This is a genomic window from Pseudoalteromonas shioyasakiensis (assembly GCF_001550135.1).
GTDB lineage: Bacteria > Pseudomonadota > Gammaproteobacteria > Enterobacterales > Alteromonadaceae > Pseudoalteromonas > Pseudoalteromonas shioyasakiensis.
Genome location: NZ_LRUE01000024.1, coordinates 1 through 57671, shown reverse-complemented (window position 1 = coordinate 57671; position 57671 = coordinate 1). Strand labels below are relative to the sequence as shown.

The window sequence follows — 57671 nt, the reverse complement described above, 5'->3', positions numbered from 1 at the left end:
ATAGTCACATCTAACGTTTTTGTTGATTCGCCAAGGCGAATTGATTCAGCTACCACGTTTCTAAAATCAGTGCTTATTGGCATTACCTGCCCTGCTGGTAACTGGTTGAACTGGTTAATTTCTGAATCAGGAATGTAAGTCGACATAGATTGGTTTACATCTTTAAGTACTTGCTTAATTTCAGGATGTAAATCAACACCTGCAACCTTTGAAGACTCTGCAAACACCTTAATATGATAAGTGGTGCCCATTGTCTTACCTTCAAAATAAAGCTCTTCAGCCTTATCAGCTTGGCTGCAGCCAGCCATGAGTAAAGTCATAGTTAATAGAAAAAAGGCCATCAAGCCTTGGCGATAAAACACTCTATTCATAGCATTCACCTTTTAGATACCACAGGATTCGGTATAGAAATAAAAAAGCCTCGTAACACTATGTGCTACGAGGCCTGTATTCTAACCAAAACTTATTGTTTTGTGTATGGTGTTAGCCACCGAAGTCATCTAATAAGATGTTTTCGTCTTCTACACCAAGATCTTTAAGCATGTTGATAACAGCCGCGTTCATCATTGGAGGACCACACATGTAGAACTCACAATCTTCTGGCGCTTCATGATCTTTCAAGTAGTTTTCATAAAGTACGTTATGGATGAAGCCTGTGTAACCTTCCCAGTTATCTTCTGGTTGTGGATCAGACAGTGCTGTGTGCCATACAAAGTTATCGTTTTCTGCTGCTAAGCCATCGAAATCTTCTACGTAGAACATTTCACGCTTAGAACGCGCACCATACCAGAAGCTCATCTTACGCTTAGATTTTAAACGCTTAAGTTGGTCAAAGATATGTGAACGCATTGGTGCCATACCTGCACCACCACCTACGAATACCATTTCTGCATCAGTGTCTTTCGCGAAGAACTCACCGAATGGGCCAGAAATAGTCACTTTATCACCTTCTTTTAATGACCAAATGTACGAAGACATTTTACCACATGGAAGGCTTAGGTCTCTTGGCGGCGGCGTAGCGATACGCACGTTAAGCATGATGATGCCTTCTTCTTCTGGGTAGTTAGCCATTGAGTATGCACGAATTGTTTCGTCGTCTACTTTAGACTCCAGATCGAAGAAACCGAAGTGGTTCCAGTCGCCACGATACTCTTCTGGAATATCGAAATCAGCGTATTTAACGTGGTGAGCTGGTGCTTCAATTTGAATATAACCACCGGCACGGAAAGGTACTGACTCGCCATCAGGAATTTGTAGTTTAAGCTCCTTGATGAACGTTGCCTTGTTATCGTTAGAGATAACAGTACAGTCCCACTTCTTAACACCGAAAATTGACTCTTCAAGTTCAATTTCCATGTCGTTCTTAACATTTACCTGACACGCTAAACGGCAGCCTTCACGAGCTTCACCTTTAGAGATGTGATCAAGTTCTGTTGGTAAGATATCGCCGCCACCTTCTTTGATGTGTACACGACACTGACCACAAGAGCCACCGCCACCACATGCAGATGAAACGAAGATACCTGAATCAGCTAGCGCGCCTAATAGCTTGCTACCTGCAGATGTTTTAATAGCTTTTTCTGGATCGCCATTAATTCCGATGATGATATCGCCGCTTGCTACTAATTTAGATTTAGCACCAATGATAACTAAAACTAAAATAACAACGATAGCGATGAAAACACCAACGCCTAAGAAAATCTCATTCATGATTTATCCTCGCTACCTATTAAAGTGAAATACCAGAGAATGACATAAAGCCAAGACCCATAAGACCAACAGTGATGAAAGTAATACCTAAACCACGTAAGCCATCAGGAACGTCTGAGTACTTCATTTTTTCACGGATACCAGCAAGTAAAGTAATTGCTAGTGCCCAGCCCACACCTGAACCGATACCATAAACAACAGACTCGCCGAAGTTATAGTTACGCTCAACCATGAAAGATACCGCACCGAAGATCGCACAGTTAACTGTGATCAGTGGTAAGAAGATACCTAACGCGTTGTAAAGTGCAGGGAAGAACTTATCTAATGCCATTTCAAGAATTTGTACAAGTGCTGCAATAACACCGATGAAAGTCAAGAAACGTAAGAAGCTAAGGTCTGCTTCTGGGTAGCCAAGCCACTCTAATGCACCAGGTGCAAGAACAGCGTGATAAACCAAGTTATTTACAGGTACTGAGATACCTAGTACCACGATAACTGCCACACCTAGGCCGATTGACGTTGTTACTTTCTTTGATACAGCAAGGAAAGTACACATACCTAGGAAGAAGGCTAAAGCTAAGTTTTCAATGAAAACCGCTTTTACAAATAAACTAATATAATGTTCCACTGCTCGCCCCTTACGCTTTTGCTTCTACTTGGTCTTTCTTGAAGGTACGAAGTACCCAGATGAATAAACCAATAATGAAGAATGCACTCGGTGGTAAAATCAATAGACCCATTGGTTGATACCAGCCACCATTTTGTACTAATGGGATAATATCAACACCGAATAGTGAACCTTTACCGAATAACTCACGGATGAAGCCAACAGTTAGTAGTACTACTGAGTAGCCTAAACCGTTACCGATACCATCTAAGAAAGACATTAACGGTGGTGACTTCATTGCGTATGCTTCAGCACGACCCATTACGATACAGTTTGTAATGATTAGACCAACGAATACTGAAAGCTCTTTAGCAGTTGCATAAGAGAATGCTTGCAGTACTTGGTCAACAACGATTACAAGTGATGCGATGATCGTCATTTGCACGATGATACGTACAGATGATGGGATGTGGTTACGAATTGACGAAATAAACAAGCTAGAAAACGCAGTTACTAGTGTCAATGCGATTGACATGATTAGTGCATTTTTTAAGCTTGATGTTACCGCTAGCGCAGAACAAATACCTAGTACTTGTAATGCGATCGGGTTATTTGCGAATACCGGGCCAAATAGGACCGACTTCATTTCTTTAGTATCAGCCATTATTTCAACGCTCCTTCACGTACTTTCGCAAGGAATGGACCAAAGCCATGCTCGCCAGTCCAGAAGTCAACTGTGTGATCAACACCGTTTGAAGTTAATGTTGCACCAGAAAGACCATCGATTTGATGTTCGTTCTTCGCACCGCTCTTCATGATATTGATTGGTAACTCTTTACCTTGCCATTTAGCAGTCCATTGTGGATTTTGAATTTCACCACCTAGACCTGGCGTTTCGTTGTGCTTGAAGAAGTTGATGTTTTTAACTGTTTCACCATCGCTTTCAAGCGCTAAGAAGCCGTACATTACACCCCAAAGGCCATAACCTTGGATTGGTAGAATGATTGCGTCTGTAGAACCATCAGGTTTCTTCGAAATATATACAGGTGAATTTTTTGTCATACGCTGAATACCAGCGATGTCTTTAATTCCTTCTGCTTTCAACGCAAAGCTACGAGCTTGGTCGAATTTTGTTTTCTCGAAGTCAAATGAGTTAGGATCAGCACCTTCAACAAACTCACCTGTGTTCATGTCTACAACACGTGCTTCAATTTTTGAGTTAAAGGTATCTGACACAGTACCTGATACTTCAATGCCTGCAGCCGCTAAGATATTGCGTTGAATATCTTGTGTTTTGTTAGCTTGCTGTAAAGGACGAAGCTGAACTGAAGCAAACGATACGATGATTGCACACACTAAACATAGTGCAACAACAACGGTTAGCGTTTTGCCGATTGATTCGTTATTACTAGACATTACGTGCCAACCTCCGCTTGATATTAGCTTGCACTACAAAGTGATCGAATAATGGTGCAAATAAGTTAGCAAATAAGATTGCTAGCATCATACCTTCTGGGAATGCCGGGTTAACAACACGGATCATTACAACCATAAAGCCGATTAACGCACCGTAAGCGAACTTACCTTTGTCTGTGAATGATGCAGATACTGGGTCTGTTGCCATGAAGAACATACCAAATGCAAAACCACCAAGAACTAAGTGCCAGTGCCAAGGCATAGCAAATACAGCGTTGGTTTCTGAACCAATTGTATTTAGTAAGAATGCCGTTGCAACCATACCTAGGAATACACCTAGTACGATACGCCATGAAGCGATACGCACATAAATTAGGAATAAACCACCGATTAATAGTGCTAGTGTTGACGTTTCACCTACAGAACCTTGAATGAAACCGTAGAACGCATTCCACCATAGCTCCATGTTGCTGTAATCAAGTGAACCAACAACAGCTTGGCCAAGCATAGTTGCACCAGAGAATGAATCTACTGCTGTCCATACTGTGTCACCTGAAATTTGCGCAGGGTATGCGAAGAATAAGAACGCACGACCGGCAAGAGCAGGGTTAAGGAAGTTACGACCTGTACCACCAAAGATTTCTTTAGCGATTACAACACCAAACGTAATACCTAGTGCAACTTGCCATAAAGGAATCGTCGCAGGCAGGATCAGTGCGAATAATACAGATGTTACGAAGAAACCTTCATTTACTTCGTGCTTACGCACTGAAGCAAATAATACTTCCCAGAAACCACCCACAGCAAATGTTACTGCGTATATTGGTAGGAAGAAGCAGGCACCGTAAAACATTTTCGCGCCCCAACCAGAGTCAGCAGTTAATTCACCACCGAATAATTGGAACAGACCAACTTGCCATGTGTTTGCTAGTTCAAAACCTTGCGCTAAAGCACCAGCGGCCTGATGACCGATGTTGAACATACCAAAGAACATTGCAGGGAACGTCGCCATCCACACTAAAATCATCATACGTTTTAGGTCGATGTTATCGCGAACGTGTGTTTTGCCTTTATTTACATAACCAGGCGTGTAGAAAATAGTCGCTGCAGCTTCGTAAAGCGCATACCATTTTTCGTGTTTACCACCCGGTTCAAAATGCGGCTCAATATCTTCTAGAAATTTCTTTAAACCCATCTCTCTAGCCTTCCTTCTCGATCGTAGTCAAGCAATCGCGTAGGATTGAACCGTACTCGTATTTACCTGGACAAACGAAGGTACATAATGCTAAATCTTCTTCATCAAGCTCTAGCGCACCTAACGAAATAGCACCATCAAGATCACGTGCGATTAAATCACGTAATAATAGTGTAGGTAGGATGTCTAAAGGCATAACACGCTCATAGCTACCAATTGGAACCATGGCACGCTTCGAACCACCTGTTGAAGTCGTCATGTTAAATAGACGGCTAGGAGCAAGGTGAGATAAGAAGGTACGTGTTACTGAGAACTTGTTAGCACCTGGTGCGATCCAACCGAATAGCTCTTTTTCGCGACCTTCAAGTAATACAGATACTTGAACATGGTAACGACCTAAGAACGCGTGTGGACCTTGAGAAATAGCGCCTGATAATACAGAACCAGAAATTACACGGTTATCACCGTCTTCTAATTCACCAGCAACTAAATCATCTAAAGATGCACCTAGCTGAGTTTTCACTAAGCGTGGGTTTTTAACACGAGGACCTGCAAGAGAAACAACACGGTCTGTGAAGATTTCACCTGTTAGGAATAAATTACCAAACGCGATTACGTCTTGGTAACCTAAGTGCCAAACCTGCTTGCTTGCAGAAACTGGGTCTAAGTTATGAATGTGTGTACCAACAAGACCTGCCGGATGCTTGCCACCAAACTCATGTACTTCTACTTGAGGGATTGATGAACTAGGCACTTGGCTACCAGCTTGTTTACAAACAAATACTTTGCCGTCAGTCAAACGAGATACCACAGCTAAACCTGCTTCAAATGCTGCAGTGTTTTCAGCAATGATTACTGCAGGATCTGCAGCTAGCGGGTTAGTGTCGATAGCCGTTACAAAGATAGAGCTAGGATTTGCATCCAAAGCAGCTACTCTGCTGAATGGGCGAGCACGTAGTGCTGTCCATTGACCTGACTGAACTAGTACTTCTTTAACTTTTTCACGGTCTAAGCCCGAAAGCTCGTCGGCCTTGAAAGAGTCAAAGGTGATTTGCTCACTGCCATTAACTTCAATAACAACAGATTGCAGCACACGTTTAGCACCACGATTGATTTCTTTAACTACCCCAGAAGCTGGTGCAGTAAATAAGACGCCTGGGTTCTTTTTGTCTTCAAAAAGTACCTGGCCTTTTTTGACTTGGTCATCCACGCGAACATGCATGGTTGGACGCATACCAATATATTCTTCACCTAGCACAGCTACACGTTTGACGGCAGAACCATCGTGAATAACTTGCTGAGGTGCGCCCTCTATCGGTAAATCCAGACCTTTTTTTATGTTGATCATACGCACTTGCATTACATTAACGGAAAGAAACTGAAAAATCGTACCAACCACGTCGCCATTTGATATGCTCAAGTTAAACTCTAAGTATCAAAGAATAGCCTGTTTAACACCCCAAACAAGCAACGCAGTAAACTCCTCACATATATTGCCCGAATTTTAACATCAATCAGGGTGACTATGCGAGAGCAAATATGAAATTTATACGACAGATACGGTTATTTAGACTACAAAAACCTTTTGAATAAAATTCAATATAGACCAAAGTGCTATTGATGATGTTTTATTTTCACCCATAAACAAAAAAGTCGCTTAAAAAAGCGACTTTACAAAATCAAGTTTGTTTAGCGATTAATCGATTAGTTGTGAAATCGCAACATCAGGATTCACATCTTGCTCGTAATCTACACTGTCGATACCAAAACCGAATAAACGTAAAAATTCATTGTGGTAACCCACGTAATCCGTTAATTCGTCAATCGTATCTGTATCTACTGTATCCCAAACATGTTGTACACGAGCTTGAACATCATCTTCTAACTCTTTGTAGTTTTGGAATAAATGACCACCTTCGTCAAAACGTGGGGTTTCACCGTAAAGGTTTTCAGTAAATAGTGAGTGAATTTGCTCAATGGTACCTTCGTAAGTCCCGTCTGCTTTCATTACTTTGAATAAAGCAGAGATATATAAAGGCATAATTGGAATTGCCGAGCTTGCTTGTGTCACAACCGCATTTAATGAAGAAACATACGCTTCACCATTTAAGCCTTTTGTAGACTCTTTGATTGCTTGAGTTGCACGGTCAAGATCTTCTTTCGCTTTACCAATTGTCGCATGACCGTAAATTGGCCACGTTAACTCTTTACCGATATAAGTGTAAGCAGTCGTTTTGAAGTTATCAGCTAGCACATCCGCTTCTTTTAATGCGTCAATCCACATTTCCCAATCTTCACCGCCCATTACTTTAATTGTATTGTCGATGTCTTCTTGACTTGCTGCTTCAACCGTTACTTCATCAATCACACGCTTTGAAGTGTTTAGGTTCTTCGTTGTGATATCTGAGCCAATAGGCTTAAGTGTTGATGAGTAAGTTTCGCCTGTATTTGGATCAGTACGACGAGGTGACGCTAGGCTGTAGATAACTAAATCAATTTTACCTAGATCAGCTTTGATAGTATCAATTGCTTTTTGCTTGATTTCGTTAGAAAACGCATCGCCATTGATATTTTTAGACCATAAACCAGCTTCTTCAGCGGCTGCTTGGAATGCTGCAGTGTTGTACCAACCTGCAGAACCCGTTTTGCGTTCGCTACCTTCTTTTTCAAAGAAAATACCTAACGTTTTAGCACCGCCACCAAATGCAGCTGTGATACGTGATGCTAGGCCGTAACCTGTAGACGCACCAATCACTAATACATTCTTAGGTGCATTGCTCAGTGGTCCTTGCGCTTTCACATAATTAATTTGTTCTTGTACGTGCTCAGCACACCCTACTGGATGCGCGTTAGTGCAGATAAATCCACGAATTTTCGGCTTAATGACCATTGATCATCCTATATCTATCACAATAAAAATTAGCGCTAGTTTAAAGGCTAATAGTTAAAATACAGGTCTGATCAGTAAAACTTTTCAGACCCACTTAAATCTTTCGAGCTTAAAACCCCAAGTGACAAGCAGTTTAGAGTGACTGTCCTTCTAACTTTGAGTGACTGTCCTGCTAACTTTGAGTGACTGTCCTGCTAACTTTGAGTGACTGTCCTGCTAACTTTGAGTGACTGTCCTTCTAACTTTAGGTGGCTGTCCTGCTAAATTAGTCGAACTTTGAGCCACCTAAGCATTTAGGTGATTCAGGTGCCTGTCCATGTTGTTCACTAAACTCTTCGGGAGTAAATGTATGAATCGCTAATGCATGAATATGGTTTGCTAATTCATCTTTTAATAGCTCATTAATTTGACGATGACGTGCAAGTAAACGTTTACCTGCAAATTCTTCACTCACAACCACCACTTTAAAATGCGATTCAGTTCCACGGCTATGCATATGGCTTTCATTGACAACATTCAGGTGTTTACATTCGATACCCGCAGCAAGCTTTTGCTCAATTTGTTGTTGCATTGACATGTGTCATAGACCTTTAATAAGAAAATAATTGGCAGCTACTATATCAAGGGCATGACTCATTTTGCCAATGATTTTATATGATTGAACGAAAGGTGAGGTTAATTCGAGGGTGTTTGAGTCTTTGCTGCTTTGGCAAACTATGCTGGTAATCGCGCTGGCTAAAACCATTCATGATTAAACAGCTGCCACTTTGCAGCACAATGCTATGTTGTTCATTATTATGTTTGTGCTTTATTTTAAATATCCGTTCGGCCCCTAGTGATACAGAAGCGATTGTCGGTTGCTCCCCAAGTTCTTTCTCATCGTCACTATGCCAGCCCATACAATCATGACCATCTCGATACAAATTAACTAAAAGCGCATTGAATGGTATCTGCAAAGTTCTTGATAAGCGTACACGCATAGCATCAAGCACCTCCGGCCATGGCTCAACGATTAACTGTGAACCCGAGTAACCATAACTTACGTTCTGATCAGCAATAAAGCATTGCAAACGTGGGATCACATGGCTTTTTCCGTACACTTTTATAGTTGGTTGTTGCCAATTGAGCTGTTGCTGAAGAAAGTAAAATAACTCGAGGCTTTTTTGTGCACTCAATGCATTAGCTTGGTAAGAAAACCCATCAGGTAAATGATTAGGGTTGGCGTTTGGCTGTTGCATGTTAGAATTTACCTATACATTAATACATTCGTAAAATCATGATGACCACCCAAGCACAGCTCGGTGATAACACCTATACCCTAGAACGCTTTCCGTTAGATCAAAAGAATCGCAGTCTTCAAGCGTGGGACTCAGGCGATGAGTACCTTGTCAATTATGTACAAGAGCACTATCCAGATGCAAATTCAATCCTGATACTCAATGACAGTTTTGGCGCTTTAGCCTGTGCCTTTAATACGTTAACAGTTTATTCAGTTAACGACTCGTATATTGGTCATCAAGCTACCCGCTATAATTTACAAGCTAATGAGTTATCAACAGATTCTTTAACGCAACTGGACTCATTAGCAGCATTACCTAATCAGGTTGATTTAGTGATATTAAAAGTGCCACGCAATTTAGGCTATCTTCAGCATCAACTTGCCGCAATCAGTGCAGCTTTACCTGCCGACATTGATGTTATTGCAGCTGGAAAAACGAAAGACATTCACAACTCAACTATAAAGGCTTTTAGTCAGTATATCGGTGAAACATCAACCAGCTTAGCGGTTAAAAAGTCCCGCTTAATCATCAGTAAAACCAGCGGCCTTAATAAAGTTGCCCCCTTCCCTGTTAACTGGCCACTTGAAGGCAGTGAATTTGAAATACAAAACCATGCTAATGTTTTTTCACGAGATTCACTAGATATTGGCGCGCGCTTTTTCTTTAACTATTTGCCACAAACAAGTAAAGCCCGCAGCATCATTGATTTAGGCTGTGGCAATGGTGTTGTTGGCTTAATGACCTTAAAGCGCTGCCCTAAAGCCCATGTAACCTTCGTTGATGAGTCGTATATGGCCGTTGAATCAGCCAAGTTAAATATCACTCACAATCTACCAGAGCAATTAGAACAGTGTGAGTTTGTCCAAAACGATTGCTTAACCGATTTTCAACCTAACAGTGTTGACCTCGTTTTATGTAATCCGCCATTCCACCAAGCGCAAGCGGTTACTGATCATATTGCATGGCAAATGTTCAAACAGGCAAAACACACATTAAAGCACGGTGGTGAATTAAGAATTATTGGTAATCGTCATCTAGACTATCATGAAAAGTTAAAACGCATGTTCGGCAATTGTAAGTTGTTAGGGTCTAACAAAAAGTTTGTCGTACTAAGTGCAACAAAGAATAATTAATGGAGCTAACTAAATGAAAAAAATACTTCCTTTATGTGCGGTGCTTGCACTTGCGGCATGTAGCAACCAACCCAATCAATTAATTTTAAACCCCGTTTATCAAGGCGGCAAAATTTCAAACCTTAGTACTAGCGTTAGTACTAGCGTAATTGATTTACGCGGCGACAACGTGACCCTAAAAATTATTGAATCAGATAAAACTAAAACGCTTGCCAGCCCAGGTATAACTGATTCAGTGAAAAGCGCTCTAGACAGTGCATTAAGCCGTAATGGGGCGAGTATCTCAAACTTGGCGACAACACGCTTTGAATTAGATATTCATAAGCTGCAAGCAGTTGTTACTGAAAAGATGATGACTCACACAAGTGACGCAACTATTGAATTAGGCTTAAGAGTAATCAGAAACTCAAGCACTTTCAGCAAGATATACCGTGGTAATGCAAACCTAGAAGGGCCACTCAGCCATGACCGTGCAAAAGTAGAAGGTCAGCTTAATAAGTTGACTGAGCAAATAATTACCCGCATTGTATCTGACCCAGAATTAATCGCCTATTTAGAAGGTTAACTATGAAGCGTATTTTATTACTTAGTTTTATATTGTTTTTTGCTCACAGTTCATTCGCAGCGACTGAGGGTAAATTTATTCAAAAAGATAATATGTTTCCACGCGTAGAAATTGTCACTACGCTTGGCAGTATTGTGGTCGAAATGGATCGTTCACGCGCACCAATAACCGTAAATAACTTTCTAACTTACGTTGCCGACGGTAGCTATCAAGGTAGTGTGTTTCACCGTGTAGAACGTGATGAAGACAACGAACGTGATTTTGTTATTCAAGGCGGTGGTTACGATAAAGACTATGATGGTCTGTACGAAGGTGACCCAATTTTTAATGAAAGTGGCAACGGGTTAAAAAACGATATGTATAGCATCGCAATGGCATATCAAGACCGTAAACCTCACTCAGGTACTCGTCAGTTTTTCTTTAACATGGACGATAACGATCATCTTAATCCTGGTCGCGACTGGGGCTTTGCCGTATTCGGTATGGTCATGGATGGCTATGACACACTAGACAAAATCATGCGTGTCGAAACCGCTTTTAACGAAAAAATCGGTTACAGCTTTGTACCCAAAGATCCTGTTGTTATCTTAAACGTAAAAGTGCTTGACGCTAATCAATAATAAATAGGGGCGCACGCCCCTTAAACTGGCAACACTATGACAAAACCCCTTTCTATTTCAGAGTATTTCTCGTACTTCAAAGATAAACGTTTAATCAATATATTCATCTTTGGTATCAGCAGTGGCTTTCCTTGGGTATTGATTGGCTCTGTCATGTCGGCTTGGCTAAAAGACGAAGGCTTAAGCCGCAGTATGATCGGGCTATTTGGCATCGTGTTTGGTGCGTATAGCATTAACTTTTTATGGTCACCGCTCGTTGACCGTGTAAAGTTACCTGTTTTATTTAACTGGCTAGGCCAGCGCCGTAGCTGGATTTTACTTTGCCAGTCAGTGATTTTTATTGGCACCTTTTCACTTGCTGGGCTCGATATCAAGGCCAACCTCTGGTTTGCTGCCGCGCTGTGTTTAGTTATTGCTATCGCTTCTGCGACTCAAGATATTGCTATTGATGCGTTTCGTATCGACACTTTAGCCGAAAACGAAAGCCACAAAGCCACCGCAGCAGCTGCAATGGCCACTTCAGGTTGGTGGAGCGGTTACGCCCTATTAGGCGCCCTGCCATTTTATATGGCCGACATCCCTTCAATTGATTGGCCACAAGTTTACTTTTTCTTATCTGTGGTAATGCTGCTATTAATGAGCAGCGTATTGTGGGCAAAAGAACCCGAATCAAACCGTGATGCTGTTCAAGCTGAGCTTGAACAAACCTATCAACAAAAGCTAGCTGGTAGTACGCAGACTCGCTTTGCTAAAGTTATTGCATGGCTTGCTGTAACCGTTTTTGATCCTTTCAGAACCTTCTTTGCCCGTAATGGCGTAAAAACAGCATTGGCATTATTGGCCTTTATTTTCTTATTTAAAATCGGTGAAGCCTTTTTAGGGCGAATGTCTATCGTGTTTTATAAAGAAGTGGGCTTTTCAAATAGTGACATAGCGACCTTCTCAAAAGTGGGCACTGCAGTGCTCACCATCGCATTTACTTTTTTAGGAAGCTTATTCAATCAACGCTATGGCATTGTAAAAGGCTTGTTTATTAGTGGTATTGCGATGGCAGCCTCAAACCTTGCCTTTGCTTGGATTGCGATTGCAGGTCCTAAACTAAGCCTGTACGCGTTTGCTATTATTATTGATGGTTTCACCCAAGCTTGGTCACTGGTTGCCATGGTGGCGTTTATATCCATGTTATGTGATAGAGCATTTAGTGCGACCCACTATGCACTACTTGCTTCATTGGGTAATTTAGGCAGAACCTTACTGTCGAGCTACAGCGGCGTGGTTATTGATGACTGGTTAGGTGGAAACTGGGCGATGTTCTTTGTGCTAACTGCATTGATGGTGATCCCATCACTGGTATTTTTATTCTTAATTCGTCATAAGCTTTATGCGTTAGAAAACAACTATCACCAAAACAATTAACAAATCTGATACGTATGTGATTAAAGAGAGAATGATGCAAGGGAGAGACTTTAAATAGCGCTTCCTTGCACTATTTGTATTACTTTAAAAGCGGCGATTCGCTTTTAGTAATGAATAATTAAGCGTCTTTAAGTAAATTAAGACCTTCGTACGGGTCAACTTCTAAAGCATCACAATAACGCATGAATTCAATTACATCTAAACGACGTTCTTGGTTTTCAATTTTACCAATGAAAGAATGCGGCGTACCTAAAACCTGTGCAAGGCTACGCATTGTGTGACCTTTCTCATGACGCTTAGTTTTAAGCCATTTCGTTAGTTTCGAGTTTTCTTCAGAAGAAACTGTTTTACCCATCATAAAATACATCTCCTACTAGATGATTCAAGTTAATAATTTAAGAGTGAAATTTGCCCGTCTCACTCTTGGACACATTATATACTAATAATTTTCAGTTTGAATGATTAATTATACAAATGTCCACCTTTTAGGTATGGACCTTTTTAGTATACAAGCTTAAGTGTAGCTAAAATTAAAGCATGTGCTCTATAGTTAACTGGTTAACTGTACCAAAAAATTGATCAATTGGAAGTGTAACAAGATGAAAGTATCACTTTAAATTCTGCATATTTATGCTTAAAGTGTATGTAAATACCGAAAAAGGCTAGGAAATGTTTCGTATATTATTTTTGTTGCCAATTGTACTGTGTGTAGCTTGGTACCTATTTTTAAAACAAAATCGTGTACCAATTAAGCAAGGCAAGAAAGGGTTTGTGTATATTTTAATCGCCTCTGCGTTAGTTTTAGGCTTCTTTTTACTGATGATTAAAGTGACCCAACACTAGGGTCACTCATTTTTAATTAATCAGTAACGAATTTACCGATTACCGACGACGATCTCGCAGCATTAACAAGCAAGGCGTAAGTACCAGTGTTAATACAGTGGCAAATGTTAAACCACCCGCAACAGCCGTGGCCAATTGCACCCACCACTGAGTAGATGGCGCACCAAAATCAATATGACGGTTAAATAAGTCAATATTCACTTGCAGTACCATCGGCATTAATCCCAAAATGGTGGTCACAGTCGTTAACAATACTGGCCTTAAACGCTGAGCACCAGTTCGTAAAATCGCATCTTTTGCAGCAAGACCTTGGCTACGTAAAACATTATAGGTATCAATCAATACAATATTGTTATTAACCACAATACCTGCAAGCGAGATAACCCCGATGCCTGACATCACGATACCAAACGGTTGCTGTAATACGATTAAACCTAAGAAAACACCCACAGTTGAAAACAGTACGGCACTTAAAATCAAAAATGCTTGATAAAAACTATTAAATTGCGTTACCAGAATGATACCCATCACAAACAGGGCAACTACAAAAGCCTGCTCAAGGAAGGCTTCTGATTCATCTTGATCTTCGGTTTCACCACGCACTTTAATTTTCACGCGCGGATCTAGTCCTTGCTCCTCTAGTTGCGCTTGTAAGCGTGGCAACGCTTTAGCAAGTTGTTCACCTGGTTTCATGTCGGCATTAACGGTAACAACGCGCTGAGAATCAACGCGGCGAATTGTATCGACCTTAGGAGCTGCTTGGCGCTCAACAAAGTGACTAATTGGCACTTGCCCGTGCATAGTTTTTACACGCAACGTTTCAAGACGTCCTAAATCTCGCTTGTCATGCGGGAAGCGTACGCGAATATCAATCTCGTCATCAACATCATCAGGGCGGTATTCACCCAGTTTCAAACCATTGGTAATAAGCTGAACATTGGCCCCTAGCATACTGGCATCCGCACCAAAACGAGCCGCATCCGAACGGTTCAATTTAAGTTGCCACTCAATACCTGGTTTTGAAGCACTGTCATCAACATTTCGAAACGCGCCATCATTTTCGATGGCTTGCCTTACTCGTTTAGCTTCACTGTTAAGCACATCAACAAATCGAGAGCTCAGCTCAATACTTAGCGCTTTGCCACCACCGGGGCCGTTTTCATCTTTACGAAGTTCGATTTCGACACCGGCATAACTTGCCGTGATTTCGTTAACTTGACTGATTATATCTTCGGCAGGTGGACGCTCATCCCAATCTTTTAGATTCATTCTAAACGTGCCTACCTGATCTTTACCGCCAGTACGAGCATACAAGGTTTTAATACCCTCCACTTTTAAAATGCGTGACTCAATGTCTTTCATGATCACGTCTTTTTCAAAAATAGATAAGTCACTGTAAGAACGTACTTTGATATTAACGCCATTTGGCTCAACATCAGGAAAGAACTCAACGCCTAACTTAGAGACAGCAAATGCAAAGAATACCAAAATAGAAAACACGATTGCAGCAGCTAGGCTCCACCAAGGGCGCTCTGTTGCATAATCAAGCACTCGAATATAACGCCCAAGCATCCCTTTGATTTGCGTTAAATCGCCGCACTCTGCTAACTCTAAATCCTGTTTTTGCTGTTCAGAGAGCGGCCGTGACTTTCCTATTAATCCACCAATCGTTGGCACAAACACCAATGCCATAAGTAATGACGCAGTCAAGGTGGCAATAAGCGTAATCGGCAAGTATTTCATAAACTCGCCCATCATTCCCGGCCAAAATATTAGCGGTGCAAAGGCCGCTAATGTCGTTGCCGTAGAAGCGATGATTGGCCATGCCATTCGCTCAGCAGCCAGTTTATAAGCAGCCTTGCGCGGTTTGCCTTCACTCATTGCTCTGTCAGCAAACTCACTAACAACGATTGCACCGTCCACCAGCATACCGACAGCCATGATGAGAGCAAAAAGCACCACGATATTCACCGTTAAACCAAACACGGAGATCACTAAAATCCCGGTTAAGAATGAACCTGGAATGGCAATACCTACTAAGAAGGCGGTGCGCGCGCCAAGTACCGCCACAATAACGATAACCACCAACAATACAGCAGACAGCACATTATTTTGCAGATCAGAGAGCATCATTTTCACGTCTTTTGACATGTCGCCGGTGTAATCAACTCGTATATGATCAGGCCAAATTTTCTTGGCCTCATTCACCACTTTTTTAACTTGATCGACCGTATCAATAATATTTTCGCCAGCACGTTTTTTTACTTCCAGCGAAACCGCGTGGCGGCCATTAATACGTGCGATTGAGGTTGGGTCTTTATATGCTCGGCGAATTTTTGCTACGTCCATAAAACGCACCACCCTATCGCCAACAACTTTCACAGGCTGCTCCATCACATCCTGAATCGTCTCAAATACCGACGGAATTTTTACAGCAAAGCGGCCTTTACCAGTATCAAGGGTACCGGCAGCAACTAAGCGGTTGTTATTTGATAGCAGTTGAATAATGTCATTCGGTTCAAGGCCATAAGAAATCATCGCCAGTGGATCGACCTCAATTTCGACCATATCCTCGCGGTCACCACCTACATCAACTTCTAATACGCTAGAAATGCTTTCTAGTTCATCTTTAAGATTACGGGCAAGGGTTAGCAAACCTCGCTCTGGCGCATCACCTGACAAGGTTAATGTAATTGTTGGCTGCTGATCTTCCATCAAGATTTCATGAACTTCTGGCTCTTCTGATTCAGAAGGCAGCTTTGCCTTGGCTAAACTAACTTTATCTCGTACATCAGCTAAGGCTTCTTTGGGATCCATACCCGCGATAAACTCAAGGGTCACAGAAGCATGCCCTTCACTAGCTACCGCTGACATTTCTTTTACGCCTTCAATTGAGCGAAGCTCAATCTCCATCGGCCTAACTAATAGCCGCTCAGCATCTTCAGGGGAAATACCATCATGAATAATCGACACATAAATAAAGGGAATGGTGACATCGGGGTTCGCTTCTTTAGGGATGGTTTGATATGTCACCCACCCCGAGATCAGCAACAGGATGAAAATAGATAAAACTGTACGCGTGTGAGTCAACGACGCTTCGATTAAGTTTTTCATACTTAGTTGCTCGTTGCTTCAGTAAACACAGGCTCAACTTTGTCACCGGCACGCACAAAACCTTGACCAAGGGTAATAACATTCGCTTGCTCGCCTAAACCCCAAAGCCAAACGCCCTGCTCGGTACTTTTAGCTAAATTTACCGACTTAAACTCTACAATATTGTCGTCATTCACGACTTTTACGCCGATATTACCTTGTTCATCTAGGGCCATAAAAGCCGGGCTTAATAACATGGCAGGCTCAGTTGGCAACTCAATATTAAGCTGAGTCGAAAAACCTGCTTTATATTTCATACCTGGGTTTTCAAACGCCGCTTCGATGCGAAATGTATTGGTGCTGTCATCAGCAACAGAGGCAATATAACGAATTCGACCCGGATAGGTTTTGTCATTTAACACATGAGCAAAGGTAGCTTGCCCAACTTCTAAGCCTTGCACTTCTTTTTGAGTCGCATCGGCTCTGACAATTAACGGGTCTAAATCAGCGAGCTGCAAAATAGGGTCGCCTATGCCAACATAATCACCAATTTCGACTAAACGTTTGTTGATAACGCCATCAAAAGCAGCACGTACTTCAGTGCGCTCTAGCTTTAATTCAAGGCTTGCCAAAGTTGCTTTTGCTTGTTGCAACATAGCTTGTGCTTGCATGGTCAATACTTTGTTTTGTAAACCTTGCTGATTAAGTTTAAGCGCGCCTTCGTATTCAGTTTGGTACTGTGCAACTAAGGCTTCTGCTGATGTAATTTGGGCGGCTAAATCAGATTTATCGAGACGTAAAATAACCTGTTCTTGTTTTACAAACTGACCTTCTTCAACCAAAATTTCGAGTACTTGCCCTGCTTGCCTAGCGCTAATATTCGCGATTTTGTCTGGCTCTGATTTTCCATAAAAAGTTAGGTTTTTATTAATATTCTTAGCGACCAACGGCATCACTTGCACTTTAGGCAAGCGCTCTTGAACTTGCTGATCACTTTGCTGTGCTTTTTGATCTGCTTTGCTATCCCCAGATAGCATCCACAGTACAATCACCAAAACAATGGCGATAGCTAAAATATAGGGTTTCTTTTCTATTGTTGTAGTTATATTTGGCAACGCAAAATTCCTTCTAATAATGCGTAAAATTTAGCAGAGGCAAGATATTATGAGAAATTAAAGCAATAAAAAAGCCACATAAAGTGGCTTTTTTAAATAATTCTTAAACGCTGAAGCTGGCTCCGCAACCACAGGTCGTTGTTGCATTTGGGTTATTAACAAAAAAGCGTGCGCCTTCAAGCCCTTCGGTGTAATCCACGGTACCATCAACTAAATATTGAATACTCATAGGGTCGACAACAAGCGTTACACCATTTTTAACAATTTCTAAATCGCCAGGGTTAGCTTTTTCATCAAAAGTAAAACCATATTGGAAACCTGAGCAACCACCACCTGTTACATAAACACGTAGTTTAAGATCTGGATTCTCTTCTTCTTCGATTAACTGTTTAACACGAACAGCTGCTGCATCGCTGAACTTGATTGGCAACTCATCTGACATACCAAAACCCTCAAAACCTATATTGGCCGCAATTATCTAATACCCGAGTGTTTTAATCAAGTATCACCAGAAGAGCATCTCAATTATGGTGAGGGTAACTGGCTAACCCATTCGCCTTGGACTAAAGTTTATTTGCACTACATTTTGGCTGGCATGAGTTTGCACTGAGGGAAGATAATTGTGATAGAGCATTTCAAGCTGCATTTTATAACTGATAATTTAAGCAGTGCGCAGGTCATTCCAGCTGAATACGATTTGCTCCTTGTGTTTGCTTCTATTCTCACAGCCGTATTTGCTTCGTATATCTCTTTTTTATTATCTGCTCGAATCAAACACTCTTATCTAAAAAATGAAAGTCAGATATGGACCATCATGGCTTCGTGTTTTTTAGGTATAGGAATTTGGGGTATGCACTTTGTAGGTATGCTTGCTTATACCTTACCCATCCCTATTGAATACAACATTAGCATTACTTTGATATCAATATTGCCAAGTGTGTTTGCCAGTTACATCGTGCTATCACCAGCACTGCAAACCGACAAAGGGCTACTATTTAGAAGTGTGCTAATGGGTGCTGGCATTGGCTCGATGCATTTTGTTGGCATGATGGCGATGGTGATGCCTGCAACAATGGCTTATGAGCCTTGGTTGTTCTCTTTATCTATTATCGTCGCTATTGTGCTGTCAGGTATTGCATTAAAAATTAATGATTTTCGACTTGCCAAAGGGGTTCATCAAACACGGATGAACTTGGTTGTGGCCTTGATAATGGGCAGTGCAATTTCGGGAATGCATTACATTGGCATGATTTCGATGTCGGTTTTTGAAACTGAATACACCACCTATGTTACAACCCACGACTACTCGACGTTAGCACAACTTATTATTTTTATTCTGGTGGCATTAAGTCTGTTTGTATTGGGTGCTGTTGAACTCAGAGCAAGGAGCTTATTATCAGCAAAACTGAAAGCAGTACTTAATACCGTACAAGATGTGGTAATTAGCTTTAATAATGAAGGAAAAATTGAATTTGCAAACCCGGCTGTTATCCATGTTTTTGGCTATCAGCCGCATGATTTAATAGGCAAACATATTCGCACCCTGATCCCTGAAAGATCGTTAGAACTTGATGAAATCCTCAGAGATTCACAACTCAGCAAAAGAACGGCGGGTAAAAGTAGCAGTCGGCTCTTAAAAGGACAACGAGCGAATAAAAAACGTTTTCCTATTACGTTAACCATCAGCTCTATTGGTAAAAAAGAGTCAGGTCCTTATGTGGCGACAATAAAAGATTTGTCTGATATTCGAAACCAAGAGGCCTTTACGCAAACTATTTTCGATAATTTACCCATCATGTTATTTGTAAAAGAAGCAGAGCATCTAACTTTTAGCCATGTGAATAAAGCGGGTGAGCAACTCCTCGGTAAAAATAAAGACCAACTAATCGGTTTAAATGACTTTGATATTTTCAGTAATGAACAGGCAGCTAGTTTCGTGCAAACCGATCGCGATGTATTGAAAAGTGATGACACTCTAACTATAGAGGAAAAGCCAGTTACCATTGATGGTAATACTCATTACTTAAGGACACGGAAGCTCACTATTAAAGACAGTAATGGTAAAGCGCAATATTTATTGGACGTTTCTGAAGATGTCACTGAATTAAAACAAGCAAAAACCGAGCTTGAAAGCTTACACCAACGCATGTCTATGGCTGCAGATGCGGCTCATATTGGTATATGGGAGTGGAATTTTGACACTAATGAACTGATTTGGGATGACTGGATGCATACCTTATTTGAAATTCCAAAATCAGAATTTAAAGGGGACTATTCAGCATGGGCAAATAGCTTGCACCCAGATGAATATGAAGACGTGACTAACAAGTTGAAACTCGCAATTTTAAATGGTGAAGAATTCCATGCAGAGTTTCAAATTGTTCTGCCTTCTGGAAAAACCCGCTATATCAATGCTGATGGGCGAATATACGGCAACCGCATGATTGGTGTTAATTTCGATATCACGAAGCGTGTTATAGCAGAGAAGAAAATTAGGCAATTGGCACAAACAGACCATTTAACAGGTTTAGCGAATCGTAGCGCGCTTGAGCGATTCATCAAGCAAGAGTTTGCCCGAGTTGAGCGCACAGGCTCTAAGGTAGGTTGTCTGTATTTTGATCTTGATAAGTTTAAGCCAATCAACGATACCCATGGCCATGCAGTGGGAGATAAAGTACTGATAGAAGTTGCTAAACGCTTACAAGACACCGCTCGAAAAACCGATTGCGTTGCTCGCATTGGTGGTGATGAGTTTGTAGTTATTGTTACCGACATAGAAAACCAAGTACAAATAAACCGTGCACTATCACGATTGATCTGTGCGATTAAGGCGCCAATAAAATCAGAATATGGTGACTTGCATGTAGAAGCGAGTGTTGGCTTTGCCTTATATCCAGATGATGCGCAATCATTTGATGAATTACTTAGCATGGCCGATAAGCGTATGTATGACCAAAAACATCACTGCTTTAGTTGTAATGTTATGAACTGCAAATAAGCAAATTAATAATGCTAAAAAGTCTAATTTAGACGTATACTTATTAAACAATTAATAATGATTCTTTTTCCATGCTTACTCGCTTTTATTATTTTATGGTACTTGTTTTCAGCTCGCTTGCAGCTGCTGATAGCACGTACCAAGAAACATGGAAAATCACCTCTTTAGAAGCCCCGCCATACGCCAGTAGTAAAATGGAAAATGGCGGTGATGCTATTGCTCTATTAAGAGACACGCTTGCCAAAAAATCGATAAACCTCGAAGTTGAATATTTACCTTGGCAAGATGCAATAAAAAAAGCCCAGTTAACCGGCTACCTGGGTTATTACCCGGCTTGGCCCTCTGAAATGATACCTGGCTTTATAGCTTCACCCACTATTTTAAATTCTCAATTAGCTGTCATTACCACTCAGTCTAATTCACAAGATTTTGAAAATCTTGAACAGCTTTTTAATGAGAACAAAGTTGGCGTTGTTGAGCCTTATATTTACCCGGGTGTGGTCGAAAAAGTGATTCAATCCTATGCTGGCAGCATTGTGCAAACAGCAAACGATGAAGAGCTATTCCACTTAATGCAAACTAAGCAGATTAATTTTGCGATTACTGCGCCAAAAGTACTTAACTATTTTGCTGAGCAACAAAACCTACCTGAGCCAAAAATAGTAACTCAGTTTACCGACTCCCCATTAGTGATTGGTATACGGAATGACCCTGAAAACCGAGCTAAAATAGCCTTACTTAATGATTTATTTACTGGCGCAAAGCTATCTGCAACAAATTACTCTCGGCCAAAAAAGCTGTTGTTAACCTATATAGATATTCCGCGTGTAGCACCATTTAAAGCGTTAATGAGTGATGTTTATAATGATTTAAATATCAAAGTCCAGATGCAAGCAACACCATCTCGAAGAGGCGTATTGTTATTAAATGCAGGCATCGTTGACGGCGATATAGTGCGCTCACAAAGTAATATGCGTAAATTCGAGAATATTATTGTCGTAGAACCTAGCCTTGGCGTTATTAACTTAGTGCTCCTATGTCGAAAGTCGCTGCCATGCGATAGAGATAATTTATACAACCCTAACAACCTAATTATGAGCTCGATTGGTGATATAGAAATGCTTAATGAGTTTGATATTAAAGCCGAGATCATTCATAACGAAGATTTAAGTCACACGCTTACCATGCTAAAAAAAGGACGTGTCGATTACGCGCTTTATCCTGCGCTCAATAACGATATAACTACCTTTAAAAAAGACTTTTCAGTGGTGGTACTAAGGCAAATGGCTATCAACACGGTTATTCATAAAAAACATGCCCCACTGGTAGATGAAATATCTAAAGCTATTTCAGCTCGCTTGCCTGAATTAACGCAGCAAATTAATAATGGCAGCAAAGATTAGCTAGATTTACCCAAAATGCAGATAAAATTATAAAATCCCAACGACTTAGTTAATTTGATTTGCTAAACTGCGGCTCAAAAGTGCTGTGAGGAAATATGCATGTGGCTTGAGAGACTAAGACGTCGCCTAGCAAAGCCTAAAACATCTGTGCAATTGTGCTTACTTGGTGTAAGTGCAGGGTTAATTGCGGCAGTGTTGATCATACTTTTTCGCCTCACAATCATGTTTTTTCAAAGCTTATTTTTAGATAAGCCTGATGACTTCACCACTTTACCAACCTATGAGCGAATGATACTGCCAGTTGGTGCAGCCCTATTAATTGCCTTATTCGCCGCCCTAACAGGCTTTAAGCATTATCGTCTTGGCATTCCATTTGTAATTCACCGTATAAAAAAACACTATGGTCATATGCCGCTTTATAACACGGTGAACCAATTTGTTGGTGGCGCATTAGCCCTTATTAGTGGTTTTTCGGTCGGTCGAGAAGGCCCCTCTGTACATATGGGTGCAACAGGTGCCAGTTTACTGGCCGATAAATTACATCTTCCGCACAATGCAATGCGTACCCTCACCGGTTGTGGTGTTGCAGCCGGTATTGCTGCCTCATTTAACACCCCACTGGCAGCCGTCATCTTTGTTATGGAGGTGGTACTTAGGGAATATAAAGTGCATATTTTCGTGCCCATTATGCTCGCAGCGGTTACCGGCGCATTAGCCACTCAATTTGTATTTGGTGACGCTTCAGAGCTTGCCCTTATTACCATGAACCCATTAAGTGGTTGGCATTACCCATTTTTAATCATTTTTGGTATGGCACTTGGTGCTGTTGCCTATGCATTTAACCAAAACTTGATGCTTATAATCCGTACTTTTAAACCACTAAGTATGTTCCCTCGTCTATTACTCGCAGGATTAATAGCGGGCCTAATTGCTTATATGGTTCCTCATGCAATGGGCTCAGGTATGAGTGCTATCACTATTGCTATTGAATCACCAGATGATGTGCAGTTTTTAACAACCATCTTGATTGCCAAATTACTCGCCACTTTATTTGCCATTGGTTTAGGTATTCCAGGTGGGATCATCGGCCCTGTTATTGGTCTAGGTGTATTAATGGGCACCTTGATGGCCTTTTTCGCACAGTTCATTAGTCCGGGTGTTGATATCACAGGTACCTATAGCATGCTTGGCATGGCGGGGTTATTGGCTGCAACATTACACGCACCACTGGCTGCGCTCACTACAGTTATGGAGTTAACTTCAAGCCCCGAGATCATTGTGCCAGCCATGTTGGTGATCTCAACGGCTTATGTCACGGCATTGCAGTTTTTTGGTAACCGCTCTATTTTCATGCAACAACTCGATTTCCAAGGGCTTGAATATCAAATATCGCCAGCTACCGAAGCATTACAAAAAGTAGGTGTGATGGATGAAATGGATGAGCAGTTCAAACTGCTTTACAGTGACGACAAACAACAAATTAAAGAGTCGCTCGATGCCCTTGATAGCCAAACCCCTCTGATTGTTCATGATGAAGAGAATGGCTATCGTCTTGCTGAATATGATTTAAGCCTGATGTCTGATCAAGAAAGTAATATCAAATATGTCAGCCTTGCCGGCCTTAGTAGCCAAGCAACATTAGCCGATGCTTTTGACATATTAAAAGATAAACGCAGCGGTGCTGTGTATATTTACAACCTGCTTGATAACCAACAGATTATGGGCCTTTTGCGTTGGGACCAAATCAGACATATCCTTACCATACGCAACAGTTTGTTATAACAATTAAAATGGATGCTTAAATGACTGCGCTATTAGTTTATAAAACCTTCCACGTATTTTTTATGATTGCTTGGTTTGCCGGTATTTTTTACCTGCCACGTCTTTTTGTTTACCACGCAATGAGTGAAGAAAAAGCCTGTAACTCAATGCTGAAAGTAATGGAACGCCGCTTACTGTTTTTTGTGACGCCGTTTGCCGTTTTAACATTGGTGTTTGGCGTACTGACCATTTTTGAATATGGTCGAGACTGGTTTAGATACAGCATGTGGCTGCACTACAAACTGGTGTTAGTGATTATTCTTTATATCTACCACGGCTATTGCTTTAAATTACTGGCTGACTTTAAGCATGATCGCAATACACGTAGCGATCGCTTTTACCGTATTTTTAATGAAGTTCCGGTACTCATCCTTTTAGCTATAGTGGCACTGGCAATTATTAAACCTAACTTATAATTTGCTGCTGTGAACGCTAAAAATTTGCTATAGTACTGCGCAAATTTATGCGGCCTCCCATACCGAGTGCCAGCGCCCTATAAATGTGATTAGGAACAAACCCCATGCTAAGTTTCCAAGGTGAAAATATCCTGTCGGTCAATCAGCTTGATCGAGATTGTATTGAACGTATTTTTGCAGTTGCTAAGAAAATGGAGCCTTATGCTAAAAAGCAAAAGCGCACCAATGTTTTAGAGGGCGCAATTTTAGCGAACTTGTTCTTTGAACCAAGCACGCGTACTCGCGTAAGTTTTGGTACAGCATTTAACTTACTAGGTGGTTTGGTTCGTGAAACAACGGGCATGCAAAGCTCAGCGCTTGCAAAAGGTGAATCTTTGTATGATACCGCACGCGTGATCTCAGCGTATGCAGATGCAGTCGCAATGCGCCACCCTGACGCAGGCTCTGTTGCTGAATTTGCCACCGGGTGTGACGTGCCAGTGATTAATGGCGGTGACGGCCCGAATGAGCACCCAACACAAGCCTTACTAGACTTACTAACGATTGAACGTGAGCTAGGTCGTTTCAACCAAAGTATCGACGGTATGCATATTGCCCTAGTAGGTGATTTAAAATACGGCCGTACTGTGCACTCTTTATCTAAATTACTTTGCCATTATAAAGATGTTAAGTTCTCAATGGTGGCACCTGATGGCTTACAAATGCCAGACTACATTTTAGATGCTGTTGATAACGCAGGTCATAAAATTCAAGTAGTCGATAAAATGGAAGGCAACTTGGCCGCCGATATTGTTTATCAAACCCGTATCCAAGAAGAGCGCTTCCCTTCACAAGAAGAAGCTAACAAATACCGTGGTGGTTTCCGTATCAGTCAGGCAATTTACAACGCACACTGTAAGCCTAACTCAGTACTGATGCACCCACTTCCTCGTGATAGCCGTTTAGAAGCAAACGAGCTAGATAACGATTTAAATAGCAACGACAACCTAGCAATTTTCCGCCAAGTGCAAAATGGCGTGTTAATTCGCATGGCGTTGTTTGCTCTAACCTTAGATGTTGCCGACAAAGTTGAGCAATATGAAGTCGACGTGCCTTGGTTTAGCCGTAAACGTAATAGCTAACTTGCTTCGTTTTGGGCTCTTTGAGCCCTTGCAAACCAACTCATTTAACGTGACAACCAAATAGGACTATTCATGACAATTAGCCAAGATCTTTTTAATCGCGCGCAAGAATCAATCCCAGGCGGTGTTAACTCACCAGTTCGTGCCTTCAATGGCGTTGGCGGTACTCCTTTATTCATCACTAAAGCAGAAGGTCCTTTTACCTTTGATGCTGATGGTAACCGTTATATCGATTACGTTGGTTCATGGGGACCAATGATCATGGGTCACAACCACCCAGCTATTAAGCAAGCGGTATTAGAAGCCGTAGAAAATGGCTTAAGCTATGGTGCGCCAACCGAAACTGAAATCTTAATGGCCGAAAAAGTAAAAGAGCTAGTACCATCAATCGAAAAAGTACGTATGGTAAGCTCAGGTACTGAGGCAACAATGAGTGCAATTCGCTTAGCACGTGGTTTCACTGGCCGTGATAAAATCTTAAAGTTTGAAGGCTGTTACCACGGTCATGCTGACTCACTACTAGTAAAAGCAGGCTCAGGCGCACTGACTATGGGTGTACCTAACTCGCCGGGTATTCCTGAAGATTTTGCTAAGCACACATTAACTGTGTCGTTTAACAACCTTGATGAAGTAAAAGCAATTTTCGCAAAATACGCTGACGAAATCGCTTGTATCATCGTTGAGCCAGTTGCTGGCAACATGAACTGTATTCCACCTGTACCTGGCTTCTTAGAAGGTTTACGTGAGGTGTGTGATGAATACAAATCTGTACTTATTTTTGATGAAGTAATGACAGGTTTCCGTGTTGCTTTAGGCGGCGCACAAGCTTACTACAACATCAAGCCAGACCTAACGTGTTTAGGTAAAGTGATCGGTGGCGGTATGCCAGTAGGTGCTTTTGGTGGTAAGAAAGAAATCATGGATTACATCGCACCTGTTGGCCCAGTTTATCAAGCGGGTACATTATCAGGTAACCCAATTGCCATGGCAGCTGGCTTAAAATCTTTAGAGCTATTAAGTGCTGAAGGCCTGCACGATGAGCTTGAAGCAAAGAGCAAAGCAATTTGTGAAGGCTTTGAAGCCGCAGCTAAAAAAGCAGGCATTGCACTTACAACAAACTACGCAGGTGGTATGTACGGTTTCTTCTTTACTGATAAAGAAAAAGTAACTAGCTACCAACAAGCGACTGAGTGTGATTTAGAGCGCTTCAAAAAGTTCTTCCATTTAATGCTAGAAGAAGGTGTTTACCTAGCTCCTTCGGCGTTTGAAGCAGGCTTTGTGTGCGCTGAGCACTCTGAAAAAGAGATCAACGACACCATTGCAGCAGCAGAGCGCGCATTCGCGAAGCTTTAAATTGAAATTTGAATAGGTCACTTTAATCGGTGACCTATACTTCGACGCCCCCAAAATATAATATAAATACATCCCCACTAGAAAATAAAAACCAATAAAATATTATAATTAAAACATCATTTATACAAAGCAAGTATTCCATTAGTGCATTTTTATTTTCATTGTAACTAAAACACACATAAAACCATCCCAACCCACTGTTTTAAAATAAATAAACCTAAAATTAAGAAACGCTTAAGCAAATTACACTTAATTACATTTGTTTTATTTTTGTATATAAAATAAACTTAAATACAAAATTAGATCGTTCCAAGGCGTTTTTATGTTGTTTTGTCGTATTTATAATATAAATAATTGATTAGTATGTTCCTAATGTGTTACCAATTTGTTTCACCCTTTATTTGAAGGTAAAAACCTTAGAAAAATAAATGCAAGGTGTGAAGGTTATTAACAAATAACAACAAATCTAAAATTTCACAGGGAAAGCTCAATGAAAAACAACTTTTCAAAAACATTTAAGCGTTCGTTTACAGCCGCAGCTGTTGCTATGACCTTAAGTGCAGCTATGCCAGCCATGGCTGACAATGTTAATGGGGCAATCAAAGGTAATCTCATAACTCAGTCTGGCGCTTCTTTAGCAGGCGCAACAATCACCATTACCGATGAAACTAAAGGTTATGAAAAAACTCTCATTGCAGATGCAAATGGTCAGTTCAACCTTAACCAAGTGCCTGTAGGTAAGTACAACGTAACAGTGTCACAGGCTGGTTTTGAAAAAGCGCAGATCAACGATGTAATTATCGGTGTCGGTAAAACTGCACTTCTCGAAATACCATTAGTTGAAGGTAATATTGAACGTATTGCAGTTGTTGGTGGCGCAGTTCGAGCTGTTGATGTTTCTGTTACTGAATCATCATTGAACATTAGTTCAGAAGAGCTTGAATTATTACCAGTTGCTCGCTCATTAACATCGGTTGCTTTACTAGCACCTGGCGCAACTGAAGGTGATAGCCGATTTGGCGATCAAGCATCTTTTGGTGGCTCATCTGTTGCTGAAAATGCTTATTACGTAAATGGTCTGAATATGACTAACTTCCGTAATGGCTTGGGTGGCGCGACCATTCCATTCTCTGCATATGATAGTTTTCAAGTAAAAACAGGTGGCTACTCATCTGAGTTTGGTCGAACGACTGGTGGCCTTATTTCTGCAGTTACAAAGTCAGGTACTAATGACTTTCACTTTGGTGTTGAATCTATTTACTCGCCTGACTCATTGAGAGAACAGTCTCCAAACTCAGTTTACTTACAAAATGATCGTTGTGAGGCTGAAGATGGTCACTGTATTGGAGATTTATATGTCAATAACCAAGATGACTATGTAAACTCATTTGAGACAAATATTTATGCCTCTGGTGCGTTAATTGAAGATACGCTTTTCTTCTACGGGATTTATACTTTCCGAGATAATGAAGAAGAATACGGTAACGCTTCTCAAACCTCTCTAACAAAAGAAAAAGATGACGACCCTTATTATCTAGCGCGTATTGACTGGAACATTAATGAGGATCATCAATTAATGCTTTGGGGTTTTAGTGATGAACGCACATATTCTGAAAGCACAATCGAAGATGCAAATGGTACAGGTAACTATACATTAGATGGCGGTACAGCTTATCACAAGCGCGGTGGTGAAAGTTTTGCGGTACGTTATACAGGTAACCTGACTGATGACTTAAGCGTATCAGCTATGTATGGTGAAGTTAAATTCTCAGAAACTGATTATTCAGACTTTGATGACTGTCCTACCGGCTATGACGCAGATTTAGGTGTTGATACTACTTGTTATGTAAACTTCACTGTAGGCGCTAATGAAGATAAGCGCGAGCAATTGCGCGTTGACTTTGATTGGTACTTAAATGATGAGCATACACTAAGATTTGGTTATGACTCAGAAACCAATACATCAGATGCAACTACAATCAACTCGGGTGGTATTTACTACTACTATAGAACATACGAAGAAGGCGCTCGCCTTCCAAACGGTTATGTTCTTCCTGAAGAAATGAAAACAACTCGTGTTCGTGACTATAAGAATGGTGGTGCATTTGAAGTTGAAAACTGGGCGATTTATATCGAGGATCAGTGGGCTGTTACCGATAACTTAACACTAACTTTAGGTCTACGTAATGACAGCTTCACAAACTACAACGCGGATGGCGATGAATTTGTATCTATTGATAATCAAATTGCGCCAAGATTAGGTGCCTCTTGGGATATAAATGGTGACGGTGACAGTAAATTATTCGTTACTGCAGGTCGCTATTACTTACCTGTTGCTGCAAATACGAATATTCGTCTTGCAGGTGCCGAAACTTATATCCACACTTGGTATGAATATGAAGGCCTTAATGCTGATGGTACTCCTGTTGGCTTAAGCAACCAATTAGGTGATATCGCTATTTCAAATGGTGGTGACGGAACAGCAAAACCTTCAAACACTCTTGCAGATAAAGATCTTGAGCCTATGTACAATGATGAAATTATTGTTGGTTATCAAGCAGCGATTAATGATGACTGGTCTTGGAGCATCAAAGGTACATATCGCACACTAGGCAATCAAATTGATGATGGCTCATATATCTTTACTGATGAAGATGGAGAGTACCTTGGTGAAAACTGGTTCTTATTTAACCCTGGTAATAGCGCAACATTTAACTTCGACCTAGATGGTGACGGTGTAACTGAAGAGTATAGCTTCACAGCTGAAGAGCTAGGTTATCCTGAAGCTAAACGTCGTTACGCTGCCGTTGACCTTTCAATTGAGAAGAGCTGGGATAAAGTTTGGTCATTAAAAGCCCTATATACTTGGTCTCATAACTACGGTAACACTGAAGGATTTGTTAAATCTGATAATGGCCAAGATGATGCAGGTTTAACACAAGACTGGGATTACCCTTATCTTATGGATGGTGCTAACGGTAACTTACCAGCGGACCGTCGCCACAATATTAAAGTTTACGGTGCATATGCAGTTACTGAAGACTTCTTAATAGGTGCAAACTTAAATGTTGCTTCAGGTCGTCCTTGGACAGCGTTAGGTGCAGGGTATACACCAGACCCAGACAAATATTCTTATGGCGACACCTATTATGTAGGTGATCAACGCTACCCTCGCGGCAGCATGGGAACAACTCCCTGGACAGCGCGATTAGATCTTAACTTTACGTACAACTTGCATTTCAATGACCAAAAAGTACGCTTCGCATTAGATATTTTCAATGTATTTGATGCATCTACAGCAACTCGTTATGACGAAGTTGCTGAAGTGGCGGCTGGTGATGATAGTGCAACATTTGGCTTAGCGCAAAGTTATCAATCTCCTCGTCGAGTCCAACTATCTGCTTCTTACGACTTTTAATTTCGATTAAATTAGTAAGAAAAGCAATAACTCTAAAAGCCTCTTTATGAGGCTTTTATTTTTTACATTTAAACCTAATTAGTACTTCAATAGTTCGTCAATTTTTATCTTCAATTAATCAAGTTACAACTCAGTTAAGCTAAGAAAATGCAAGTGAAAGCACTACTTTGAGATAAAGATCTCAAAGTAAAATCATATAAATAGCAGTTAAAAAACGATGTCAGCATTAGCGCTTAATTCAGAAATATCAGGGAAATAAAGTACGGTACAAGCAGCCACAAAGCACTGTAATTCATAGCACGCTGAAGATGCCAAAGACACTGAGAAAAGTGCACTTATGGTAATGAATAGCGTACAAAATTTAGCTCAACTCTGTGTTGAGCTAAATGATTCAATGGCCAAGTTTAGCGCTGACAATTAGGTCTAGGCTCAAACTCACTGGCACGAATGGGTAGCTGCACCACTTTGCCGCAACCAGGAGGCGCTTGCAGACCAGTTTCTTCATTAATGAATGCCCAACGAATAGAAGCAGGGCGAGTATCCGCTATGGCTTCAGGGTTGAGTGGTTTAAGGTAACGAATGTAAGCTTCTAGTGCGCCAACACTGCCCGTTAAACCTGTGCTCTTGTTATCGTCGCGACCAATCCATGCAACAGTTACGGTATTTTGGTCAAAACCTGCAAACCAGCTATCGCGTAAATCATTACTAGTGCCTGTTTTACCTGCAAGTTGAATTGATGGGAAGTGGGCGTTTAAACGCTTTGCTGTACCATCTTTTGTCACGCGCTTCATTGCGTACTTAGTCATGTAAATTGATGCATCATCAAAACGTTTTTGTGAGCTGACATCATGTTTATAAAGCACCTTACCTACTGAGTCAGTCAGTGCTGAAATAGACGTTAATTCGCGGTACTGACCATCAGCAGCAAGGGTTGTATATAGCTGCGCTACTTCAAAGCTTGAAAGCTCAAGTGCACCTAAAAGTAATGACGGGTATTGATCAATACGCCCTTCTACACCTAAACGCTTTAAGGTATCAGCTACTTTATCAACTCCAACATCAAGGCCAGTGTTAACCGCAGGAATATTAATACTGTTACTAAATGCTTTGTATAGTGGCATAGGGCCGCGGAACTGCTTGTCGAAGTTCTCTGGTTGCCAAACTTTCCCCTGCTCATTAGTCACTTGCAGCGGAGAGTCATCCACCAAGGTGGCAACATTAAACTGACCACTTTCAAATGCTGTTAAATAAACGGCAGGCTTAACGAGTGAACCAATATTACGTTTGGTATCAAGTACACGGTTAAAACCAAAATAACGTACGTCACGGCCCGCAACTAATGCCGACACCCCACCCTTTTCAACGTTGACAGAGATCATCGCCGCTTCAAGCTCTTCTGTTTTAGGGCGTCTTTCTAGATAAGGTAAACTTGCCTCAACCGACTCTTCCATGGCCGTTTGCTTTTGTAAGTCAAAATAGGTGAATACACGCACCCCGGCATCTAACACTTGCTGATCAGGTAGCAGGCGCTTTAATTCTCGATTAACTAATTCTAAGTAACCCGGATACGACTTTTGCAGACTGTCTTTCATTGGTGCAATATCAATTGGACGCTTTAATGCCGCACGGTATTCACGGGTATCAATCAATTTATTTTCAACCATTAAGCGCAGTACTAGATCACGACGCTCCATTGCACGCTCACTATAACGACGTGGGTTGTAATATGAAGGACCTTTAACCATAGCCACTAATAGCGCAATTTGGTCGTATTCAAGCTCATCCACAGGCTTTGAAAAATAAAACTCAGCGGCAAGACCCATACCGTGAACGCCTTGATTGTAAGACTGACCTAAATACACTTCATTGAGGTAAGCTTCTAAAATGTCATCTTTGCTGTAGCGGTAATCTAATATCAGAGCGATAAGCGCTTCATTGAACTTACGTACCAGTGAACGCTCACGGGTAAGGTATATATTCTTTGCTAATTGCTGGGTTAAGGTACTGCCCCCTTGCACTGTACGTCCGGCTTTAATATTGCTGTATAAAGCGCGCATAATTGACCACACAGATACGCCATGGTGTTGATAGAAATTACGATCTTCAACCACCAGTAAAGTGTCTTTTAGCATCGGCGGAAATTTATCTAACGGCACAAACTCGCGGTCTTGTTTTGAATCATTACCAATGCGAGCTATTTGAACCGGCTCTAATCGAGCGCTGTTTAAACGACGACCAAATTTATCTTTGATAGTTGCTAATTTCTGCCCTGAAAAACGCAGCTCAACCACTTGTGAATCTTCAAGGCCATCATAAAATTCAAATTCACGGCGGTACACTTTAATACTGTTAGCTGATTTAACATACTGGCCTGTACGGCTTAGCTTATTTACAGATGAATAATTTAAACGGTTTAACTCCCAAATAACCTCTTGCTGAGACAAATATTGCCCAGGATAAAAGCTCATTGCACGAGCATACACTTGTGCAGGTAACTGCCATTTATTGCCTTCAAATTGGCGAGTAATTTTTGCATCTAAATAAATTAGATACAGCACCATGGCAACAATCACAGCAAGTGAAAGCTTCCAAAAAATTGACCAAAGTTTTCTTAATACACTAGCTTTAGCTGGCCCTTGAGGTGCGCGTGAGCGCTTAGCGGTAGTTTTTTTTGATGTCGCCTTCGGTTTACTAGACGATTTTTTTGCAGGAGTTTTTTTATCAGCCATTGAGTTCGCTATTGGTCAGTTAATTTTACAGGATTACGCCTTGAACAGCGCAATATTAACACCTGTAAAATTAACAGTCACTTAAACTCGTTTAGCGTGTACACAACCAGAGTGAGTGGATCACAGCAGGTATAAAGAAGATAAAGCATAGAATAATGTTAATCACTAAGTCTTTACCTGCGCCCGCTTTTAAAAATACCGCAACAGGCGGTAAAAACAGCGAAATAATTATAAGCAAGAGTTTGTTATCCATCGTTTTTCCTTGTTAGAAATGAACATTAAGCATAGTCAAAAAATAGCGATTTCGCCTATCAGAAAAGACTTATTTAAACGCAAAAAAGCCCTACCTAAGTAGAGCTTTGATTTGAACACACAATGATATTGTTATGGGCGTGCTATTTGCACGCACCAAGATTAGTTACTGCGAACTGATACAAACTCAGGGTAAGCATCAATACCACAGTCATGTTGATCCATACCGTTTAGTTCTTCTTCTTCGGTAACACGGATACCCATGGTATTTTTCAGGATTGCCCATACGATTGATGACGCGATGAACACAAATCCTAAGATACATACTAAGCCAATTAATTGATTAACAAAGGTTGCATCAGAGTTTGAAAGTGGTACTAACATGATACCTAATGCACCACACACACCATGTACAGAGATAGCACCTACAGGGTCATCGATTTTCGCTTTATCAAGAGCAACGATGCTAAATACAACCAGTGAACCACCTAATAGACCAAGTAAACAAGCAAGTAATGGCGTTGGAGATGCAGGCTCTGCAGTAATCGTTACTAGACCTGCTAGTGCACCATTAAGAACCATAGTTAAATCAGCTTTACCCCATAACACTTTACATACGAATAGTGCTGCAATTGCGCCACACGCTGCTGCTGCGTTAGTGTTTAAGAAGATTTTACCAACCGCTGTTGCGTTTTCAGCGTCAGAAACAAGTAGCTGTGAACCACCGTTAAAGCCGAACCAACCCATCCAAAGGATTAATGTACCTAGAGTTGCTAACGGTAAGTTAGAACCAGGAATTGGGTAGATTTCACCGTTTTTACCGTATTTACCCTTACGAGCACCTAGGAAAAGTACACCAGCTAGCGCTGCCGCAGCACCTGCACCGTGAACGATTGCAGAACCAGCGAAGTCAACAAAGCCCATTTCAGATAAGAAACCAGCGCCCCAAGTCCAGTAACCTTCGATTGGGTAGATGAAACCAGTTAAAACAACAGTGAAAATTAAGAATGCCCATAACTTCATACGCTCAGCAACCGCACCAGATACGATTGACATAGCTGTTGCTACGAACACAACTTGGAAGAAGAAATCAGACTCTAAAGAGTGATCCGCATCAGCAGCTTGAGTGCCGATTAATGCGCCAAATGAAGGGATGAAACCACCTTCTGCGTTATCAACATACATGATGTTGTAACCCACTAATAAGAACATAGTGCAGGCAATAGAAAATAGTGCAACGTTTTTAGTTAGGATTTCTGTTGTATTTTTTGCACGAACTAAACCTGCTTCAAGCATAGCGAAACCAGCCGCCATCCACATTACTAAAACACCCGACATTAAAAAGTAAAAAGTGTCGAGTGAGAACTTCAACTCTACGATAGTGTTTTCCATAATTCCCCCTTAAATTGCTTCTTCATCAAGTTCGCCCGTACGGATACGAACGATTTGGTCTAAGTCGTAAACAAAAATTTTGCCGTCACCAATTTTGCCTGTTGAAGCAATTTTTGTGATGGTTTCAACAACGCGTTGACAATTTTCGCTACGAGTTGCAATTTCAAGTTTGATTTTTGGAATAAAATCGACTTGGTATTCAGCTCCACGATATAGCTCAGTATGACCACGTTGACGGCCAAAGCCTTTAACGTCGACAACTGTCATCCCCTCAATGCCTAAATCAGCCAATGCTTCACGTACATCATCAAGTTTGAATGGCTTTATTATTGCACTAATCATTTTCATAGTGGCCCCCTTCGGACGCTTATTGTTATCCTGTTAGCTTATACAATCCAACCTTTGTGCCACTATTTTTTATTACTTATTTTCAATAACTTAAAAATAAAAATTGGTTTTTTCACAAAAAAAATGCACCCTATTGGTGCATTTTTTTAACAATTAACCAGCGCTGGTGCAATTAGCACAACTATAGTTTAACTAAGCAGTTCCGATCTTGCTGTTTGGCTTGATATAAGGCCTTGTCAGCAATGCGCATCGCAGCTGTAAGCGATACTTTTTGGAATTGAGTCATACCAATACTCATAGTTAACGAGTAAGGCTCACCGTTAATTGAAAAGGCATGGCTTGCTAACTGCTCTCTGAAGGTATTGAGCCTTGATTCGGCCTTAGCTAAGTCCATATTATGCAGTACCACGGCAAATTCTTCGCCGCCGATTCTCGCGATAGTGAAGTCATCAAACTTAGTCTTTAAAAATGAAGACACTTGTTTTAGCGCCTGATCACCTGCTTCATGACCAAACTGGTCGTTCACATTTTTAAAGAAGTCGATATCAAGCAAAGCTAATACGTTTTCTTGCTCAACATTTTTAAGCAGTTTTTCTGCGTATTGATAAAAATAACGACGATTATGCAAGCCAGTTAAATGGTCGCGGTATGCGCTTTCTTTTATATCGGCTATTAAAGCAAGCTGCTCCATTGTTTGCATAACACGACAATGAAACTCTTCATTCATAAACGGCTTAGTTAAAAAGTCGTTAGCGCCGTATTTAATAAAACGCGCCGATAAACCATGCTTACCGGCACCTGATAAACCGATAATAGCTAAGTCATCTCGGCCGCGGAAATTACGTACCGCCTTAACGAGCTCAAAACCATCCATTGTTGGCATAGCATAGTCAGTGAGTAGCAGCTTGATTTCAGGATCGTCTTTCAGCATTTGTAGTGCTTGTTCACCATCTTGAGCATCGCGTACATCAAACAACTGCTTTTCGAGCATTTGCTTCATTAAAGTGCGACTTAGTACTGAGTCATCAGCCACCAGCGCTTTGCTACCATCGTTTCTAAGTAATTGTGCAACAAGTTTGATCGCATAATGGTATGAGTCGCGGTTATCTTTAACCACGTAATCAACCACACCAAGCTCTAACATCTGCTGGCGAATGTATTCATCAATCTTTGATGTTAGAACAACGGTCGGGATGTTTTTTGATAAGGTGTATTTAGCTACTTCGCCATTCATCGCATCAGGTAGCGTTAAATCGACTAAAGCTAAAGTGTAATCGTGCTCTGAAATTAAAGAGACGCCCTCTTTTAAAGACCACGCAAAGTCGACAGCTACATCTAAATAGTGAGCAGCGAGGTGACGTAACACTTGCTGTACTACTTTACTGTCTTCAACTACTAATACTCTTTGCATTGCAACTTCTCTTTCTTAAGCACGTGTACACAGATTATAAACACGCTAAATATACGCCATTTTTTAATCTAGCTAAATAATTAAGCAAAATATCTTTGCTAAAAAAATGCACTTTTTTGTAACCAGCTCAACATTTTCGGTTATTTTTCTGTTTAACAGCTAATATTGGTCACTAGTCTCATTAGTTTGTCATCGAGTTTGCTTTACTTTTTAATAGCTGCAATTCGAATAATAAGGAATCAACATGAAACTAGTTAGTTTTATTGGCTTGTCAGTGACAGCACTAACACTGACCTTCAGTACTCCAAGCTTTGCTGATAACGGACGTCGTATTGACGTTGACAGCAAAGTGGTAACAGAGCACAAAGCCCGCATTAATGGTGAGCGCTTTTCATATACCGCAACCACAGGCACGCAACCAGTTTGGAATGAGCAAGGCGATGCCGTTGCAACGCTGCAATATACTTATTATACCCGCGATAAAGTAGACGATAGAACAAAACGTCCTTTAGTCTTTTCATTTAATGGTGGCCCAGGTTCTGCGTCAGTATGGATGCACCTTGCCTATACTGGTCCACGTGTATTAAAAATTGATGACGAAGGTTACCCAGTCCAACCTTATGGCGTAAAAGATAACCCTTACTCAATTTTAGACGTGGCTGATATTGTTTATATTAACCCAGTTAACACCGGTTACTCGCGCGTTCTTGAAAATGAAAAAGGTGAGTTGCCAAGTAAGTCAGACCAACAAAAAATGTTCTTTGGTGTTAACGCTGACATCAAATACTTAGCAGAATGGTTAAACACCTTTGTTTCTCGCAACGAGCGTTGGCGTTCACCTAAGTTCTTAATTGGTGAGAGCTATGGTACGACTCGTGTTTCTGGTCTTGCTCATGAATTACAAAATCGCCAATGGATGTATATCAACGGCGTTATTTTAGTATCACCAACTGAAATTGGTATTAAACGTGAAGGCCCGGTAGAAGCTGCTAATCGCTTACCTTACTTTGCAGCAACCGCTTGGTACCACAAAGCCCTTAGCGCAGACTTACAGGCAAAAGACTTAGACGAATTATTACCTGAAGTTGAACAGTTCACTGTGAACAAGTTCTTACCTGCAATTGCTAAAGGTGGTTTTTTACCTGCTGATGAAAAGCGTGCCATCATCAAGCAAGCAGCAAAATACGCAGGTTTATCTGAAAAGTTTGTTGAGCAAAATAACCTTGATATTCCAAATAACTTCTTCTGGAAAGAGCTATTACGCGAGCGCGGCCAAACTGTGGGCCGTTTAGATTCTCGTTACCTAGGTATCGACAAACGTGATGCAGGTGAGTCACCTGATTACTGGGCTGAGCTTACTTCATGGTTACACTCATTCACGCCAGCGATTAACTATTACCTACGTGAAGAGCTTAATTACAAAACCGATATCAAATATAACCTATTTGGTAATGTTCACCCTTGGGATCGCTCAGGCAACAACACAGGTGAAAACTTACGTTTAGCAATGGCACAAAACCCATACTTAAACGTGATGATTCAATCTGGCTACTACGATGGTGCTACAAACTACTTTGATGCTAAATACACAATGTGGCAGTTAGATCCAAGTGGCAAAATGAAAGATCGCTTAAGCTTTAAAGGCTATCGCAGTGGTCACATGATGTATTTACGCCATGCTGATCTTGAGTCATCAAATAATGACTTACGTGATTTTATCCTTAAATCACTGCCTGCCGAAGGTAAAGCTGCAAAATACTAAACAGCGTATTTGCAAAACCATAACAGAAAAAGCCCGTTTTATACGGGCTTTTGTTTTTACGCTAATCTTTTTGGGTATATACTCAAGTCATTGATTTAAGGATTTGGATAATCAGCAAATGGCAGAAAAATTTCGCGTTATGTTTGCAGGGCTTGAAGCCGGTGTCGACCAAGCACAAGCAACAGAGCAACTAGCTGCAAAACTAAAAACTACAACAGATAAAGTTGCGACCCTGTTTGAGCATAAGCCATTATTTGCACCAAGCGAGCAAGATAAAGCACTAAAACAAGCAAAGTTACTCGCCAGTGTTGGCATTAAAGCCAAGCTCCAACCGATTACCAAAGCAGCCACCAGCAGCCAATCAGACAATACAGCCGCACAGGCCAAAGAGCGTGAAGAACGTATTTTTGATGCCCTAGATTACATCACCAGTAGTCTTATTCGCCTAGAAGAAAAACTTGATGACTTAGAGCAACGTTTACCTGAGCTTGAAAATAATAGCGTTGCTGATAGCGACGATAGCTGGCAAGAAGATGACTTGCTACTTGAAGACGCATTAACAGAGCCTGTTAAAAAACGCTCAAACACCCTACTCTATTCGCTTATTGCAATGGTCATTGTGTTATTGATCATTTTGGGTGTAGTGGAGCTTTTTCCTGAACTTTTCTCCTTTTTAGAAAGTTAACACTAATATTGACATGAGCAACACACGAGCAGAAATCAGACAATCTATTCGAAAAAAGCGCAATTCACTGACTGTTGAACAACAAAAAAATGCAGCAATTGCGCTAAAAGTGAATTTTACTCAACACCTAAAATCGCTAAAAACACCTAAAAATGCCCATATTGGCATTTATTTCAGCAATGATGGTGAATTAGACACTTCTTTGTTAATTAAAGAATTATGGATGCAAGAACAGCATTTATATCTGCCTATCATCCACCCCTTCAATGGCACAACTTTATACTTTCAGAGGTATGAAGAAAATTCACCCATGACTGCAAACCGCTATGGTATCTTGGAGCCCAAGTTGAATTGCAGTCAAATATGTCCTTTAGATAAGCTTGATATTTTACTTATGCCATTAGTGGCATTTGATGATCAAGGTAACCGTTTAGGAATGGGCGGTGGGTTTTATGACAAAACGTTGGCTCGGTATTACCAAGAAAACTGGCAAAAACCGATTTTGATAGGCCTTGCCCATCAATGTCAGCATGTTTCAGCATTGCCAATTGAATCGTGGGATGTACCGTTAAAACACATTATAACCCCAGAGAAAATCTACCAATGGTAAGCAAACTGTTTGTATACTATAGGCCCTCTCTGACAGCTAACTGAGCACATAATTATGACGCAAGATGAATTAAAAAAAGCCGCTGCCTGGGCAGCCCTAGAGTTTGTAAATGAAAATACCATTGTTGGTGTAGGTACAGGCTCTACAGTGAATCACTTTATTGATGCACTTGATACAGTAAAAGACACCATTACTGGTGCAGTTTCAAGCTCTGAGGCTTCAACTGAAAAGTTAAAAGCACTGGGTATTGAAGTATTCGAACTAAACGATGTATCAAGCCTTGATGTGTATGTTGATGGCGCAGACGAAATCAACCCACACAATGAGATGATCAAAGGCGGTGGTGCAGCGCTGACACGCGAGAAAATCGTTTCAGCGGTAGCAAAACAATTTGTTTGTATTGTTGATGAATCTAAAGAAGTTACAACATTAGGCGCATTTCCACTGCCGGTTGAAGTGATCCCAATGGCACGCAGCTATGTAGCTCGTGAACTAGTAAAACTAGGCGGTGACCCTGTTTACCGTGAGGGTGTTGTAACAGATAACGGTAACGTCATTTTAGACGTGCACAATTTAGATATCAGCAACGCCAAAGAATTAGAACTAACAATCAACCAGATTGTTGGTGTAGTAACAAACGGCTTATTTGCCCATCGCGGTGCAGATAAAGTCATTATCGGCACCAAAAATGGGCCGCAAATAAAGTAAATAGGAATGAGGATATGAGTAAGGTATCGTTAGCAAAAGACAAAATTAAAATTCTCTTGCTGGAAGGCGTGCACCAAAGTGCTGTAGAAACGCTTAAGCGTAATGGCTACAGTAATATTGATTACGTAAAAACATCCTTACCTGAAGACGAGCTCATTGAGCGCATTAAAGATGTGCACTTTGTAGGCCTTCGTTCTCGCACTCATATTAATGAAGCGGTACTAGAAGCAGCTGAAAAGCTAGTCGCAATCGGCTGCTTCTGTATCGGTACTAACCAAGTCGACCTGCAAGGTGCTCGTGAACGTGGTATTGCGGTATTTAACGCACCATTTTCAAACACCCGCTCTGTTGCAGAATTAGTACTTGGTGAAATCTTATTACTGCTTCGTGGTATTCCAGAGCGTAATGCCCTAGCACACCGCGGTGGTTGGTTAAAATCAGCCAACGGTTCATTTGAAGCACGTGGTAAAACGTTAGGTATTATTGGTTACGGCCACATTGGTACACAGCTAGGTATCATGGCTGAAAATATCGGTATGAACGTTGAGTTTTACGATATCGAAGACAAGCTAACGCTGGGTAATGCAACACAAGTTCATAACCTAACTCAGTTACTACAACGTGCTGACGTTATTAGCTTACACGTACCAGAAACACCACAAACGAAGAACCTAATTGGTATGGCTGAGCTTGAAGTAATGAAGCAAGGCGCCATCTTGATCAATGCTTCTCGCGGCACTGTTGTTGATATTGATGCTCTAGCAGAATCACTTCGTGATAAAAAGCTGAGCGGCGCTGCAATCGACGTGTTCCCTGTAGAACCAAAATCAAATGATGAAGAGTTCGTATCACCGCTGCGCGAGTTCGATAACGTAATTCTGACTCCGCATATTGGTGGTTCAACACAAGAAGCACAAGAAAATATCGGTATTGAAGTAGCGGGCAAACTAGCTAAGTACTCAGATAATGGTTCAACCATTACGGCAGTTAACTTCCCTGAAGTATCACTGCCTGAGCTTGCAAACCGCAGCCGCTTATTACACGTGCACCACAACCGCCCTGGTGTTCTAACGCAAATTAACCAAGCATTTGCACAGCACGGCATTAATATCGCAGCCCAGTACTTACAAACTGACGAATCAATTGGCTACGTAGTAATTGATGTAGATACAGACCAATCAGAAGTCGCTCTTAAAGAGCTAAGTGCAGTTGAAGGTACAATCAGAGCACGTATCCTTCACTAATCGTTGGCATATCAAATAGATAAAAAGCGCAACCAGTTAAACTGCTTGCGCTTTTTTTGTAGGACAAAACTTTAACAAAGCTGTAAGCCTTAAGCTGTCAGCGATAAGCCGATTGTGCATACCTGTTGTTAGGGTGCAATACTTTAATGTAGGCGTAAAATTTATTTCGCGCGAAAAGTTATGCCTAAGAAAGGCCACTACACTTTAACTATACTAAACATGTAACTATTAGTATTTCAATTAATTTTTACTACTTAGATGCGCAAGAAATTCTTTTAACTTTACAAAACTACCAAGTCCTCGCTCACCGGTTTGAACTTCAGGCTCCCAAAAAGCTACAGCGGTATATTGATACAATGAGCTTTCCAGCATCCAAGTGTCTCCATCCACACCTCGCGTTTTATCTTTTGGAAACTCCAATGCTTTTTCAAGCATTAACAATAAGCTTGAATACTCACCTTCAGTTAACTCTACACTCTTCTCTGACTTAATGCCTTTCCAATTATAGCCACCAGACCCTTCATAAACTGTAGTTAATAGCTGATAAGGTCTTACACTTGTAACCTCATATATTACAGGGTTTGAGAAAGTTGGAACAACTTTCAGTTTTAAAACGGGTTCCAGATAAAACCCAGGGTCAGTATATTCGATAGTGCTTTGTGTGGACTTACAGCCGACAAGCGAAATTAAAATCAAAAAAATTGAAAAATACTTCATATCCCAAAACGACTCCTTCGATCTGGATAGATTTGATAAAGCCACAACAAATAAATTAGCAGTCATAGAAAATCTATACGAGTTACTGAATTAAACAAAAAGCCTGTCGATATTTTGTAATGTCTGAAGTTAAATTGATTATACATTGCCAATTCGAAGATTAGCTTGAATGTCTTGCCTGCCTAATACTCTCATAATTTCTACATTCCCACCTTGAATGCGAAAATAAATGCTATCAACACCACAAACAGCTCGTCGATAACCTTGCCTAATTTCATCGACTGCTGGTGCTAAATAAGGTTGCTTTGCCAATTGCTCAAAACGATCAAAAAACTTATAAATATAAGCATCAGCCTGATTTTCACCATATTGCTCCAAACCACGAAACCAAATTCGCTTCAAATCAGCTTCGGCTTGAATATTAAGTTTATAACTTTCCATCCTTACTCGCTTCTTCCTTGAAACTAGCTAACATTTGATTTGGTGATTTATCTGAGAGTCCACTTTTCTCTGCTTCAATCAATTTCATACGAATAGCTTCAATTTCAGAAGCTCGCATTTGCTCTTTTCTAATCAAATCTCGAAGTAACTCACTGTCACTCGCATAATTTCCTGAAGCGAGCTGGGCTTGCATCCATTTTTCTTGTTGGGCAGTCACAGTGATACTTTTTTTTACCATCGCCATAATTTACTCATCTTAAATAGATCAAATCCAGATATAATCCTATTTTATACTACTACAATCAAGCTTAGCTTATTGGTGCTAGTAATCAACTATACCTTTTACTTAACTTCCCTCCTCAAACACACTTCCCTGTGTAAATCTCGCCGATGAGTCAGTAAATTTTACTCATCGGTTTGCGGTACCTCAGCGTCTTTATCTTGCTGTTTTTCGCTTATCATGGCATTTAATTTCTCGCCGCCTTTGATACCAAAATCTAACGTGCGGATTGGGAATGGGATGGTCATATCAGCTTCGCTTAGGGCGTTTCTAACTGCCACAACAGCCTTGTGACGAACGGTCATGAAATCCGCTTCGCCGGGGTATTTAATCCAAAACCAAACTAGTAAGTTTACGCTGCTATCACCAAAGCTTTCGGCGTAAACGGCGGTTTCTTCTTGTTTAATAACAAAATCAAACTCATTGATTTTTTTAACAATCACCTCAGCGGCTTGTTCTGGATCGTCAGCATACGAAATACCCACTGGCACTTCGATACGACGCACACCTAAGGTGCTGTAGTTACTGAGTATATTTCTAAATAGAATCTTATTAGGCACTAAGATAAGTTGCCCATAAAAGTTCTCAATGAGGGTATTTCTAAGGTTAATCGCCCGTACAGTACCAAACACACTTTCGGTGCGGATTACATCACCTGTTTTAAATGGTTTGCGAATACCCATAGCAATACCCGCTATAAGGTTCTCTGTCATGTCCTGAAAGGCAAAACCAATTGCAAGACCAACGATACCAGCACCAGCAAGTAATGAGGTGACAGTGCCTCTGAGACCCAAGAAATCAAGGGCTACAAATAAGCCTACACATAACACGATGACTTTTACTATCGATGACATTAAGTCTGCTATTTGCGAAGACTCTAACGAGCGGCGTAATAGCTTTCTAAGCATTGAGCCAACGATACGCGCCAGCAGTGAAAACACGATAGTAATAATTACTGCGACAATAAAGTTTGGAATATGGCTTATGATGATATCAACCCAGCCACCGAGTTTTTCTTCTATCAGCTTTTCAGCTTCACTTACTGTCGGAATTTTTAACATTTTTGTACCTTGTTGAATTAATCGCTCAACAAAGTATTTAGCAAGATGAACGCCATTTCTAATTTAGAGTATTAAAACCATAAAAAAGCCGTGCTAAGCACGGCTCTTCCAATTCATTTTACTAAGAAATTAGTTCTGCTCTTCCCGTAAGAAAACAGGCTCTAATTCTTTTGCTGTTGCATCGCTGCTAAAGTAATAACCTGCAACGGTGAAATCTTTTAAATCACTTAATTGGGTGATTTTATTTTCAATGATGTAACGTGCCATCATGCCGCGGGCTTTTTTCGCATAAAAGCTGATCACTTTATATTGGCCGTTTTTACAGTCTTTAAAATGTGGAGTGATGATTTGTGCATTTAATGCTTTTTTATCAACCGCTTTAAAATACTCATTAGAAGCAAGGTTTACCAAGTATTTGCTATCTTGCTCAGCAAGCACTGTATTTAGCTTTTCGGCGATAACACTACCCCAAAACTCATATAAATTTTTACCACGTGGGTTTTCTAACTTAGTGCCCATTTCAAGGCGGTAAGCTTGCATTAAGTCTAATGGTTTAAGCACACCATAAAGACCAGACAAAATACGTAAGTGCGACTGTGCGTAATCAAGATCAGCATCGCTTAACGTTTGCGCATCTAAGCCACCGTATACATCACCATTAAAGGCTAGCACGGCTTGTTTTGCGTTATCTTGAGTAAATGGCTGTGACCACTCGGCGAAGCGTGCCGCATTCAAACCAGCTAGTTTATCGCTGATTTTCATTAGGCTACCAATTTGCGCTGGTGTTAAATCACGGCAAACTGACATTAACTCTTCGCTGTGCTCGAGTAATTCAGGTTGAGTGAATTTATCGGTCGTGGCTGGTGTTTCGTAATCTAAATTTTTTGCAGGTGAAATAACAGTGATCATACTTAGCTATTGACTTGTAATTTGTTTGATGTCAATTTCAACATTAATTGAATCAAAATGCACGTTTTGTTTCGTCCTGCCTTTATCCGCTGCTCTTTTCATACATAATGTTCTAGTTTTCTGTATTAAGGACATTTGACCTATTAAACACTGTCATAGTGTTGCAGCATAAAGGCCGCTATAATGGATTTTCTTTTAACTTGCTTGGAATGAGGAAAGCAAATGACTTCAGCACTACAAAGGCTTAAACAGCATTCATCTATTGTTGCAGATACAGGTGATATCGAAGCTATCAAAAAGCACCAACCAGAAGATGCAACAACAAACCCATCTCTACTTTTAAAAGCCAGTGAAATTGAAGCGTATAAGCCTTATTTAGATAAAGCGTGGCAATATGCCAAAGAAACCGAGCAAGATGCAGCTAAACAACTTGAGTTAGCATGTGATTACTTTGCTGTATTAATTGGTAAAGAAATTAGCGAAATCGTACCGGGCTATATCTCTACAGAGGTAGACGCACGTTTATCATTTGATACCCAAGCGACTATCGACAAAGCCCACACTTTACTGAGCCTTTACGAAAAAGAAGGTGTTAGCAAAGATAAAATCCTAATCAAAGTTGCATCAACTTGGGAAGGTATCAAAGCCGCTGAGCAGCTTGAAAAAGAAGGCACTAAGTGTAACTTAACGCTGTTATTCTCTGAAGCACAAGCACGCGCATGTGCCGATGCAAATGTATTTTTAATTTCACCATTCGTTGGCCGTATCTTAGACTGGCACGTTGCTAACGGTATGGAAAAACCAACTGATCCGCTAAACGATCCAGGTGTGCAATCTGTACGTAGCATTTACGAATTCTACAAACGCCACGACTACAAAACAGTTGTTATGGGCGCAAGCTTCCGTAACACAGGCGAGATCATCGCACTTACTGGCTGTGATAAGTTAACGATTAGCCCAGGTCTTTTAGAAGAGTTAGGCCAATTAACGGATGCACAAGAGTACCTACTAGAGAGCGACTTTACTGTTGAAGAAAAACCAGCACCACTAACTGAAAGTCAGTTCCGTTGGTTACATAACCAAGATGCTATGGCGACAGAAAAGCTTGCTGAGGGTATTCGCTCTTTTGCACAAGCACAGCTTGAATTAGAAGCACGCTTTAAAGCAATGTAATTCAAATTACAGCATTTTTTAAACGCCACCGCTAGGTGGCGTTTTTGTTTCTAAAATAACTAATCCTTTGATCTATTCATCTATCAATCACACTTCTGTAACAGTATTGTCACTTTTTTATTCTATTTTTGAGCAGCCTGTGGTATAGGTATTTCCGAGGTTCAAAAAATCAATAGGAGAAGTTCATGGATAGCCTAGACGATATTTTAGAAATATTAGAAGGTCCTAGTAAAACAAAAAAGACCTCTACAAAAAATAAAAAGAGAAAATGGCGCGAAATCGAAGCTTTGAAAGACAAGCATAGACTTCGCAAAGAACTACAGGAGTTAGACTATTTCACAGACAGCATTGAGCTTGATGAATTAGACTTTTAATTAAAGGCCCGCAAGGGCCTTTTGCATTTGCGGCAACGACCAATTTACTGGCGCTTTATTTTGATCAGTAAGTAGCTGGTTTGTCTTTGAAAAATGCTGACAACCAAAAAAACCACGATGTGCAGAAAGCGGTGATGGATGCGGGCCTTGGATCACATGATGACGCGAGGTATCAATGTGTTTGCCTTTTTTCTGAGCATGTGCGCCCCATAACACAAACACCACACCGTCACAGTGCTGATTAATAAGCGCAATTACTGCATCAGTAAATTTTTCCCAACCAAGGTGCTTATGAGAATGAGCTTGCCCTTGCTCAACCGTTAATACCGTGTTGAGTAAGAACACGCCTTGCTCAGCCCAGCTTTGCAAATAGCCATGGTGAGGAATCTCAAAACCTTCTATATCAGTAGCCAACTCTTTGTACATATTCTTCAAAGACGGTGGTAATTTTTTAACTTCTGGTAATACCGAAAAGCATAAACCATGGGCTTGCCCTTCTCCGTGGTAAGGATCTTGCCCTAAAATAACCACCTTAACTTCATTTAAAGGTGTAGCATCAAAAGCTGAGAATACCTGTTCGTCTTTCGGATAAACGGTAACGCCTGCTGCGCGTCTATCGGCCACATATTGTAAGGTTTCTTGCATGTAGGGCTTAGCAAGTTCGGTATCTAGAAATGTTTGCCAATCGATCATTTTGAAGCCTGTATTTGCTGACGAGAAACGTCTATTTTACCACACATGTCGGTCAAACCATCAAGCATACGGGTTGTAAAACGGTGCAATAAGTCTGCGTTTACACTAATAAACTGGTTATGTTGCACCGCCGGCAATTCAGGCCATTGTCGCCAATCAATTTTAGGCTGAGGCTTTTTCGATTTTTCATCAGGAATAATCACTACCTCTGGATTGGCAACCAATACATTTTCAATACTAATGCGCGGGTAGTCTGTATCACTATTAGCAAACACATTATCCGCATGACAAATAGTTAATAGCTGATTGATCCAAGTGTTTCCGCCAACTGTCATCATTGGCTCAGGCCATAATTGATAAAACACCGACACTTTCGGTTTGCCTTCTTGCGCTGTACGAATAGCGTTGAGTTTAGCTTCAAACTGTTTGGCTACTTTATTTGCCTTGGTTTGCAAATGCGTAAGCGTGCCTAGTTTACGTAGTTCATCAGCCACATTATCAACCTGATTTGGATTGCTGTACGCTACCGGAATACCTAATTTTTCAATGTAAGCGAGATCTTCGGCTTTGTTACCCGTTTTCCAAGCCAGAACTAGGTCTGGTTTTAACGACAACAGTTTTTCCATGTTAATGCCGTAATAGCCGCCTACTCGTTCGATATCATTCGCTTGCTGAGGAAAGTCTGCATAGTCAACGGTACCGACAATGCGCTCTCCTGCTCCAATCGCAAATAGGTTTTCAACGATGTGCGGTGCTAAGGCAACGATACGCTGCGGCTCTTTAATTTCATGAGCCTGAGCCAATGCAGGTAAATAAAATAAAAAACCTAAAAGTGCTAACTTGATGGCCTTCATGTTAAAAATCGAACCCTTTTTGCGCTTTTATCCCTGCATCAAAAGCGTGTTTTACGTTTCTGACTTCACTGACTGTATCAGCTAAGTCGGTTAGTTTACGGTGCGCACCACGACCTGTAATTATCACCGATTGCATAGCAGGGCGAGAGCTAATGGCTTCTAGCACTTCGTCTAAATCAATATAGCCGTAGGTGATCATATAGGTTATTTCGTCGAGCATAACGAGGTTAATCGACTCATCCTTCAGCATTCTTTTCGCTTCTTGCCATGTCACTTGCGCAGCAGCTGTATCTGACTCTTTATTTTGTGTTTCCCAAGTAAAACCGGTGTTCATAATAACAAATTCAACCCCTGCTTTTTCGAGTAGGTTGCGTTCACCGCACTCCCATGTACCTTTAATAAACTGACACACAGCGGCTTTCATTCCGTGACCTACCGCACGTGCAACAGTACCAAAACCAGAAGTCGATTTACCCTTACCGTTGCCAGTTATAACCTGAAAAATACCCTGCTCTTTTTGTGCAGCAGCAATCCGTTCGTCGACTTTTTGTTTTACTTTTTGTTGGCGTTGTTGGTGCTTATCTTGATTCTGTTCGCTCATTGTTGTTCCTTATGTCTCTAAATTGAAGTTCTCATAAATATTGATGATTTGTTCAATATCGAGATTCTCTGCTACTACACTAGCTAAACGGCTTAACTGCTGTTCACGGTTTAAGTTAATATCAATTGGCTTTATTTGGCTATTTGTTGCAAGCCAAGTTATTAGCTCAGATACGCCCTCAGGGGTATCGAACAAGCCATGTAAGTAAGTACCTGCTATTTGGTTATCATCACTAATAAAACCATCTACTTTGAATCCACTTGGGTGATCATTAAAGCTCAAAAATGGCTTTTCAAGTGCCGGACCTTGACTAATCCCGGCGTGAATTTCATAACCTGAAATTACTTTATCGCTATTGTTTAAATGAAGAATACCAGAGACTTGGCTTAGTACTTTTTGTTGCCCTAATTGCGTTTCAAAGTCAGCAAGCCCTAGCCCTGCTGCGCTGCCTAAATTAGACTCCACAGCATGTGGATCTGCAAGGTAGTTGCCTAACATCTGCAGCCCACCACATATTCCGAGCACTTTACCGCCATAACGCAAGTGACGTGTTATTTGTTTATGCCAACCTTCATTTTTTAAAAACGCTAAATCGCTGAGTACATTTTTACTGCCCGGTATAATAATCAGATCAACACTTGGAATAGCCTGAGTATGACGTACATACTGTAAATCGATTTCTGATTGTAATCGCAGTGCATCAAAGTCTGTGTGATTACTGATATGAGGAAGTAGCAGCACTGCTATGCGTAATTGCGGTTTATCGACCTGATTAGTTATAGCAACGGCATCTTCAGCATCTAGTGCTAAGTCATGTAAATAAGGTAATACCCCAAGCACTGGCTTATTGGTGTATTGCTCTAACCAATCAAGGCCGCCTTGTAATAACGCTATATCGCCCCGAAAACGATTAATCACAAAGCCTTTAACGCGCGCTTGCTCCGACTCAGACAACAAGGCTAACGTTCCAACTAAATGGGCAAACACACCGCCTTTGTCGATATCTGCAATAATGATCACCGGGCAATCTACCGCCTCAGCGTAACCCATATTGGCAATGTCGTTTTCGCGCAGGTTAATTTCTGCAGGGCTCCCAGCACCTTCAACAACCAGTAATTCAAAACGCTCACTTAAGCGCTGCTGCGAAGTAAGAACAGCATCCATCGCCACTTTTTTGTAGTCGTGATAACTGCCCGCTTCCATATTCGACAGCGCTTTACCATGAACGATTACCTGCGCTCCGGTATCGCTATTAGGTTTTAATAAGATAGGGTTAAAATCGACTTCTGCGGGCACTTTTGCCGCTACAGCTTGCAAAGCTTGTGCGCGACCTATCTCGCCACCATCTGCGGTTACAGCACTATTTAATGCCATATTTTGTGGCTTAAAGGGCGCAACCTTTATGCCTCGCTCAGCAAAGATCCGGCAAAGTGCTGCTACAAGAGTACTTTTACCTGCATCTGAGGTCGTGCCTTGCACCATTAATGTTTTCATCATTGCTCTCTTTTTAAGGTTTGTGCAAGACCTGCAATCACAAACTCAACACGTGCAACTTGCTGTGCTAAGGCTTGATGCAACCAGCCTGAATGATCAACAAACTGACGGCTTAATTCACCGAGCGGCACAATGCCATGACCCACTTCATTGCTGACAAAAATCACCTCACCCGGCAATTGCGATAGCACATCGAGTAAGGCCGCTTTTTGCTCAAGCCAAAATGCTTCCCCCTGCTGGCATAGGCAATTACTCAACCAAAGGGTTAAACAATCCACTAAAATACAGTTTTCAGCTTGGCTGTGTTGTTGTAGTGCTTTAGCCAAATACAAAGGCTCTTCAACAAGTTGCCAATGCTTAGCCCTCTCAGCTTGATGCCTATTAATTCGGGCTGTCATTTCTTCATCAGCCGCATTGGCTGTGGCGATGTAGATAAGCGGCTTGTTTGAATCTGTTGCCAGCTGCTCAGCAAAACGGCTTTTACCGCTGCGAGCACCGCCTAAAATTAAAGTATGTTGCTGGCTCATAATAAGCTCACCAAGCAAAGGTAGGTAACAAGCTCTGTCACTTGCTGGGCTGCTCCTAAGCAATCACCGGTATAGCCAGATAACTGCTTTTCAAACCAACGCTTTAATAGTAAACGAGTAACAAAAAGCACACTGATGAGTATTAATAATTGCCCTAGAGTGAAGCCAAAAAACAACCATGCTACTGCTAACACCGCACCGCCAGTTGCTAGCAGTATTTGATAACTTTGCGTGCTTAAATGCATCGCAATTGGTTTTACTTTAGATGTGGCGTCCTGACTTACATAGTCCATATCTGCAATTAAGCTTGTTGCAACAACCCGGCTCAAGCTTTGCCCTAAAACAAGTGCAATAATCACAGTACTGGTTACCTCGCTAAGTGCAACGAGTGTTTGGTACTTAATTAATAAGGCCATCACTAACGCCGCAGCACCATAGGTACCTAAGCGACTATCTTTCATAATGCTCAGCTTATCTGCTACTTGCCAACCACCACCAAAGCCATCCCAGACATCTGCAAGGCCATCTTCATGAAATGCCCCTGTGATTATCAAGCTAAACGCCATAACTAACGCGACTGCAATGGCTGCAGGGAATAACCAACTTAGCAGTAAAAAACTCAGCGCTAAAAGTACACCTAATAACACACCGACCAATGAAAAATAACGGCTGGCCTGATTGAGTGCCTGACTCGATACTGCAAAGTTTAACTTAACGGGGATACGCGTTAAAAAACTAAGCGCCAGTAAAAATAGTTGAAGCTGACTTGGGGTAGAGTCAGAAGTGTGTTGTTCATCGCTCATATCAGACAACTTGCTCAACATTAGCATCGGCAAAACTTGCCATGTCATTATAAAACGCCAAAGATGCTTGCAGTAAAGGTAAAGCAAGCGCAGCACCTGTGCCCTCTCCTAAACGTAAATCAAGCTGCAATAAAGGTGCTGCATGCAAGGCATTGAGCATTGCTTTGTGCCCTTGTTCATCAGAGGCATGAGCAAATATCATGTAATCGCGAGCGTTTGCATTAATGCGAGTTGCAACAAGCGCTGCTGCAGTACAAATAAAGCCATCCACGATCACCGCCATGCCGAGCTCCGCAGCAGCTAAAATGGCACCGGTGATCTGAACAATTTCAAAACCGCCTAATGCAGCGAGTGTCATTAGTGGGTCATCTAAGTGAGCTTGATGCAATTGGAGGGCTTGCTCAACAACCTTGATTTTTTTAGCAACAACCTCGTCGCTCACACCAGTGCCTTTACCAACACACTGGCTGGCTGGTAACGACAACAAGGCAGCCATTAATGCCGCTGCACTTGTGGTATTGCCAATGCCCATCTCACCAAAGGCGATGGTATTACAACCTTGCTCATAGAGTGAATAAACTCGCTGCTTGGCTAATGCAAACCCTTTTTCAACCTGGCTAAGTGACATGGCCATTTCAGTATTCAGTGGTGCAGTGATTTCACCTAAACGCTGGTTATGCACACTTTTATCGTGTGAAGTACTGAATGTTCCAGCGTCAACAACTTCTAGCTGCCAGCCAAGCTGGCGACAAAATACATTAATCGCTGCACCTCCTGCTGCAAAGTTTGCCACCATTTGTGATGTAACGCTGCTAGGAGCAATCGACACACCTTGGCTTGCCACACCATGATCGCCTGCAAATATAACTAGAGAAGGGTTTGAAATAACCGGTTTAAAGGCAACTAGCGCCTGCTCACTATCAAGTTGCTTTGAAAAAATAAGCGTTAATTGTTTAGCACAACTTTCAAGCTGACCCAAAGCGCCTAACGGCTTTGTTTTAAGGTCTATTTTTTGTTGAATTACAGCTGAAAACTGCTGATTAATAGGCATGATATTAAACATTCGCTACCTGCTCTGTTTACGAAAATAAAGTAAGAATAAAAAGAACACGCTACCGATAGCGGCTGTGATCACACCTACGGGTAGTTCTTGGTTATTCAATAGGGTTCGGCATAACACATCTACCCACACCATAAAAATACCTCCGACCAAGGATGTCATAACTAAGTTATGGCTGCTGCCTTGCGGTGAAAAGTAGCGCACAATATGTGGGATCATCAGGCCGACAAAACCAACGCCTCCACACATAGCAACAAGCACCGCTGTGATCAATGAACTTAGCAGCAGCATCATGATCCGAAAGCGCTGCACATGAATACCCAAGGTTGCAGCACTTTCATCACCAAGCAGCATTGCATTAAGTTGACGACGAAATGCAATCATCAGTGTCATGCAGGCGATAATAACGGTAAATGGCAGCCAAAGAGTGTCCCACTGGGCACGAGAAAAACTGCCCATCGTCCAAAACAAAATGGCGGTGATGGCTTGTGGATCACTAAAATAAAGCAGCAGACTAGTCAGAGCACTAAATAAGAAAGATAGAGCAACACCAGCAAGTAACATGGCCTCAACTTGGCCAACATGGCGACGCCCTGCAATAGCAATAAGCAACAGCATAGAAAGTAAGCTTCCGGCAAATGCTGCAACTGACATACTAAAGCCAAAACTCACACCGGTTAGGGCTATAAAGCACACCACACCAAATGAAGCCCCAGAAGAAATACCAAACAAGTAAGGATCAGCAAGCGGGTTTCGGGTTACGGTCTGCAAAATTAATCCTGCAAGGGCAAGCCCAGAACCAGCTAAAAATGCCAGCACCGTTCTTGGCATACGCAACTGCCAGATAATACGCTGCACAAATTCATCGCTACCTTGGCTAAACAAACCATTAAAAACATCACTCAGTGGCGTATTTGCAGCACCAAAGCTCAATGCTAAAAAACAACTAATAAGCCCTACGACAACACAGATACTTAAACGCATTGCATCAGTCATTTTGATGCTCCTGTGTCTGATAACCATAAAAATAAGTGATGTGCGGAATAAACTTATCAGAGCTTGATTGCGGGTGAGCAGATACCGCTGCGCAGACACCAAATACATCACTCAAAAGCTGCTCTGTTAGCACCGCTTTTGGTTGTCCCTGACAAACCAAACACCCTTCATCAATCACCAATAATTCATCACATAAACTCGCAGCAAGATTTAAATCATGGAAAGAGGCAAGCACAGTCAAATCAAGGGACTTTGCTAACTCCATTATTTGAATTTGGTATTTAACATCAAGGTGGCTGGTAGGCTCATCCATGATGAGCAACTTAGGTTGTTGTACGATAGAGCGTGCAATAAGCGCTCTTTGCTTTTCGCCACCTGAGAGCGAATCAAATGCTTGTTCACTGTGATGAGATAAACCAACCTGCTCAATCGCTTGAAAAATACGCTGCTTATCCTTGGCAGACGTGGCGCTGAAAAGTCGCTTATGAGGTGTTAAGCCTAAACTCACTACATCGAACAAAGACAAATTAAACTGCGATGGAGACTCTTGTAAAACCACTGCAACCTGCTTTGCATATTCATCAGCACTGATTTGCCAAATATCTTGACCGCTTAGCAGCACAACCCCTTGCTGAGGTTTCAAGTAACGATAAAGACAACGCAGCAAGCTTGATTTACCCGCACCATTAGGGCCGAGTAGACCGATAAATTGCCCTGCTTTTAACTCAAGGTTAATTGATTTAAGTATAGTTTTATTCGCAGTACCCCAACTTAAATCAGACACTGATATTAATGGCGCAGCGCTAAGGCTATTTTGTTGCAAGCTTATTCTCTCTTGGCGAGTAATCACAACGCACAAGAAAACACTGGTAAGTACCAGAAAATGATGTGAGTTGACCCGCTCGATGATTAGTTGTTAGTGCTAAGTATCTGGCTGACCATTATTTAGATGGATCACAGTTGCGGGAACAGCTGGAGAATTTCACTCCATTCCATAGCATATGAGTATTATGGCGGGCTAAGTAAATAATTCAATGAATATCGCTCTAGATGGCTAAAAAACAATTTTAGGCCAAGCTTGTCCTTGTTCATCTATATATACATCGAGTGTAATAAGCCCTGCATAAGGAAGATGAAAAACATTTAAATGCGTGGCTGATTGTTTTGGCATCTGACAAACAATAGCAAGGATTTGTTTAATCACCCCAGCATGACTTATTACCAATGACTGTTCATGCTTAGATTCATACAGTGATTGTAAAAATGTTTGCCACCATGCCTCTACCCGAGCGTAAAAGTCTGCCATAGATTCACCATTGGGGACTTTTACTTGCCAAGGATGCTGCCAAAAATCACCGATATGAGGTTTACTCGTTTGCTGCCAAAGCTGTTGGTAGTCTTGGCCATCCCAATCACCAAAATTAAACTCTTTTAGCGCGTTATAATACTGTACATTCAGTGAGTATTGATTTGCTAAATAATCAGCGTGGACTGAGCAACGCTTTAGCGGTGAACTATATATGGCATTTAAATTTATGAACTCAGCAGAGGCTTGGCGCATTTGTTCAAGGCCTTGCTCAGATAAACCGACATCGATTTGCCCAGAAAGAATTCCAGGTGTAGCGATTTCGCCATGGCGAAGAAAGTAAACTCGTGAAGTAATTGCGCCCATAATGTTCCTCAGTAAACCAATAGTGAACGTTAACGCGTTTTAAGTACTCTGTCGACTTATGCTAAGGGAACTATACTCAGAGAGTTAAGCTAAACGCATTAAACGAACGTCAAAATGTAGCACTGCATTTGCGCCAATCTTGCCACCGTTGCCTTTTTTACCCCAAGCAAGCTCTGGAGGGATCACAAATTCATAGCGAGAACCGATATTCATTAATAACAAACCTTCTCTTAACCCTTCTATAGCTTCGGATAAAGCGAACACCTCAGGCATACCCGCTTTATAACTGTCGGCAATCACATTGCCATCCGCAAGCATAATACGTTGATTAATAACCACTGTATCAAACTCTGTTACTCGCTCCCCTTCAACTTCATCAATCACTTTATACATCAAGCCCGACGGGCATAGATGCGTATCTGGGTGAGATGAGAACTTAGCAATAAATGCTTCACTATTTTTACGATTTAAACCTGAAGAGCCTTTTGACTTGGTCGTTTTCTTACGAGACACAGTACACCTTAATTGTATTACAAATATAAAACGCTTTATCGCATAACAAGGTTAGGGAAGCAAGTTTGCGAGAGTAAAGTTACAAGTTAGAAAGGGGAAAGATACGAGTTAGAAAGAGTAAAGTTTGAGGGTCTGGCGTAGGTTGGGTAGTTCGCAGCGAAACCCAACACAGAGCTATCAGCGATCAGCCTCGCAGTGTGGGTTTTTGGGTAATAGTCTCCCTCTACTCTAGGCTCTAGGCTCTAGGCTCTAGGTTCTAGGTTCTAGGTTCTAGGTTCTAGGTTCTAGGTAAAGTGTACTTGTAGGAATGGCTTTAGCCATGAATGTGTTTGTTATGGTCTGATTCGGCACTGAAGTACCTCCTACGGGGTTTTGTTGCTGAGGGTGACTCTTTACTAAACAACCCCACAGATCAACTGACCTCTAATATCTGACGTCTGATGTCTCCTGTCTATTCGGCACTGAAGTACCTCCTACGGGGATGTTGCTGAGGGAGTCTCTGTACTAAACAACCTAACAGTTCAACTTTACCCTTGCTAACTTGCAACTCGCTAACTCATGTTGGGTTTCGCTCCGCTCTACCCAACCTACCTGGAGAATGAACAGAGTGAATGCTGAGGGAGTCTCTGCACTAAACAACCCCACAGTTCAGCTGACGTCTGACGGCTGAAAGCTGAAAGCTCCCAGACGCAAAAAAGCCCGACTCTTTCGAATCGGGCTTTCTTTAATAGGATCCTGGCGATGACCTACTTTCACATAGCAACTGCTACACTATCATCGGCGCTGTTTCGTTTCACTACTGAGTTCGGCATGGGGTCAGGTGGGTCCAAAACGCTATTGTCACCAAGAAAATTCTTTTCAATTTTCTTATTATTTTATTTATAGTCTTTCGACTTAATTTAAAGTCTTTCGACTTAATTTAAAGTCTTTCGACTGAATTAGGAGCCTGGATATGACCAAGTGCCCACAGCGGTAGAGAGACACATAGCAGCTGCTATGGGAAACCTAACACTTTAATTAGGAGCCTGGCGATGACCTACTTTCACATAGCAGCTGCTACACTATCATCGGCGCTGTTTCGTTTCACTACTGAGTTCGGCATGGGGTCAGGTGGGTCCAAAACGCTATTGTCACCAAGCAAATTTGGTTTAATTCGCTCTTCTGAGCAAATTAATAAATCTGGAAATCTGATATCAAGTAAATGTCTACTTTAGTTTCTTAACTTCTGTCTGTTACGCTGTCATAAAACGCGTTTGGCGTTGTATGGTTAAGCCTCACGGGTAATTAGTACAGGTTAGCTTAATGGCTCACACCACTTCCACATCCTGCCTATCAACGTTGTAGTCTTCAACGGCCCTTCAGAGACTTTAAAAGTCTAGTGAGAACTCATCTCGAGGCCTGCTTCGCGCTTAGATGCTTTCAGCGCTTATCAGTTCCGAACGTAGCTACCGGGCAGTGCCATTGGCATGACAACCCGAACACCAGCGGTTCGTTCACTCCGGTCCTCTCGTACTAGGAGCAACCCCTCTCAATTCTCAAACGCCCACGGCAGATAGGGACCGAACTGTCTCACGACGTTCTAAACCCAGCTCGCGTACCACTTTAAATGGCGAACAGCCATACCCTTGGGACCGACTTCAGCCCCAGGATGTGATGAGCCGACATCGAGGTGCCAAACACCGCCGTCGATATGAACTCTTGGGCGGTATCAGCCTGTTATCCCCGGAGTACCTTTTATCCGTTGAGCGATGGCCCTTCCATTCAGAACCACCGGATCACTATGACCTACTTTCGTACCTGCTCGACGTGTCTGTCTCGCAGTTAAGCTGGCTTCTACCATTACACTAACCGTACGATGTCCGACCGTACTTAGCCAACCTTCGTGCTCCTCCGTTACTCTTTGGGAGGAGACCGCCCCAGTCAAACTACCCACCAGGCACTGTCCGTAA

Annotated in this window: 54 protein-coding genes, 3 rRNA genes and 1 riboswitch (1 of these 58 running past the window's edge); of the genes, 19 read left to right on the top strand and 38 right to left on the bottom strand. The window is 41.5% G+C overall.

Annotated features, from left to right (window positions below; genetic code table 11):
- The 10 genes from PASHI_RS19135 to PASHI_RS19090 all read right to left on the bottom strand — a co-directional run.
- Positions 1 to 371 carry the beginning of an FAD:protein FMN transferase gene (locus PASHI_RS19135; RefSeq protein WP_062566712.1) on the bottom strand. 661 nt of this gene lie to the left of the window's left edge, so only the first 371 of its 1032 coding nucleotides appear in the window; it begins with the start codon at positions 369 to 371; its stop codon lies beyond the left edge, outside the window.
- Positions 372 to 483: 112 nt separating this feature from the next.
- Positions 484 to 1710 (bottom strand): NADH:ubiquinone reductase (Na(+)-transporting) subunit F, encoded by a 1227-nt coding sequence (nqrF, locus tag PASHI_RS19130; protein ID WP_054562303.1) that lies wholly within the window; start codon positions 1708 to 1710, stop codon positions 484 to 486.
- A 19-nt stretch (positions 1711 to 1729) separates the two neighbouring features.
- On the bottom strand, positions 1730 to 2338 hold the full coding sequence (gene nqrE, locus PASHI_RS19125; protein WP_016708692.1) for an NADH:ubiquinone reductase (Na(+)-transporting) subunit E: 609 nt from the start codon (positions 2336 to 2338) through the stop codon (positions 1730 to 1732).
- Between the two features lie 10 nt (positions 2339 to 2348).
- Positions 2349 to 2981 carry an NADH:ubiquinone reductase (Na(+)-transporting) subunit D gene (locus tag PASHI_RS19120; protein WP_054554281.1) on the bottom strand — a complete coding sequence of 211 codons (633 nt, stop codon included), beginning with the start codon at positions 2979 to 2981 and terminating at the stop codon, positions 2349 to 2351.
- On the bottom strand, positions 2981 to 3733 hold the full coding sequence (locus PASHI_RS19115) for a Na(+)-translocating NADH-quinone reductase subunit C (protein ID WP_054562304.1): 753 nt from the start codon (positions 3731 to 3733) through the stop codon (positions 2981 to 2983). The genes PASHI_RS19120 and PASHI_RS19115 overlap by 1 nt, the downstream gene beginning before the upstream one ends.
- Entirely contained in the window at positions 3726 to 4928 is a 1203-nt protein-coding gene (locus PASHI_RS19110) for an NADH:ubiquinone reductase (Na(+)-transporting) subunit B (protein WP_062566711.1), read from the bottom strand. Before PASHI_RS19110 ends, PASHI_RS19115 begins: the two co-directional genes overlap by 8 nt.
- Before the next feature lie 4 nt (positions 4929 to 4932).
- The gene (locus tag PASHI_RS19105; protein WP_058586535.1) at positions 4933 to 6276 is read right to left on the bottom strand and encodes a Na(+)-translocating NADH-quinone reductase subunit A; all 1344 of its coding nucleotides are present in this window, start codon (positions 6274 to 6276) and stop codon (positions 4933 to 4935) included.
- Between the two features lie 348 nt (positions 6277 to 6624).
- A complete protein-coding gene (fabV, locus tag PASHI_RS19100; protein WP_058586502.1) occupies positions 6625 to 7818 on the bottom strand; it encodes an enoyl-ACP reductase FabV in 1194 nt (397 codons plus the stop codon).
- Between the two features lie 265 nt (positions 7819 to 8083).
- Positions 8084 to 8395 (bottom strand): BolA family protein, encoded by a 312-nt coding sequence (locus tag PASHI_RS19095; protein ID WP_054554277.1) that lies wholly within the window; start codon positions 8393 to 8395, stop codon positions 8084 to 8086.
- 73 nt (positions 8396 to 8468) lie between these two features.
- Positions 8469 to 9056 (bottom strand): alpha-ketoglutarate-dependent dioxygenase AlkB family protein, encoded by a 588-nt coding sequence (locus PASHI_RS19090; protein ID WP_062566710.1) that lies wholly within the window; start codon positions 9054 to 9056, stop codon positions 8469 to 8471.
- Between the two features lie 41 nt (positions 9057 to 9097).
- Between PASHI_RS19090 and PASHI_RS19085 the strand changes: the two genes are divergently transcribed.
- The 4 genes from PASHI_RS19085 to PASHI_RS19070 are packed head-to-tail and all read left to right on the top strand — an operon-like array spanning position 9098 to position 12832.
- Positions 9098 to 10231 carry a methyltransferase gene (locus PASHI_RS19085; RefSeq protein ID WP_062566970.1) on the top strand — a complete coding sequence of 378 codons (1134 nt, stop codon included), beginning with the start codon at positions 9098 to 9100 and terminating at the stop codon, positions 10229 to 10231.
- 13 nt (positions 10232 to 10244) lie between these two features.
- On the top strand, positions 10245 to 10796 hold the full coding sequence (locus tag PASHI_RS19080) for a YajG family lipoprotein (protein ID WP_054562307.1): 552 nt from the start codon (positions 10245 to 10247) through the stop codon (positions 10794 to 10796).
- Positions 10797 to 10798: 2 nt separating this feature from the next.
- On the top strand, positions 10799 to 11416 hold the full coding sequence (locus tag PASHI_RS19075; protein WP_054562308.1) for a peptidylprolyl isomerase: 618 nt from the start codon (positions 10799 to 10801) through the stop codon (positions 11414 to 11416).
- 36 nt (positions 11417 to 11452) lie between these two features.
- Positions 11453 to 12832 carry an AmpG family muropeptide MFS transporter gene (locus tag PASHI_RS19070; RefSeq protein WP_054562309.1) on the top strand — a complete coding sequence of 460 codons (1380 nt, stop codon included), beginning with the start codon at positions 11453 to 11455 and terminating at the stop codon, positions 12830 to 12832.
- Between the two features lie 118 nt (positions 12833 to 12950).
- Here PASHI_RS19070 and PASHI_RS19065 read toward each other — a convergent pair whose 3' ends face one another.
- The gene (locus PASHI_RS19065; protein WP_054562310.1) at positions 12951 to 13190 is read right to left on the bottom strand and encodes a helix-turn-helix domain-containing protein; all 240 of its coding nucleotides are present in this window, start codon (positions 13188 to 13190) and stop codon (positions 12951 to 12953) included.
- A gap of 311 nt (positions 13191 to 13501) precedes the next feature.
- On the opposite strand from PASHI_RS19065, the gene PASHI_RS22115 reads away from it, so the two are divergent.
- A complete protein-coding gene (locus PASHI_RS22115) occupies positions 13502 to 13675 on the top strand; it encodes a hypothetical protein (protein ID WP_165385093.1) in 174 nt (57 codons plus the stop codon).
- Between the two features lie 39 nt (positions 13676 to 13714).
- On the opposite strand, the gene PASHI_RS19060 is transcribed toward PASHI_RS22115, so the two are convergent.
- From PASHI_RS19060 to erpA, 3 genes are all read right to left on the bottom strand, one after another.
- A complete protein-coding gene (locus PASHI_RS19060; RefSeq protein ID WP_062566709.1) occupies positions 13715 to 16789 on the bottom strand; it encodes an efflux RND transporter permease subunit in 3075 nt (1024 codons plus the stop codon).
- A gap of 2 nt (positions 16790 to 16791) precedes the next feature.
- Positions 16792 to 17883, bottom strand: a complete 1092-nt coding sequence (locus tag PASHI_RS19055; protein WP_062566708.1) for an efflux RND transporter periplasmic adaptor subunit — start codon at positions 17881 to 17883, stop codon at positions 16792 to 16794.
- A 103-nt stretch (positions 17884 to 17986) separates the two neighbouring features.
- Positions 17987 to 18325 (bottom strand): iron-sulfur cluster insertion protein ErpA, encoded by a 339-nt coding sequence (gene erpA, locus PASHI_RS19050; protein ID WP_036966451.1) that lies wholly within the window; start codon positions 18323 to 18325, stop codon positions 17987 to 17989.
- A 372-nt stretch (positions 18326 to 18697) separates the two neighbouring features.
- Between erpA and PASHI_RS19045 the strand changes: the two genes are divergently transcribed.
- The 7 genes from PASHI_RS19045 (at position 18698) to PASHI_RS19015 (ending at position 30413) form a co-directional block, all read left to right on the top strand.
- Entirely contained in the window at positions 18698 to 20881 is a 2184-nt protein-coding gene (locus tag PASHI_RS19045) for a diguanylate cyclase domain-containing protein (protein WP_244269415.1), read from the top strand.
- Positions 20882 to 20952: 71 nt separating this feature from the next.
- Positions 20953 to 22284 (top strand): type 2 periplasmic-binding domain-containing protein, encoded by a 1332-nt coding sequence (locus PASHI_RS19040; RefSeq protein WP_062566706.1) that lies wholly within the window; start codon positions 20953 to 20955, stop codon positions 22282 to 22284.
- Positions 22285 to 22383: 99 nt separating this feature from the next.
- Entirely contained in the window at positions 22384 to 24066 is a 1683-nt protein-coding gene (locus PASHI_RS19035) for a chloride channel protein (RefSeq protein WP_062566705.1), read from the top strand.
- Between the two features lie 20 nt (positions 24067 to 24086).
- Positions 24087 to 24521 carry a CopD family protein gene (locus PASHI_RS19030; protein ID WP_054562318.1) on the top strand — a complete coding sequence of 145 codons (435 nt, stop codon included), beginning with the start codon at positions 24087 to 24089 and terminating at the stop codon, positions 24519 to 24521.
- A 104-nt stretch (positions 24522 to 24625) separates the two neighbouring features.
- Positions 24626 to 25642, top strand: a complete 1017-nt coding sequence (locus PASHI_RS19025) for an aspartate carbamoyltransferase (protein ID WP_054554265.1) — start codon at positions 24626 to 24628, stop codon at positions 25640 to 25642.
- A 72-nt stretch (positions 25643 to 25714) separates the two neighbouring features.
- Complete coding sequence (hemL, locus tag PASHI_RS19020; RefSeq protein ID WP_054562319.1) at positions 25715 to 26995, top strand: glutamate-1-semialdehyde 2,1-aminomutase; 1281 nt, start codon at positions 25715 to 25717, stop codon at positions 26993 to 26995.
- A 490-nt stretch (positions 26996 to 27485) separates the two neighbouring features.
- Entirely contained in the window at positions 27486 to 30413 is a 2928-nt protein-coding gene (locus tag PASHI_RS19015) for a TonB-dependent receptor (protein WP_062566704.1), read from the top strand.
- Between the two features lie 404 nt (positions 30414 to 30817).
- On the opposite strand, the gene mrcB is transcribed toward PASHI_RS19015, so the two are convergent.
- From mrcB to PASHI_RS18995, 5 genes are all read right to left on the bottom strand, one after another.
- A complete protein-coding gene (gene mrcB / locus PASHI_RS19010; protein WP_062566703.1) occupies positions 30818 to 33142 on the bottom strand; it encodes a penicillin-binding protein 1B in 2325 nt (774 codons plus the stop codon).
- Positions 33143 to 33233: 91 nt separating this feature from the next.
- Positions 33234 to 33395, bottom strand: coding sequence for a YqaE/Pmp3 family membrane protein (locus tag PASHI_RS21905; RefSeq protein WP_082401591.1), 162 nt, complete (start codon positions 33393 to 33395; stop codon positions 33234 to 33236).
- 161 nt (positions 33396 to 33556) lie between these two features.
- Positions 33557 to 34786, bottom strand: coding sequence for an ammonium transporter (locus PASHI_RS19005; protein ID WP_054562321.1), 1230 nt, complete (start codon positions 34784 to 34786; stop codon positions 33557 to 33559).
- Positions 34787 to 34795: 9 nt separating this feature from the next.
- The gene (locus PASHI_RS19000) at positions 34796 to 35134 is read right to left on the bottom strand and encodes a P-II family nitrogen regulator (RefSeq protein ID WP_054554260.1); all 339 of its coding nucleotides are present in this window, start codon (positions 35132 to 35134) and stop codon (positions 34796 to 34798) included.
- Positions 35135 to 35315: 181 nt separating this feature from the next.
- Positions 35316 to 36545 (bottom strand): diguanylate cyclase, encoded by a 1230-nt coding sequence (locus tag PASHI_RS18995; protein WP_062566702.1) that lies wholly within the window; start codon positions 36543 to 36545, stop codon positions 35316 to 35318.
- Positions 36546 to 36789: 244 nt separating this feature from the next.
- Here PASHI_RS18995 and PASHI_RS18990 point away from each other — a divergent pair, with 244 nt between their 5' ends.
- From PASHI_RS18990 to serA, 5 genes are all read left to right on the top strand, one after another.
- The gene (locus PASHI_RS18990; protein ID WP_054562323.1) at positions 36790 to 38307 is read left to right on the top strand and encodes a S10 family peptidase; all 1518 of its coding nucleotides are present in this window, start codon (positions 36790 to 36792) and stop codon (positions 38305 to 38307) included.
- 118 nt (positions 38308 to 38425) lie between these two features.
- Positions 38426 to 38992 carry a hypothetical protein gene (locus PASHI_RS18985; protein WP_062566701.1) on the top strand — a complete coding sequence of 189 codons (567 nt, stop codon included), beginning with the start codon at positions 38426 to 38428 and terminating at the stop codon, positions 38990 to 38992.
- 13 nt (positions 38993 to 39005) lie between these two features.
- Positions 39006 to 39602 (top strand): 5-formyltetrahydrofolate cyclo-ligase, encoded by a 597-nt coding sequence (locus PASHI_RS18980; protein ID WP_054562325.1) that lies wholly within the window; start codon positions 39006 to 39008, stop codon positions 39600 to 39602.
- Between the two features lie 54 nt (positions 39603 to 39656).
- Complete coding sequence (gene rpiA / locus PASHI_RS18975; RefSeq protein ID WP_054554255.1) at positions 39657 to 40310, top strand: ribose-5-phosphate isomerase RpiA; 654 nt, start codon at positions 39657 to 39659, stop codon at positions 40308 to 40310.
- 14 nt (positions 40311 to 40324) lie between these two features.
- Positions 40325 to 41554, top strand: a complete 1230-nt coding sequence (gene serA, locus PASHI_RS18970) for a phosphoglycerate dehydrogenase (protein WP_054554254.1) — start codon at positions 40325 to 40327, stop codon at positions 41552 to 41554.
- Positions 41555 to 41794: 240 nt separating this feature from the next.
- Here the strand turns inward: serA and PASHI_RS18965 are convergent, their stop codons facing one another.
- The 5 genes from PASHI_RS18965 to yaaA form a co-directional block, all read right to left on the bottom strand.
- Positions 41795 to 42271: a hypothetical protein gene (locus PASHI_RS18965; RefSeq protein ID WP_062566700.1), complete on the bottom strand. Its 477-nt coding sequence runs from the start codon at positions 42269 to 42271 to the stop codon at positions 41795 to 41797.
- 138 nt (positions 42272 to 42409) lie between these two features.
- Positions 42410 to 42712, bottom strand: coding sequence for a type II toxin-antitoxin system RelE/ParE family toxin (locus PASHI_RS18960; RefSeq protein WP_062566699.1), 303 nt, complete (start codon positions 42710 to 42712; stop codon positions 42410 to 42412).
- The gene (locus PASHI_RS18955) at positions 42699 to 42956 is read right to left on the bottom strand and encodes a ribbon-helix-helix domain-containing protein (protein ID WP_062566698.1); all 258 of its coding nucleotides are present in this window, start codon (positions 42954 to 42956) and stop codon (positions 42699 to 42701) included. The genes PASHI_RS18960 and PASHI_RS18955 overlap by 14 nt, the downstream gene beginning before the upstream one ends.
- Before the next feature lie 161 nt (positions 42957 to 43117).
- Entirely contained in the window at positions 43118 to 44053 is a 936-nt protein-coding gene (locus PASHI_RS18950; RefSeq protein ID WP_058586517.1) for a mechanosensitive ion channel family protein, read from the bottom strand.
- Between the two features lie 129 nt (positions 44054 to 44182).
- On the bottom strand, positions 44183 to 44962 hold the full coding sequence (gene yaaA / locus PASHI_RS18945; RefSeq protein ID WP_062566697.1) for a peroxide stress protein YaaA: 780 nt from the start codon (positions 44960 to 44962) through the stop codon (positions 44183 to 44185).
- Between the two features lie 222 nt (positions 44963 to 45184).
- On the opposite strand from yaaA, the gene tal reads away from it, so the two are divergent.
- Positions 45185 to 46135 (top strand): transaldolase, encoded by a 951-nt coding sequence (gene tal / locus PASHI_RS18940; protein WP_054562329.1) that lies wholly within the window; start codon positions 45185 to 45187, stop codon positions 46133 to 46135.
- A 185-nt stretch (positions 46136 to 46320) separates the two neighbouring features.
- Entirely contained in the window at positions 46321 to 46509 is a 189-nt protein-coding gene (locus PASHI_RS18935; RefSeq protein WP_054562330.1) for a DUF3545 family protein, read from the top strand.
- On the opposite strand, the gene ung is transcribed toward PASHI_RS18935, so the two are convergent.
- From ung to PASHI_RS18865, 14 genes are all read right to left on the bottom strand, one after another.
- A complete protein-coding gene (ung, locus tag PASHI_RS18930) occupies positions 46510 to 47202 on the bottom strand; it encodes a uracil-DNA glycosylase (protein WP_062566696.1) in 693 nt (230 codons plus the stop codon).
- On the bottom strand, positions 47199 to 48056 hold the full coding sequence (locus tag PASHI_RS18925) for a cobalamin-binding protein (RefSeq protein ID WP_062566695.1): 858 nt from the start codon (positions 48054 to 48056) through the stop codon (positions 47199 to 47201). Before PASHI_RS18925 ends, ung begins: the two co-directional genes overlap by 4 nt.
- Position 48057: 1 nt before the next feature.
- Positions 48058 to 48657, bottom strand: coding sequence for a cob(I)yrinic acid a,c-diamide adenosyltransferase (gene cobO / locus PASHI_RS18920; RefSeq protein ID WP_062566694.1), 600 nt, complete (start codon positions 48655 to 48657; stop codon positions 48058 to 48060).
- Positions 48658 to 48666: 9 nt separating this feature from the next.
- Positions 48667 to 50151 carry a cobyric acid synthase gene (locus tag PASHI_RS18915; RefSeq protein WP_062566693.1) on the bottom strand — a complete coding sequence of 495 codons (1485 nt, stop codon included), beginning with the start codon at positions 50149 to 50151 and terminating at the stop codon, positions 48667 to 48669.
- On the bottom strand, positions 50151 to 50678 hold the full coding sequence (gene cobU, locus PASHI_RS18910; RefSeq protein ID WP_062566968.1) for a bifunctional adenosylcobinamide kinase/adenosylcobinamide-phosphate guanylyltransferase: 528 nt from the start codon (positions 50676 to 50678) through the stop codon (positions 50151 to 50153). Before cobU ends, PASHI_RS18915 begins: the two co-directional genes overlap by 1 nt.
- Positions 50675 to 51481 (bottom strand): adenosylcobinamide-GDP ribazoletransferase, encoded by an 807-nt coding sequence (locus PASHI_RS18905; protein WP_062566969.1) that lies wholly within the window; start codon positions 51479 to 51481, stop codon positions 50675 to 50677. Before PASHI_RS18905 ends, cobU begins: the two co-directional genes overlap by 4 nt.
- Before the next feature lies 1 nt (position 51482).
- Positions 51483 to 52544 carry a nicotinate-nucleotide--dimethylbenzimidazole phosphoribosyltransferase gene (gene cobT, locus PASHI_RS18900; protein ID WP_062566692.1) on the bottom strand — a complete coding sequence of 354 codons (1062 nt, stop codon included), beginning with the start codon at positions 52542 to 52544 and terminating at the stop codon, positions 51483 to 51485.
- A 3-nt stretch (positions 52545 to 52547) separates the two neighbouring features.
- A complete protein-coding gene (locus PASHI_RS18895; RefSeq protein ID WP_062566691.1) occupies positions 52548 to 53537 on the bottom strand; it encodes a FecCD family ABC transporter permease in 990 nt (329 codons plus the stop codon).
- Entirely contained in the window at positions 53530 to 54360 is an 831-nt protein-coding gene (locus tag PASHI_RS18890) for an ABC transporter ATP-binding protein (protein ID WP_062566690.1), read from the bottom strand. Before PASHI_RS18890 ends, PASHI_RS18895 begins: the two co-directional genes overlap by 8 nt.
- Positions 54361 to 54463: 103 nt before the next feature.
- Positions 54464 to 54531, bottom strand: a riboswitch (cobalamin riboswitch).
- A 60-nt stretch (positions 54532 to 54591) separates the two neighbouring features.
- The gene (locus PASHI_RS18885) at positions 54592 to 55209 is read right to left on the bottom strand and encodes a histidine phosphatase family protein (RefSeq protein ID WP_062566689.1); all 618 of its coding nucleotides are present in this window, start codon (positions 55207 to 55209) and stop codon (positions 54592 to 54594) included.
- Between the two features lie 84 nt (positions 55210 to 55293).
- A complete protein-coding gene (locus PASHI_RS18880; RefSeq protein ID WP_062566688.1) occupies positions 55294 to 55722 on the bottom strand; it encodes an FKBP-type peptidyl-prolyl cis-trans isomerase in 429 nt (142 codons plus the stop codon).
- 733 nt (positions 55723 to 56455) lie between these two features.
- A 5S ribosomal RNA gene (rrf, locus tag PASHI_RS18875) occupies positions 56456 to 56570 on the bottom strand.
- A gap of 175 nt (positions 56571 to 56745) precedes the next feature.
- Positions 56746 to 56860, bottom strand: a 5S ribosomal RNA gene (rrf, locus tag PASHI_RS18870).
- 125 nt (positions 56861 to 56985) lie between these two features.
- Positions 56986 to 57671, bottom strand: a 23S ribosomal RNA gene (locus PASHI_RS18865); the annotation flags it as partial.

Excerpts from the sequence above, each read along its gene's own strand:
- nqrF (WP_054562303.1), bottom strand. The coding sequence starts at position 1,710 with ATGAATGAGATTTTCTTAGGCGTTGGTGTTTTCATCGCTATCGTTGTT.
- PASHI_RS19120 (WP_054554281.1), bottom strand. The coding sequence starts at position 2,981 with ATGGCTGATACTAAAGAAATGAAGTCGGTCCTATTTGGCCCGGTATTC.
- PASHI_RS19115 (WP_054562304.1), bottom strand. The coding sequence starts at position 3,733 with ATGTCTAGTAATAACGAATCAATCGGCAAAACGCTAACCGTTGTTGTT.
- PASHI_RS19110 (WP_062566711.1), bottom strand. The coding sequence starts at position 4,928 with ATGGGTTTAAAGAAATTTCTAGAAGATATTGAGCCGCATTTTGAACCG.
- PASHI_RS19105 (WP_058586535.1), bottom strand. The coding sequence starts at position 6,276 with ATGATCAACATAAAAAAAGGTCTGGATTTACCGATAGAGGGCGCACCT.
- fabV (WP_058586502.1), bottom strand. The coding sequence starts at position 7,818 with ATGGTCATTAAGCCGAAAATTCGTGGATTTATCTGCACTAACGCGCAT.
- PASHI_RS19095 (WP_054554277.1), bottom strand. The coding sequence starts at position 8,395 with ATGTCAATGCAACAACAAATTGAGCAAAAGCTTGCTGCGGGTATCGAA.
- PASHI_RS19090 (WP_062566710.1), bottom strand. The coding sequence starts at position 9,056 with ATGCAACAGCCAAACGCCAACCCTAATCATTTACCTGATGGGTTTTCT.
- PASHI_RS19085 (WP_062566970.1), top strand. The coding sequence starts at position 9,098 with ATGACCACCCAAGCACAGCTCGGTGATAACACCTATACCCTAGAACGC.
- PASHI_RS19080 (WP_054562307.1), top strand. The coding sequence starts at position 10,245 with ATGAAAAAAATACTTCCTTTATGTGCGGTGCTTGCACTTGCGGCATGT.
- PASHI_RS19075 (WP_054562308.1), top strand. The coding sequence starts at position 10,799 with ATGAAGCGTATTTTATTACTTAGTTTTATATTGTTTTTTGCTCACAGT.
- PASHI_RS19070 (WP_054562309.1), top strand. The coding sequence starts at position 11,453 with ATGACAAAACCCCTTTCTATTTCAGAGTATTTCTCGTACTTCAAAGAT.
- PASHI_RS19065 (WP_054562310.1), bottom strand. The coding sequence starts at position 13,190 with ATGATGGGTAAAACAGTTTCTTCTGAAGAAAACTCGAAACTAACGAAA.
- PASHI_RS22115 (WP_165385093.1), top strand. The coding sequence starts at position 13,502 with ATGTTTCGTATATTATTTTTGTTGCCAATTGTACTGTGTGTAGCTTGG.
- PASHI_RS19060 (WP_062566709.1), bottom strand. The coding sequence starts at position 16,789 with ATGAAAAACTTAATCGAAGCGTCGTTGACTCACACGCGTACAGTTTTA.
- erpA (WP_036966451.1), bottom strand. The coding sequence starts at position 18,325 with ATGTCAGATGAGTTGCCAATCAAGTTCAGCGATGCAGCAGCTGTTCGT.
- PASHI_RS19045 (WP_244269415.1), top strand. The coding sequence starts at position 18,698 with ATGGCTTCGTGTTTTTTAGGTATAGGAATTTGGGGTATGCACTTTGTA.
- PASHI_RS19040 (WP_062566706.1), top strand. The coding sequence starts at position 20,953 with ATGCTTACTCGCTTTTATTATTTTATGGTACTTGTTTTCAGCTCGCTT.
- PASHI_RS19035 (WP_062566705.1), top strand. The coding sequence starts at position 22,384 with ATGTGGCTTGAGAGACTAAGACGTCGCCTAGCAAAGCCTAAAACATCT.
- PASHI_RS19030 (WP_054562318.1), top strand. The coding sequence starts at position 24,087 with ATGACTGCGCTATTAGTTTATAAAACCTTCCACGTATTTTTTATGATT.
- PASHI_RS19025 (WP_054554265.1), top strand. The coding sequence starts at position 24,626 with ATGCTAAGTTTCCAAGGTGAAAATATCCTGTCGGTCAATCAGCTTGAT.
- hemL (WP_054562319.1), top strand. The coding sequence starts at position 25,715 with ATGACAATTAGCCAAGATCTTTTTAATCGCGCGCAAGAATCAATCCCA.
- PASHI_RS19015 (WP_062566704.1), top strand. The coding sequence starts at position 27,486 with ATGAAAAACAACTTTTCAAAAACATTTAAGCGTTCGTTTACAGCCGCA.
- mrcB (WP_062566703.1), bottom strand. The coding sequence starts at position 33,142 with ATGGCTGATAAAAAAACTCCTGCAAAAAAATCGTCTAGTAAACCGAAG.
- PASHI_RS21905 (WP_082401591.1), bottom strand. The coding sequence starts at position 33,395 with ATGGATAACAAACTCTTGCTTATAATTATTTCGCTGTTTTTACCGCCT.
- PASHI_RS19005 (WP_054562321.1), bottom strand. The coding sequence starts at position 34,786 with ATGGAAAACACTATCGTAGAGTTGAAGTTCTCACTCGACACTTTTTAC.
- PASHI_RS19000 (WP_054554260.1), bottom strand. The coding sequence starts at position 35,134 with ATGAAAATGATTAGTGCAATAATAAAGCCATTCAAACTTGATGATGTA.
- PASHI_RS18995 (WP_062566702.1), bottom strand. The coding sequence starts at position 36,545 with ATGCAAAGAGTATTAGTAGTTGAAGACAGTAAAGTAGTACAGCAAGTG.
- PASHI_RS18990 (WP_054562323.1), top strand. The coding sequence starts at position 36,790 with ATGAAACTAGTTAGTTTTATTGGCTTGTCAGTGACAGCACTAACACTG.
- PASHI_RS18985 (WP_062566701.1), top strand. The coding sequence starts at position 38,426 with ATGGCAGAAAAATTTCGCGTTATGTTTGCAGGGCTTGAAGCCGGTGTC.
- PASHI_RS18980 (WP_054562325.1), top strand. The coding sequence starts at position 39,006 with ATGAGCAACACACGAGCAGAAATCAGACAATCTATTCGAAAAAAGCGC.
- rpiA (WP_054554255.1), top strand. The coding sequence starts at position 39,657 with ATGACGCAAGATGAATTAAAAAAAGCCGCTGCCTGGGCAGCCCTAGAG.
- serA (WP_054554254.1), top strand. The coding sequence starts at position 40,325 with ATGAGTAAGGTATCGTTAGCAAAAGACAAAATTAAAATTCTCTTGCTG.
- PASHI_RS18965 (WP_062566700.1), bottom strand. The coding sequence starts at position 42,271 with ATGAAGTATTTTTCAATTTTTTTGATTTTAATTTCGCTTGTCGGCTGT.
- PASHI_RS18960 (WP_062566699.1), bottom strand. The coding sequence starts at position 42,712 with ATGGAAAGTTATAAACTTAATATTCAAGCCGAAGCTGATTTGAAGCGA.
- PASHI_RS18955 (WP_062566698.1), bottom strand. The coding sequence starts at position 42,956 with ATGGCGATGGTAAAAAAAAGTATCACTGTGACTGCCCAACAAGAAAAA.
- PASHI_RS18950 (WP_058586517.1), bottom strand. The coding sequence starts at position 44,053 with ATGTTAAAAATTCCGACAGTAAGTGAAGCTGAAAAGCTGATAGAAGAA.
- yaaA (WP_062566697.1), bottom strand. The coding sequence starts at position 44,962 with ATGATCACTGTTATTTCACCTGCAAAAAATTTAGATTACGAAACACCA.
- tal (WP_054562329.1), top strand. The coding sequence starts at position 45,185 with ATGACTTCAGCACTACAAAGGCTTAAACAGCATTCATCTATTGTTGCA.
- PASHI_RS18935 (WP_054562330.1), top strand. The coding sequence starts at position 46,321 with ATGGATAGCCTAGACGATATTTTAGAAATATTAGAAGGTCCTAGTAAA.
- ung (WP_062566696.1), bottom strand. The coding sequence starts at position 47,202 with ATGATCGATTGGCAAACATTTCTAGATACCGAACTTGCTAAGCCCTAC.
- PASHI_RS18925 (WP_062566695.1), bottom strand. The coding sequence starts at position 48,056 with ATGAAGGCCATCAAGTTAGCACTTTTAGGTTTTTTATTTTATTTACCT.
- cobO (WP_062566694.1), bottom strand. The coding sequence starts at position 48,657 with ATGAGCGAACAGAATCAAGATAAGCACCAACAACGCCAACAAAAAGTA.
- PASHI_RS18915 (WP_062566693.1), bottom strand. The coding sequence starts at position 50,151 with ATGAAAACATTAATGGTGCAAGGCACGACCTCAGATGCAGGTAAAAGT.
- cobU (WP_062566968.1), bottom strand. The coding sequence starts at position 50,678 with ATGAGCCAGCAACATACTTTAATTTTAGGCGGTGCTCGCAGCGGTAAA.
- PASHI_RS18905 (WP_062566969.1), bottom strand. The coding sequence starts at position 51,481 with ATGAGCGATGAACAACACACTTCTGACTCTACCCCAAGTCAGCTTCAA.
- cobT (WP_062566692.1), bottom strand. The coding sequence starts at position 52,544 with ATGTTTAATATCATGCCTATTAATCAGCAGTTTTCAGCTGTAATTCAA.
- PASHI_RS18895 (WP_062566691.1), bottom strand. The coding sequence starts at position 53,537 with ATGACTGATGCAATGCGTTTAAGTATCTGTGTTGTCGTAGGGCTTATT.
- PASHI_RS18885 (WP_062566689.1), bottom strand. The coding sequence starts at position 55,209 with ATGGGCGCAATTACTTCACGAGTTTACTTTCTTCGCCATGGCGAAATC.